At 64.7% G+C, this 57,671-nt stretch carries 47 protein-coding genes; 13 read left to right on the forward strand and 34 right to left on the reverse strand.

Annotated features, from left to right (window positions below; translation table 11 throughout):
- The first annotated feature begins 234 nt into the window (after positions 1-234).
- A complete protein-coding gene (locus Q2T94_RS00005) occupies positions 235-672 on the forward strand; it encodes an OsmC family peroxiredoxin (protein WP_264270627.1) in 438 nt (145 codons plus the stop codon).
- Positions 673-733: 61 nt separating this feature from the next.
- Here Q2T94_RS00005 and Q2T94_RS00010 read toward each other — a convergent pair whose 3' ends face one another.
- Entirely contained in the window at positions 734-2,362 is a 1,629-nt protein-coding gene (locus Q2T94_RS00010; RefSeq protein WP_302262428.1) for a serine/threonine protein kinase, read from the reverse strand.
- Between the two features lie 103 nt (positions 2,363-2,465).
- On the opposite strand from Q2T94_RS00010, the gene lipB reads away from it, so the two are divergent.
- From lipB to Q2T94_RS00025, 3 genes are read left to right on the forward strand one after another with little or no spacing between them, the layout of a single operon-like run.
- Entirely contained in the window at positions 2,466-3,146 is a 681-nt protein-coding gene (lipB, locus tag Q2T94_RS00015) for a lipoyl(octanoyl) transferase LipB (RefSeq protein ID WP_264270625.1), read from the forward strand.
- On the forward strand, positions 3,143-4,144 hold the full coding sequence (gene lipA, locus Q2T94_RS00020) for a lipoyl synthase (RefSeq protein ID WP_264270624.1): 1,002 nt from the start codon (positions 3,143-3,145) through the stop codon (positions 4,142-4,144). Before lipB ends, lipA begins: the two co-directional genes overlap by 4 nt.
- 33 nt (positions 4,145-4,177) lie before the next feature.
- Positions 4,178-4,933, forward strand: coding sequence for a DUF4191 domain-containing protein (locus tag Q2T94_RS00025; protein WP_264270623.1), 756 nt, complete (start codon positions 4,178-4,180; stop codon positions 4,931-4,933).
- A 118-nt stretch (positions 4,934-5,051) separates the two neighbouring features.
- Here Q2T94_RS00025 and Q2T94_RS00030 read toward each other — a convergent pair whose 3' ends face one another.
- Positions 5,052-5,486, reverse strand: a complete 435-nt coding sequence (locus tag Q2T94_RS00030; protein WP_372342932.1) for an RDD family protein — start codon at positions 5,484-5,486, stop codon at positions 5,052-5,054.
- A gap of 281 nt (positions 5,487-5,767) precedes the next feature.
- Between Q2T94_RS00030 and glnA (Q2T94_RS00035) the strand changes: the two genes are divergently transcribed.
- Entirely contained in the window at positions 5,768-7,192 is a 1,425-nt protein-coding gene (gene glnA, locus Q2T94_RS00035) for a type I glutamate--ammonia ligase (protein WP_264270621.1), read from the forward strand.
- Between the two features lie 309 nt (positions 7,193-7,501).
- On the opposite strand, the gene Q2T94_RS00040 is transcribed toward glnA (Q2T94_RS00035), so the two are convergent.
- Positions 7,502-7,939 carry a hypothetical protein gene (locus Q2T94_RS00040; protein WP_302262430.1) on the reverse strand — a complete coding sequence of 146 codons (438 nt, stop codon included), beginning with the start codon at positions 7,937-7,939 and terminating at the stop codon, positions 7,502-7,504.
- A 570-nt stretch (positions 7,940-8,509) separates the two neighbouring features.
- Here Q2T94_RS00040 and Q2T94_RS00045 point away from each other — a divergent pair.
- The gene (locus tag Q2T94_RS00045) at positions 8,510-10,264 is read left to right on the forward strand and encodes an IS1634 family transposase (RefSeq protein WP_302262431.1); all 1,755 of its coding nucleotides are present in this window, start codon (positions 8,510-8,512) and stop codon (positions 10,262-10,264) included.
- A gap of 77 nt (positions 10,265-10,341) precedes the next feature.
- On the opposite strand, the gene Q2T94_RS00050 is transcribed toward Q2T94_RS00045, so the two are convergent.
- From Q2T94_RS00050 to glnA (Q2T94_RS00060), 3 genes are read right to left on the reverse strand one after another with little or no spacing between them, the layout of a single operon-like run.
- Positions 10,342-10,671: a cupin domain-containing protein gene (locus Q2T94_RS00050; RefSeq protein WP_302262432.1), complete on the reverse strand. Its 330-nt coding sequence runs from the start codon at positions 10,669-10,671 to the stop codon at positions 10,342-10,344.
- Between the two features lie 54 nt (positions 10,672-10,725).
- Positions 10,726-13,761: a bifunctional [glutamine synthetase] adenylyltransferase/[glutamine synthetase]-adenylyl-L-tyrosine phosphorylase gene (locus Q2T94_RS00055; RefSeq protein ID WP_302262433.1), complete on the reverse strand. Its 3,036-nt coding sequence runs from the start codon at positions 13,759-13,761 to the stop codon at positions 10,726-10,728.
- A gap of 4 nt (positions 13,762-13,765) precedes the next feature.
- On the reverse strand, positions 13,766-15,106 hold the full coding sequence (gene glnA, locus Q2T94_RS00060) for a type I glutamate--ammonia ligase (protein WP_264270617.1): 1,341 nt from the start codon (positions 15,104-15,106) through the stop codon (positions 13,766-13,768).
- Positions 15,107-15,226: 120 nt separating this feature from the next.
- Here glnA (Q2T94_RS00060) and panB point away from each other — a divergent pair, with 120 nt between their 5' ends.
- Positions 15,227-16,084, forward strand: a complete 858-nt coding sequence (gene panB, locus Q2T94_RS00065; RefSeq protein WP_302262434.1) for a 3-methyl-2-oxobutanoate hydroxymethyltransferase — start codon at positions 15,227-15,229, stop codon at positions 16,082-16,084.
- A gap of 5 nt (positions 16,085-16,089) precedes the next feature.
- Here the strand turns inward: panB and Q2T94_RS00070 are convergent, their stop codons facing one another.
- Entirely contained in the window at positions 16,090-16,284 is a 195-nt protein-coding gene (locus Q2T94_RS00070) for an SPOR domain-containing protein (protein ID WP_264270615.1), read from the reverse strand.
- 128 nt (positions 16,285-16,412) lie between these two features.
- Between Q2T94_RS00070 and map the strand changes: the two genes are divergently transcribed.
- Together map and ppgK are read left to right on the forward strand one after the other, a co-directional pair.
- Complete coding sequence (gene map / locus Q2T94_RS00075; RefSeq protein ID WP_264270614.1) at positions 16,413-17,288, forward strand: type I methionyl aminopeptidase; 876 nt, start codon at positions 16,413-16,415, stop codon at positions 17,286-17,288.
- 50 nt (positions 17,289-17,338) lie between these two features.
- On the forward strand, positions 17,339-18,124 hold the full coding sequence (gene ppgK, locus Q2T94_RS00080) for a polyphosphate--glucose phosphotransferase (protein WP_264270613.1): 786 nt from the start codon (positions 17,339-17,341) through the stop codon (positions 18,122-18,124).
- Positions 18,125-18,235: 111 nt separating this feature from the next.
- On the opposite strand, the gene nrdR is transcribed toward ppgK, so the two are convergent.
- A complete protein-coding gene (nrdR, locus tag Q2T94_RS00085; RefSeq protein WP_264270689.1) occupies positions 18,236-18,724 on the reverse strand; it encodes a transcriptional regulator NrdR in 489 nt (162 codons plus the stop codon).
- A gap of 150 nt (positions 18,725-18,874) precedes the next feature.
- Positions 18,875-20,233, reverse strand: a complete 1,359-nt coding sequence (gene hisD, locus Q2T94_RS00090) for a histidinol dehydrogenase (protein WP_302262435.1) — start codon at positions 20,231-20,233, stop codon at positions 18,875-18,877.
- A 162-nt stretch (positions 20,234-20,395) separates the two neighbouring features.
- Between hisD and Q2T94_RS00095 the strand changes: the two genes are divergently transcribed.
- Together Q2T94_RS00095 and Q2T94_RS00100 are read left to right on the forward strand one after the other, a co-directional pair.
- On the forward strand, positions 20,396-20,893 hold the full coding sequence (locus Q2T94_RS00095) for an SRPBCC domain-containing protein (RefSeq protein ID WP_302262436.1): 498 nt from the start codon (positions 20,396-20,398) through the stop codon (positions 20,891-20,893).
- Positions 20,894-20,971: 78 nt separating this feature from the next.
- A complete protein-coding gene (locus tag Q2T94_RS00100) occupies positions 20,972-21,469 on the forward strand; it encodes an SRPBCC domain-containing protein (protein WP_302262437.1) in 498 nt (165 codons plus the stop codon).
- Positions 21,470-21,526: 57 nt separating this feature from the next.
- On the opposite strand, the gene dnaE is transcribed toward Q2T94_RS00100, so the two are convergent.
- The 22 genes from dnaE to dinB all read right to left on the reverse strand — a co-directional run bounded on the left by dnaE (position 21,527) and on the right by dinB (position 47,982).
- Entirely contained in the window at positions 21,527-25,093 is a 3,567-nt protein-coding gene (gene dnaE, locus Q2T94_RS00105) for a DNA polymerase III subunit alpha (protein WP_302262438.1), read from the reverse strand.
- A gap of 97 nt (positions 25,094-25,190) precedes the next feature.
- On the reverse strand, positions 25,191-26,129 hold the full coding sequence (locus Q2T94_RS00110) for an RluA family pseudouridine synthase (protein WP_264270609.1): 939 nt from the start codon (positions 26,127-26,129) through the stop codon (positions 25,191-25,193).
- The gene (gene lspA, locus Q2T94_RS00115; protein ID WP_264270688.1) at positions 26,126-26,728 is read right to left on the reverse strand and encodes a signal peptidase II; all 603 of its coding nucleotides are present in this window, start codon (positions 26,726-26,728) and stop codon (positions 26,126-26,128) included. The genes Q2T94_RS00110 and lspA overlap by 4 nt, the downstream gene beginning before the upstream one ends.
- Before the next feature lie 87 nt (positions 26,729-26,815).
- Positions 26,816-27,508, reverse strand: coding sequence for a DivIVA domain-containing protein (locus Q2T94_RS00120; RefSeq protein WP_264270608.1), 693 nt, complete (start codon positions 27,506-27,508; stop codon positions 26,816-26,818).
- Positions 27,509-27,725: 217 nt separating this feature from the next.
- Positions 27,726-28,028 (reverse strand): YggT family protein, encoded by a 303-nt coding sequence (locus tag Q2T94_RS00125; RefSeq protein WP_264270607.1) that lies wholly within the window; start codon positions 28,026-28,028, stop codon positions 27,726-27,728.
- A 21-nt stretch (positions 28,029-28,049) separates the two neighbouring features.
- The gene (locus Q2T94_RS00130) at positions 28,050-28,583 is read right to left on the reverse strand and encodes a cell division protein SepF (RefSeq protein ID WP_264270606.1); all 534 of its coding nucleotides are present in this window, start codon (positions 28,581-28,583) and stop codon (positions 28,050-28,052) included.
- 189 nt (positions 28,584-28,772) lie between these two features.
- Positions 28,773-29,504, reverse strand: a complete 732-nt coding sequence (gene pgeF / locus Q2T94_RS00135) for a peptidoglycan editing factor PgeF (protein ID WP_302262439.1) — start codon at positions 29,502-29,504, stop codon at positions 28,773-28,775.
- A gap of 37 nt (positions 29,505-29,541) precedes the next feature.
- On the reverse strand, positions 29,542-30,726 hold the full coding sequence (gene ftsZ / locus Q2T94_RS00140) for a cell division protein FtsZ (protein WP_302262440.1): 1,185 nt from the start codon (positions 30,724-30,726) through the stop codon (positions 29,542-29,544).
- A gap of 199 nt (positions 30,727-30,925) precedes the next feature.
- Complete coding sequence (locus Q2T94_RS00145) at positions 30,926-31,681, reverse strand: cell division protein FtsQ/DivIB (protein WP_302262441.1); 756 nt, start codon at positions 31,679-31,681, stop codon at positions 30,926-30,928.
- Positions 31,681-33,081, reverse strand: coding sequence for a UDP-N-acetylmuramate--L-alanine ligase (gene murC, locus Q2T94_RS00150; protein WP_302262442.1), 1,401 nt, complete (start codon positions 33,079-33,081; stop codon positions 31,681-31,683). Before murC ends, Q2T94_RS00145 begins: the two co-directional genes overlap by 1 nt.
- Positions 33,082-33,086: 5 nt before the next feature.
- The gene (murG, locus tag Q2T94_RS00155; RefSeq protein WP_264270601.1) at positions 33,087-34,217 is read right to left on the reverse strand and encodes an undecaprenyldiphospho-muramoylpentapeptide beta-N-acetylglucosaminyltransferase; all 1,131 of its coding nucleotides are present in this window, start codon (positions 34,215-34,217) and stop codon (positions 33,087-33,089) included.
- A 44-nt stretch (positions 34,218-34,261) separates the two neighbouring features.
- Positions 34,262-35,554, reverse strand: coding sequence for a putative lipid II flippase FtsW (gene ftsW / locus Q2T94_RS00160; RefSeq protein WP_264270600.1), 1,293 nt, complete (start codon positions 35,552-35,554; stop codon positions 34,262-34,264).
- 9 nt (positions 35,555-35,563) lie between these two features.
- On the reverse strand, positions 35,564-37,108 hold the full coding sequence (gene murD / locus Q2T94_RS00165; protein ID WP_302262443.1) for a UDP-N-acetylmuramoyl-L-alanine--D-glutamate ligase: 1,545 nt from the start codon (positions 37,106-37,108) through the stop codon (positions 35,564-35,566).
- Positions 37,090-38,193 (reverse strand): phospho-N-acetylmuramoyl-pentapeptide-transferase, encoded by a 1,104-nt coding sequence (mraY, locus tag Q2T94_RS00170; protein WP_264270598.1) that lies wholly within the window; start codon positions 38,191-38,193, stop codon positions 37,090-37,092. Before mraY ends, murD begins: the two co-directional genes overlap by 19 nt.
- Positions 38,190-39,668 carry a UDP-N-acetylmuramoyl-tripeptide--D-alanyl-D-alanine ligase gene (locus Q2T94_RS00175; protein WP_302262445.1) on the reverse strand — a complete coding sequence of 493 codons (1,479 nt, stop codon included), beginning with the start codon at positions 39,666-39,668 and terminating at the stop codon, positions 38,190-38,192. The genes mraY and Q2T94_RS00175 overlap by 4 nt, the downstream gene beginning before the upstream one ends.
- Positions 39,669-39,681: 13 nt before the next feature.
- Positions 39,682-41,310 (reverse strand): UDP-N-acetylmuramoyl-L-alanyl-D-glutamate--2,6-diaminopimelate ligase, encoded by a 1,629-nt coding sequence (locus Q2T94_RS00180; RefSeq protein ID WP_302262446.1) that lies wholly within the window; start codon positions 41,308-41,310, stop codon positions 39,682-39,684.
- Positions 41,310-43,142, reverse strand: coding sequence for a peptidoglycan D,D-transpeptidase FtsI family protein (locus tag Q2T94_RS00185; protein WP_302262447.1), 1,833 nt, complete (start codon positions 43,140-43,142; stop codon positions 41,310-41,312). Before Q2T94_RS00185 ends, Q2T94_RS00180 begins: the two co-directional genes overlap by 1 nt.
- Before the next feature lie 75 nt (positions 43,143-43,217).
- Complete coding sequence (ftsL, locus tag Q2T94_RS00190) at positions 43,218-43,949, reverse strand: cell division protein FtsL (RefSeq protein ID WP_302262448.1); 732 nt, start codon at positions 43,947-43,949, stop codon at positions 43,218-43,220.
- 2 nt (positions 43,950-43,951) lie between these two features.
- Complete coding sequence (gene rsmH, locus Q2T94_RS00195) at positions 43,952-44,947, reverse strand: 16S rRNA (cytosine(1402)-N(4))-methyltransferase RsmH (protein WP_302262449.1); 996 nt, start codon at positions 44,945-44,947, stop codon at positions 43,952-43,954.
- Between the two features lie 171 nt (positions 44,948-45,118).
- Positions 45,119-45,547 carry a division/cell wall cluster transcriptional repressor MraZ gene (gene mraZ / locus Q2T94_RS00200; protein ID WP_264270687.1) on the reverse strand — a complete coding sequence of 143 codons (429 nt, stop codon included), beginning with the start codon at positions 45,545-45,547 and terminating at the stop codon, positions 45,119-45,121.
- A 581-nt stretch (positions 45,548-46,128) separates the two neighbouring features.
- Positions 46,129-46,503 carry an SCO2097 family morphological protein gene (locus Q2T94_RS00205; RefSeq protein WP_264270592.1) on the reverse strand — a complete coding sequence of 125 codons (375 nt, stop codon included), beginning with the start codon at positions 46,501-46,503 and terminating at the stop codon, positions 46,129-46,131.
- Between the two features lie 174 nt (positions 46,504-46,677).
- Entirely contained in the window at positions 46,678-47,982 is a 1,305-nt protein-coding gene (gene dinB / locus Q2T94_RS00210; RefSeq protein ID WP_367281511.1) for a DNA polymerase IV, read from the reverse strand.
- Between dinB and Q2T94_RS00215 the strand changes: the two genes are divergently transcribed.
- The gene (locus Q2T94_RS00215; RefSeq protein WP_302262450.1) at positions 47,981-49,087 is read left to right on the forward strand and encodes a polyprenyl synthetase family protein; all 1,107 of its coding nucleotides are present in this window, start codon (positions 47,981-47,983) and stop codon (positions 49,085-49,087) included. The genes dinB and Q2T94_RS00215 overlap by 2 nt on opposite strands.
- A gap of 111 nt (positions 49,088-49,198) precedes the next feature.
- Here Q2T94_RS00215 and Q2T94_RS00220 read toward each other — a convergent pair whose 3' ends face one another.
- Complete coding sequence (locus tag Q2T94_RS00220) at positions 49,199-49,555, reverse strand: Rv2175c family DNA-binding protein (protein WP_264270693.1); 357 nt, start codon at positions 49,553-49,555, stop codon at positions 49,199-49,201.
- A gap of 200 nt (positions 49,556-49,755) precedes the next feature.
- On the opposite strand from Q2T94_RS00220, the gene Q2T94_RS00225 reads away from it, so the two are divergent.
- A complete protein-coding gene (locus Q2T94_RS00225) occupies positions 49,756-51,294 on the forward strand; it encodes a LysM peptidoglycan-binding domain-containing protein (RefSeq protein WP_302262451.1) in 1,539 nt (512 codons plus the stop codon).
- A gap of 80 nt (positions 51,295-51,374) precedes the next feature.
- Here the strand turns inward: Q2T94_RS00225 and Q2T94_RS00230 are convergent, their stop codons facing one another.
- Both Q2T94_RS00230 and Q2T94_RS00235 read right to left on the reverse strand, forming a co-directional pair.
- Complete coding sequence (locus Q2T94_RS00230) at positions 51,375-52,847, reverse strand: sensor histidine kinase (protein ID WP_264270695.1); 1,473 nt, start codon at positions 52,845-52,847, stop codon at positions 51,375-51,377.
- Between the two features lie 3 nt (positions 52,848-52,850).
- Complete coding sequence (locus Q2T94_RS00235) at positions 52,851-57,665, reverse strand: NAD-glutamate dehydrogenase (RefSeq protein WP_302262452.1); 4,815 nt, start codon at positions 57,663-57,665, stop codon at positions 52,851-52,853.
- Positions 57,666-57,671 lie beyond the last annotated feature (6 nt).

A 57,671-nucleotide genomic window follows, 5' to 3' on the forward strand; every position in this document is an offset into this window, starting at 1 on the left:
GGGGGGGGGGGCGGGGGGGCCCCCCCCCCCCCCCCCCCCCACCACCCCCCCCCCCCCCCCCCCCCCCCCCCCCCCCCCCCCCCCCCCGGGCGGGGGGGGGGGGGGGCCCGCCCCCCCCCCCCCCCCCCCCCGCTCCGCCATTTAAGAGGTTCCTTGGGTTCGACTGTCCCGGGCCATAGGATTGCCGTGGAGGCGCTCGCCTTCGTCCAGTTGCAGATTCAAGGAGTTGTCACCATGGCAGTCACCACCAGAAGCGCAAGCACCGTTTGGACAGGAGACCTGGCGTCCGGGTCAGGGGCGACCACCCTCGAGACCTCGGGCCTCGGAACGTTCCCGGTGACGTGGAAGGCCCGCACCGAGGAAGCCGAGAGCAAGACCAGCCCCGAGGAATTGATCGCCGCGGCCCATGCATCCTGCTTCTCGATGGCACTGAGCAACATCCTCAAGCAGGCCGGCCACGTGGCCGAGAAGCTGGAAACCACCGCCGAGGTGGACTTCGACACCACCGACGGCGCCAAGATCAGCGGAATCCGCTTGACCCTCGAGGCCTCCATTCCGGGGATCGATGCCGCTGAATTCCAGAAGCACGCAAACGCCGCCAAGGAAGGATGCCCCGTCTCCGTCGCATTGGCTGCCGTCCCCTCCATCACCCTGGACGCCCACCTGAACTAGTCGCCGTGCCGTCGGTGTGCCGACGCCGTGCAGGCGGTCCCGGCACACCGACCCAGGCGGGTCACTTTGATCCGGTCACCTGCCACATCCGCCAGGATCCATCGACGAATCGCAGGACCATGCGCACCCTTTGGCTTTCGGACTTCTTGGCGCTGGCGATGACCGCGCCCTTTCGATCGACATAGCGGTAGCCACTTTGCACGCTCGTCGCCTCGATGGTCGCCTCCAACGCGTTCTTCCCCGGCAGTACGGAAACTTCATTCAGGCTCGTCTTCAGCGCTTCAAGCCGAAGTCCAAGGTCCTGCATGCGGGCCACAACCTTTGCGTCCACTGCCAGTGCCGGCGATCCCACCACATGGACCTTCCTTAGCTCCTCCAAGCTCCCGTCCATCAGGCCACGATCTCGGCGCGCCGACAATTCCGCAGCCACCAGCACCAGTTCGCGACGCGTTTCCGGCGCTTCTTCCACATCCGTTTCACCGACACCCGACGGGGCGGCATACACTTGCGCCTGCGGAGGCCCGGCAATGGCCGTCTCGTTGGTCTGTTTGAGCATGCTGGTTGTCACTGCCGCCATGCCCACCACCAACAGCCCGATTGCCGCGGCCGCGGCTAGATTCCGGTTTCCGCGCTTCAATCCGTGGATTCGGTGTTGTTGTGCCCAACGCTGCTCTCCCCCTGCGGATTCGGTCCGTTCCTCCAGACCTGCCTTGACCTCAAACACCGCCCGCAGCCGGCGCGGTACCGGCTTCTGCTGGGCCTTGATCTGGGCCTTGCGTTCCTTCAGCATCACCTTGTCCGCCGCGGTCGGGTTTCCGGTACGCCGGCCTCTGCCCAGCAGCCCTCTAGCGGCGGGCGTTTGGCGCGTGGTGAGCATATGTTTGAGCGCATCCGGTTTGATTGCGGCGCTCAGCTCCACTGCTTCCGGCGTACCCGCAACGAAAATGCGTTGCCCGAACTGGGCCGCGCTCGGACGAAGCTGCGGATCAGGATCCAGCCCCTGCTCCAGAAGCTTCGCGAATTCGTCGTTGACTTCCGGAACCATGGCTCCCAGCGGAACCCTGCGGGCAGTGGCATTGGGCGGCCTGCCGGTCAGCAAATACCACGCGCAGGCGGCCAGGGCGTAGACATCCCGGGCTGGTTGCAGTTCGCCAGCACCTGCACCCGAGCAGGTTTCCGGGGCACAAAAACCCTGCGTTCCATACTCCCCGGGGGTCTGTCCCACCACCCGATGCGTTCCGAAGTCCCCCAGTTTTGGCTTCCCGGCGGCCGTAAACAGGATGTTCCGTGGGCTCAAGTCACCGTGGGTGAGCCCCCGGGCGTGCAAAAACGCCAAGGCTTCGGCGATCGGTGCCATGACGGTGATGGTCTCCCCCACATTCAGCGGCCCCCGCACCGCAACAATCTGGGCGACCGAGCCGGCAGGACAGTATTCCATCAGGATTCCCGGGCCGAGGGAGGTTTCGAGCATGCCAAACGATTCGACCAGGAACTCATGATCGACTCGCAGGGATTCGGCCTCTACGGTACTTCCGGGAGAGTCGTTTGCGAGGATCTTGACGACCAGTTCCTCATGCGTCGTGCTGTCTTGAACGACCCATATGCTGCGGCCCGAACCCTCATCCAAGTGCCGAAGCGTGCGATAACCATCGATCCGAGGGAATGGCAATGGCTCTTTCTGGGATTCCATGGTTCTTTTCTACGCGCAATGGAATTCCTGTGCTTAAGTTATCCACAAGCAACAATGTGTAGCCGATTCGAGGGCGTCCAGGGAAGCGCGTACTGTTGTCGCCATGACCATCAAATTCGAGAGAATTGGCCATGCCCCCGAGCTGGTCGATTACCGCGTTGCATGGGACATGCAGCGCCAGGTACACAAAGAGGTGACCGAAGGGGATTCCGGTCCCGTCGTTTTCCTCCTGGAACACGCGGCCGTTTACACGGCCGGCCGCAGGACCGAACCTGAAGACCTGCCGGTTGACGGCACCCCGGTGATCGATGTAGATCGCGGGGGCAAACTCACCTGGCACGGCCCGGGCCAGTTGGTGGGGTACCCGATCGTTCGTCTGTCCGATATGAAGGGCATCCGCGAATACGTTTCGATTCTCGAAGAAGCCTTGATTAACGTCGCCCTCGGCTACGGCATTGCCGCCACCCGCATCAAGGGCCGCAGCGGAGTGTGGGTGGCCGGGACAGACGGTGGCCAGGACCGCAAGCTTGCCGCAATCGGCATCCGCGTCGACCATGGTGTGACCATGCACGGCTTTGCCTTGAACTGCTCCAACGACCTGGCTCCGTATGCGCAAATCATCCCCTGTGGAATCACCGATGCAGGTGTCACGAGCATCAGCCTGGAAACCGGAACCACCGTCACCCCTGCCGATGTCCTCGACAGCGTTGAACAAGAGCTGGATGCCTTGTTGAGCCCTATCGTGTCGCTGACTGCTACAACCCCCGAAGGAGCCCGTTCATGAGTGCCGCACCCGAAGGTCGCCGCCTGCTGCGCATCGAGCAGCGAAATTCCGAAACCCCTGTGGAGCGCAAGCCCGAGTGGATCAAGGCGAAGATCAACATCGGCCCCGAGTACGTGGGCCTGAAAAAGCTGGTCAAGTCCGAGGGCCTGAACACCGTCTGCGAAGAAGCAGGCTGCCCGAACATCTTCGAATGCTGGGAAGACAAGGAAGCTACCTTCCTCATCGGCGGCTCGGAATGCACCCGCCGCTGCGACTTCTGCCAGATCGACACCGGCAAGCCCCAGGCCATCGACCGCGCCGAACCGTTCAAGGTTGCCATGAGCGTAAAGAAGATGGGCCTGCGCTACGCCACCGTAACCGGCGTGGCCCGCGATGACCTCGCGGACGAGGGCACTTGGCTCTATGCCGAGACGGTGCGCCGTATCCACCAGCTGAACCCGGGCACCGGCGTGGAGCTGCTGATCCCCGACTTCTCCGGCAAGCCCGAGTATCTGGACGAGATCGCAGCGTCCGCCCCCGAGGTGTACGCACACAACCTTGAAACGGTCCCGCGACTCTTCAAGTCCATCCGCCCCGCGTTCCGCTACGAACGCTCGCTGGATGTCATCTCGCAGGGACGTGCCAACGGCATGATCACCAAGTCGAACCTGATCCTCGGCATGGGCGAAACCCGTGAGGAAATCACCGAGGCCATCAAGGACCTCGTGGATGCCGGCTGCGACCTGCTCACCATCACCCAGTACCTGCGGCCGACCGAGCGCCACCACCCGGTGGAGCGTTGGGTCAAGCCACAGGAATTCGTCGAGTTGCAGCAGGAGGCCGAGGAAATGGGCATTCTTGGTGTGATGAGTGGCCCGTTGGTGCGTTCCTCCTACCGCGCCGGACGCCTGTGGGCGTCCGCGATGCGCAAGAAGGGCAATCCGATCCCGGAGGCCCTGGCGCACATTGCCAGCTCCGGCGACACCCGTCAGGAAGCTTCCTCGCTGATCAGCTCCTAACAGGTGCCGACATCAATGTAGAATTGAATCACTATGGCCAAAAACACCGATAACGCCTCATCCGAGGCTGCAAGTCCTAAGCGCGGACTGTTCTCGCGCAAGCCGAAGGCCGAGAAGGCCAACAAGGAACCGGGCCGGCTGAAACAGCTGGGCCAGGTCTTCCAGATGACCCGCAAGAACGACCCCATGGTCGTCTGGCTGATGATTCTGGCTGCCCTTGGCGTCCTTGTTGTGGGCCTGATCGTTGGCCTCCTGATCAACAACTGGATCACGGCGGTGCTGATCGCGCTTCCGCTGGCCTTGCTCGCCGCAACCATGATCCTCTCCCGCCGCGCCGAGAAAGCTGCGTTCACGCAGCTTGAGGGACGTCCGGGTGCGGCCGGGGCGGCCATGAGCGTGTTGCGTCGCGGGTGGATCCTGAAGGACGAGCCGGTCGCCGTGAACCCGCGCACCAAGGACCTGGTGTTCTTGGGCATTGGGCGCGCAGGCGTCGTGCTTGTCACCGAAGGACCGAACACCCGGGTCCGCCCCCTCGTTGACGCCGAGCGCCGGCGCATGGGCCGCGTGCTTCCCAACGTTCCGATCCACGTGATCAACGCAGGTAACGAGGAAGGCCAAACCCCGCTTGCCGAGGTCGGCAAGAAGATGAAGAAGCTTCCCAAGTCGATCACCAAGCTGGAAATCAGCGCCGTCGACAAGCGCTTGAGCACACTTGGCAGCGCGAAGCTCCCGATCCCCAAGGGCATCGACCCCAACCGGGCGCGTCCCAACCGCAAGCAAATGCGCTAGCGCCTAGGAACGGGAACCGTTAAGCAAAGGCGGGTTTTGGAACCATTTGGTTCCAAAACCCGCCTTTGCTCTTTTCTCGGTCCTGGCGCTGCGCTAGGCCTTCAGCGAGCCGGACTGATCAGATGCGTACCAGGATCGTCTTGCCGACCCGGTCGTGGTAGCCGCGCTGGTCGGAATCACTGAACAGAACCGGAATCACCAGGCAGAGCAGTGCGGTGCGAATGATCCCCGTCAAGGGTTTCACCGCACTGCCATCCAGGCCCTGGACTTGCATCCCGAAGACGCGGTGACCGATGGAGTGTCCGGTGACCCCAACGAAGAGCATCTGAGTGGCGGCGAAGATGACCAAGTTTGCGGTGGGGTCCGAATTGAAGAAGATCAGCGAGATCAACATCGCGATCCCCCAGTCCAACAACAAGGCCGCGACTCGCCGGCCGATGCGGGCAACCGAACCGGGCCCTTTTTCCGGGCGCCCCAAGCGCTTGCCGGGCCATTCCTGATTGCTTAATTGCGGCGGGCCCTCGAGCCACGAGCCAAAGTCTTTTCTTTCCACGTTTCCAAGCCTACCGGGGCAAACCACACCCGTCCGTGGTCCCGCCCTCATTTCAGATTGGGCATCGATGGATCTGGACACAGTGGACGTAATACGTGTGATCTATCCGACACTCTATTCTTGATAATCGCCGGGTGTGTAACGTAACGGAAACAATCGAGACACAGGAGAGTAATCGCTAGGGTCTAGTGTTGATAACACAGGAAGAAAAACGTTGGCAAACGTTTACGTCGCGGCACGCAAGCCGCCACAGCAGAAACCCCACACAGGAGTCCCTGACCATGTTCAAGAGTCCAGAAGAAGTCATCGCATATATTGCCGAAGAAGACGTCAAGTTCGTTGACATCCGCTTCACCGACCTTCCCGGCGTCCAGCAGCACTTCAACGTCCCGGCACGCACCGTCGACGCCGATTTCTTCCTCAACGGCCAGCTTTTCGACGGCTCCTCGATCGCAGGCTTCGCCGGCATCGCCGATTCCGACATGCAGCTGATCCCCGACGTGACTTCCGGCTTCGTTGACCCGTTCCGTCTGGAAAAGACCCTCGCGTTCAACTTCTCGATCATCAACCCGCGCACCGGCGATCCGTACCACCGCGACCCGCGCGGCGTGGCCGAGCGCGCCGAGGCTTACCTGTCCTCGACCGGCATCGCCGACACCGCATTCTTTGCCCCCGAGGCCGAGTTCTTCATCTTCGACAACGTCCAGTACGAGTCGAAGCCTCAGGGTTCCTTCTACAAGGTGGACTCGATCGAGGCACCGTGGAACACCGGCAAGAAGGAAGAGGGCGGCAACCAGGGATACAAGACTCCCTTCAAGGGCGGTTACTTCCCGGTCTCCCCGACCGACAAGCAGGCCGACCTGCGCGACGCCATCTGCCTGGAACTGGAAGCAGCCGGCCTTGAGGTCGAGCGCAGCCACCACGAGGTCGGTGCAGCCGGCCAGGCCGAGATCAACTACAAGTTCAACACGCTGACCCACTCGGCCGATGACATCCTGAAGTTCAAGTACATCGTCAAGAACGTGGCCGATGCCTGGGGCAAGTCCGCAACCTTCATGCCGAAGCCAATCTTCGGTGACAACGGCTCGGGCATGCACTGCCACCAGTCGCTTTGGGCCAACGGCGTTCCGCTGTTCTACGACGAGAAGGGCTACGCCGGCCTGTCCGATACCGCCCGCTGGTACATCGGCGGTCTGCTGAAGCACGCCTCCGCAGTGCTGGCATTCACCAACCCGACGGTGAACTCCTACCGCCGCCTGGTCAAGGGCTACGAGGCTCCGGTCAACATGGTGTACTCGCAGGGCAACCGCTCCGCCGGTATCCGCATCCCGATCACCGGTTCGAACCCGAAGGCCAAGCGCATCGAGTTCCGCGCACCGGATGCCGCTTCCAACCCGTACCTGGCCTTCGCCGCACAGCTGATGGCAGGCCTCGACGGCATCAAGAACCGCATCGAGCCGGCGGACCCGATCGACAAGGACCTCTACGAGCTCCCGGCCGAGGAAGCCAAGGACATCCAGAAGGCCCCGGGTTCGCTCGACGAGGCACTCGATGCCCTGGAGAACGACTTCGACTTCCTGCTCGAGGGCGACGTGTTCACTGAGGACCTGATCCGCACCTGGATCGAATACAAGCGCGAATACGAAATCAAGCCGCTGTCGCTGCGCCCGAACCCGTACGAGTTCGAGCTGTACTACGGCTGCTAGGTAGAATTCAGGGCTAAACGGGGTTTAGTCCGCAGATGGGTCCGCACGAGCCGCCAGAACGTTATTCACGGCGGAACGTGCGGACTCATCTCTGTCTGGCCACAAGTGGCCTTAAACATCCAAGGTTGTCTTTGCCGACGCGTGAGGAGCCGCGCCTGGACAACTTTCACATCAAGCCCCATGGCCAAGCGCTATCCGAATGGACGGCGCGGGGCTTTTTGCCTTTTCGTGGCTATTTCGTCGCGAGCGCGAGCGCGAGCGCGGCTATGCGGAGCGGGCAGGGGCGAGTATGGGCATTTGGTAGTTCGGTTAGTGAAGCCCCGCTATGCTGGTGCGGCGAGTTTCCTCCCACGCCGAACCGTCGTGGGTGGTAACCCGCACCTTTTCCAACCTAGGGTCTTCCCAGCCAGCTTTGCCCATTATGTCGAAGGAGAGAGAGTGCAGGTATTTCCCCCGCCAGTTGTTGCTTGAGAGCACAACCACCAAAACTCCCTCTTCGGGAGACGACCAGGAGTCTATGTTCCGGTGCGGGGTGCCCTCCATGAAGCCTGCCAAGCTCGCAGCTCCGTAGCCGTTCAGGAAGTGGTTGATCTGGGTGTCCGCCCAGGCTTGCGAGAGGTCTTCAGCTGAGGCTTCTTGAGTCACCGTCTCTACAACGGGTGGGCTGTAGACCTGAGGCAAGGAACTCTCGGACACGCATCCGGTGAGCGCAAGGGCCAACAGGGCGAGGGTAGCTAGTCTCTTCATGATTCCTCCAAGTGGTTTAGGTTGAGTCTAGGCAGGTGGGGCAATGATTGACCAAGTGACCACGGTGCTTGGTGGATCTTCCCGGTTAGGTACTCACTAGGCTGCAGTCCGCAACAGGTCTACCGACGGCCACTTTTCGTCCTTCCTACCCAACAGCAGAACCCCGGAAATCACGCGGGAATCAGCGGCATTCAACCCATGCCAATTACCTTTTTCCAGTTCGAGCCCTACTACGGCTGCTAAGTAGGGCGCCGGGATTCTCCGGCGGCCATTGAAAAAGTCCGTGTGGCTGCGGTTGCTTCATCACGAAGCATCCGCAGCGGCACGGACTTTTTTGCATGTGACATTGTCGGGCAGTGGCCAGGGCTACGTCGCTTGCGCTGGTGCACCGTCTGGCGGCGCGCAGTGCGGCTTTTGGTCCCGCCCCGCCCTAACCTGAGGTTACGTTAAGGAATTGCCTCGGAACCGCATGGTTCCGGGGCAATTCCCCTCTTTTGGCCGAAAACTGTAGCCACTAAAGTTTTCACGAAAAGCCTTCCAATCTCCGCGAGCAAGGTGTAATTTGTTGCCATGGAACAAGGCACCAAGGCCATGCATGTAGCCATCAACACATCCCGCAGGGTCAACAAGGCCGGTGTGGAGGTCGAATACCGGTCCGCCCTGGTGCGCCGGACCTACCGCGAGGGCGGCAAGGTCAAGCACGAGACCCTGGGCAACATTTCCTACCTGCCCGAACGCGCCATCCTGGACCTGAAGGCGTCCCTGAACGGCAAGAGAATGGTGGACGCCGATGCCCGGATGCAGATCCTGCGCACCCTGCCCCACGGACACATCGACGCGATCTACGCCATGGCCCGCGGCCTGCGCTTCGAATCCCTGTTGGGCCCCGCCTGCCGGAACCGGGACCTCATCATGGCCCTGCTGGCGGCCCGGATCTGCAAGCCGACCTCCAAGCTCGCCACCCTGAACTGGTTCGCCGACACCACCCTGGGCACCGACCTCGGACCGGCCACCACCGACGAGCTCTACGCCGCCATGGACTGGCTCCTGGAACAACAACCCCGCATCGAAAAGCAGCTCGCCCGCACCCACCTCGGACCCGAACACAACCCCGAGGGCCTCGCGCTCTTTGACCTGTCCTCCTCCTGGGTCACCGGAACCCACAACCCGCTGGCAAAATTCGGGTATTCCAGGGACAAGAAACGCGGCTGCGAACAAATCGAATACGGCATGCTCGCCACCCGCGCCGGACTGCCCATCGCCGTGCGAGTGTTCCCCGGGAACACCGCCGACCCGACCGCATTCATCCAGATTGCCAAGGAGATCCACGCCCTCTCCGGCGTCCATGACCTGGCCATGGTCGGAGACCGCGGCATGATCACCAACGCACGGGTCGAAGACCTCAAAAAAGACACCGACTTCTCCTGGGTCACCGCGCTGCGCAACACCGACATCCAGCACCTCGCCGAGGACAACGGCCCCCTGCAGATGAGCCTGTTCGACCAACAAAACCTCGCCGAGATCACCCACCCGAAATACCCCGGCGAACGGCTCATCGCCTGCCGCAACCCCGCCCTGGCCGCCAAGCGCGCCCACAAACGCACCAACCTGCTCGAGGCCACCGAGGAAAAGCTGGAAACCATCAAGAAAGCGGTGGAGGCCGGCCGCCTCAAGGGCGCCGGAAAGATCGGGGTGAAGGTCGGCAAGGTCGCCGGCAAATACAACATGCAAAAGCACTTCAACCTCATCATCGAAGACACCGCCTTCACCTACACCCGCAACACCGGATCCATTGCCCGCGAGGCCGACCTGGACGGCATCTACGTCATCCGCACCAACCTCCCCGCCGACACCATGGACGCCCCCGAGGCGGTGCGCACCTACAAGTCCCTGGCCAACGTGGAAAAGATCTTCAAGACCCTCAAAACCCGCGACCTGGGCATCCGCCCCATCCGCCACTACACCGAAAACCGGACCCGAGCCCACGTCTTCCTCTGCATGCTCGCCGCCCACCTCACCTGGCACCTGCGCACCGCCCTCGCACCACTGACCTTCACCGACGAGAACCGACCCGTGCCCGAGGAACCCGTCGCCAAGGTCGAACGCTCCGCCGCCGCGGCATCCAAGGCCAGCACCCGGAAACTCGACGACGGGACCACCGCCACCAGCTACCAAGACCTCCTGACCCACCTGGGAACCCGGACCAGGAACACCACCAGCGTCCCGGGCACCGAGCGGACCTTCGAACTGCTTTCCCTGCCCACGCCCCGCCAACAAAGGGCCATGGACCTCATCGACCACCACATCAAAAACCACAGAAAGTAGCCAGAGAACCGGAACCAAAAACGCCAGGATCCCCGACAATCCGGGGATCCTGGCGTTCTGTCTGCCGTAACTTCAGCCTAACCGACCAGCGAAGTGAGCAGGAAAGCGCAGTCTTCGGTGGCAACAACGTTGTGAATGGCATCGGGCAGCACGAACAGGCCGCCGTGTGCTATCGCCCGTGAATCGCCCACCCAATTCACCACGATCGACCCGCGCAACACTTGAAGGGTCGCAGCCTCGGGCTTTTCATGGTCGTTCAGTGTTGACCCGGCCAGCAGGGTGATCAACGTGTGGCGCAAGCGCCCGTCATTGAGCACCGCAACGGCGCTGCGGCCGTTGTTGGAGGCGGTCGCCTTCTCAAATTCCCTGGCGACCAGTTGGTCAAGTTCCGCGCTGGTGACGTGCATGGCTATCCCCTGCCCTTTCAAAGACGAACGCATGGCCCCACTGTTTCCATCAGCCTAGGCGGTTCTCTCTTCAAAGCCATAGAAGTGGCGTTCAAGAACCTGCCGCGACCGGCGCGTGGTCTTGAGGTAGTCGTCCTCCATGACCGAGGCCTCTCCCGGTGCGTACCCACACCAGCGGGCCACCGCTTCCATGTCGCGCCAGGAATTCGGCAACACGTCTGAGACCCGTCCGGTGCAAATCAGGCCCCCGCTGCGGATCCTGGTGGCCAGGGACCACGCATCGTCCAGCAGCGCCACCTCTTCGGCGGGGATGAGCCCGGCCTCGGCAATGGCCTTCAGCGCCGGGCGCGTGGAGGTGGTGCGCAACGCCGGGTGGTCCTTGGCGTGCTGCAGTTGCATGAGCTGGACCAACCATTCGACGTCGCTGAGCGAGCCGCGGCCCAGTTTCAGGTGCCGTTCCGGCTCGGCACCGCGGGGCAACCGCTCTGCCTCCACGCGCGCCTTGATCCTGCGAATTTCGCGAATCTGTTCCTCGCCCATGACCTGCTCGTAACGCAGGGGGTCGACCATGGCCATGAAGTCATCGGCCAGATTCTCCGACCCGGCCATGGGGGTGGCGCGCAACAGAGCCTGTTGTTCCCAGATCTGGGACCAGCGCCGGTAGTACTCCTCGTAGGAGGCCAGCGAGCGCACCAGCGGCCCGCTCTTGCCCTCCGGTCGCAGCGCAGCGTCGATTTCCAGTCGCGGTTCTGCCTGGATCGCCGGCACCATGGGCCTGCCCAACAGCGACCCGAGCGCAGTGGCGATGCGCAGCGACTGCTCTTGTGCACGCTGCTGGTCGGCCTCGTCGAAGGCCCGCTGGACGAACATCACATCCGCGTCGGAGCAATAACCGATCTCGTGGCCGCCCTGGCGGCCCATCGCCACGACCAGGAATTCTCCCAGCTGCGGGGTCGAGGCGTATTCGGTGCTCTGGGCGACCTCCAGGGCACCGCGCACGGCTGCCCTGTCGTTGTCGGCCAGGGCCCGCCCCACGGTGTCTTGGTCGATGACCCCGGCGCCGTCGGCCAGGGAGATGCGCAGGATCTCGCGGCGCCTGATCACCCGGATCAACCGGATCGCCTGGTCGGAGCCCAGGTTCCGCTTCAGCTTCGAGGAGATCTCGCCCCACAGCGCCTCGTAGCCCAGGGGCTGCAGTGACTTGTTGGATCCGAGCCAGGCCGCCGATTCCGGGGAGACCTCCAGCAGATCGGTGATGAAGCGGGAGTTGGACAGGATCTTGCACAGGCGCTCGGCCGCTGCGGATGAATCCCGCAACATGCCCAGGTACCAGTGCGACTCCCCCAGCGATTCGCTCAGCCGCCTGAAGCCCAGCAAGCCGGCATCCGGGTCCACGCCCTCGGCGATCCACCCCAGGAGCACAGGCAGCAGCTGTCGCTGCAGGGCGGCGCGCCTGCGCATGCCGCCGGTCAAGGCCTCGATGTGGCGCATCGCCGCCTTCGGGTCCACGTAGCCCAGGGCGCGCAGGCGGGATTGCGCCGCTTCCGGGGACAGGCGCACCTCGTCGGCCGACAGGTTTGAGGCGCTGTTGAGCAGCGGCCGGTAGAAGATCCGTTCGTGGAGCAGGCGCACCAGGCGCCTGGTGTCGCCCCAGCGGTCAAGCAGGCCGGCAGCGGTGGACAGCTCGACACCCAGGGTGGAGCGCACAGCACGCGCCAGGACGCGCTGTCCCGACTCCTTGTGCGGCATCAGGTGCGTCCGACGCAGGTTCACCAGCTGGATGCGGTGCTCGAGCACGCGCAGGAAGCGGTAGGAGCGGTCAAACTTCTCGGCGTCGTCGCGTCCGATGTATCCGGCCAGGCTCAACGCGGCGATGGCCTTGGTGGTGGAGCGCGCGCGCACGGTCTCATCCACCCGTCCGTGGACCAGCTGGAGCAGCTGGACGGTGAATTCGACGTCCCGGAGCCCGCCGGGGCCCAGCTTGAGCTGGTACGCCAACTCGGCCGGCTTGATGTTCGCGGTGACCCGGCGGCGCATGCGCTGCACCGATTCCACGAAGCCCTCGCGTTCCGAGGAAGACCAGACCAATGGTTCCACCATGGCCTCGTAGGCAGCGCCCAACTGCGCGTCCCCGGCGATCGCCCTGGCCTTCAACAGCGCCTGGAACTCCCAGGACGCGGCCCAGCGCGCGTAGTAGGCGGCGTGGGACTCCAGGGTGCGGCTCAGCGCCCCGTCCTTGCCCTCGGGACGGAGGTTCGCGTCCACCTCCCACAGGCCGGGTTCGATCCCGGCGGAGTCGATGGCCCGGGAGATGCCGATCGCAAGCTCCCTGGCCAGGGAATGGGCCAGATCCTCGTCCAGCCGGTCGCTGGAGTGCACGTAGATGACATCGACGTCCGACACGTAGTTCAGTTCGTGGGCCCCGCACTTGCCCATGCCGATCACCGCCAGGCGCAGGTCGGCAATGTCCTCGGCTTCGAAGCGGTGCCGGGCCTCGGCCCGGCTGATGGCCAGGGCACCCTCGAGGGCGGCCGCTGCAAGGTCGGCCAGCTCCCGTCCGACTTCCGGCATGGCAGCCAGTGCATCGGCTGCCCCGAGGTCGCGGTGGGCCAGGCCGAGCAGGGCGCGGCGGTAGGCCACGCGCAACACTCGGTGTCCGTCCTCGCCGAAGACGGCGGCCACCGGGGGGATGCCCGATGCCGGGTCGGCTCCCACGGCGATCAGCAGCTCGGCACGCAATTCCTGGGCGCTGCGCCCGTGCATGCGTTCCGGTGCGGGCTCCTGCAGGATCTCCAGGCACGAGGGTTCGCGGATGAGGAAGTTCGCCAGGGCGTCCGAGGCACCGAGCAAGCGCAAGAAACCCGGCGCGGTGCGCGGGCCCAGCGCCAGTTCCAGGGCCGCCGGGGCGTGCGGGATGAGGCGGATCAGCGCGAGCAGCGCCTGGTCCGGGTCCGCGGCATGGGCCAGGTGGCCCACGAGCGCCCGGTGGTCAATATCCGCCAGTTCCTTGTCGGCCAGAAAGCGCTTGGCGCGCTCCAAGTCGTCGAACCCGGCCGAAATCAGCTGCCTCGTCGAGATCTGCAAGGGCATTCCCCTAGAGGATCCCCAGGTAGCGCCGGAGTTCGAACGGGCTCACGTTCTGGCGGTAGGCTTCCCATTCGTCGCGCTTGTTGCGCAGGAACGAGGTGTAGACCTGCTCGCCGAGGATGTCTGCGACCAGTTCGGATTCCTCCATGGCGCGGATGGCATCGTGCAGGGACCCGGGAAGCGGGTCGTGTCCGCTGGCGCGGCGCTCGGCGCTGCTCAGGCCCCACACGTCCTCTTCGGCCTGCGGTTCGAGCTCGTAGCCTTCCTGGATGCCCTTCAGTCCGGCGCCCAGCAGGCAGGCGTAGGCCAGATAGGGGTTGGTGGCCGAGTCGATGCCGCGGTACTCGACGCGCGCCGACTGGCCCTTGCCCGGCTTGTAGAGCGGAACACGCACCAGTGCTGAACGGTTGTTGTGGCCCCAAGAGCGGTGGCTCGGGGCCTCCCCGCCACCCCAGAGGCGCTTGTAGGAGTTCACGAACTGGTTGGTCACCGCGGTGAACTCCGGTGCGTGGCGCAGGATCCCGGCAATGAACTGGCGGGCGGTGTCGGAGAGCTGGAATTCACGGCCCGCCTCGAAGAAGGCGTTGGTGTCGCCCTCGAAGAGCGAGAAGTGGGTGTGCATGCCGGAGCCGGGTTCGTCGGAGAACGGCTTGGGCATGAACGTCGCGTAGATGCCCTGCTGGATCGCGACTTCCTTGATCACGGTGCGGAATGTCATGACGTTGTCGGCCGTCTGCAGCGCATCGGCGTAACGCAGGTCGATCTCGTTCTGGCCGGGGCCGTTTTCGTGGTGGCTGAACTCCACGGAGATGCCCACGGCTTCGAGCATTGTCACCGCGGTGCGGCGGAAGTCCTGGGCGACGCCGCCGGTGACGTGGTCGAAGTACCCGCCCCGATCAACCGGGACCGGGTATCCGTCGGTTCCCAGCTCGGAGGAACGTAACAAATAGAATTCAATCTCGGGGTGCGTGTAGCAGGTGAAGCCCATCTCGGAGGCGACGGCCAGCTGGCGCTTGAGCACCTGCCGGGAGTCGGCTGCGGCAGGCAGTCCGTCCGGGGTCAGGATGTCGCAGAACATCCGCGACGTAGGCTCGGTCTCGCCGCGCCACGGCAGGATCTGGAAGGTGGAGGGGTCCGGCTGCAACAGCATGTCCGACTCGTAAATCCGCGACATTCCCTCGATGGAGGAACCGTCGAAGCCCAGGCCTTCCTCGAAGGCACCCTCGACCTCGGCAGGGGCCAGGGCCACGGATTTCATGGAACCCACCACATCGGTAAACCACAGGCGCACGAAACGTACGTCCCTCTCCTCAATGGTTCTAAGGACGAATTCCTGCTGGCGATCCACGGCGGGTTCCTTCCACAAACGGTTTTGGCGGCGGTTCCCGCCCCACTGACTCACTTTATACGTTTTTACGGCCGGGACACGGGAGGACAGCTGCGCCGAATGTGCATTAGTCTCTTGCCCATGAGTGCTCATCCTTCCACACCAGCAAATTCCCCTGCCACAGGCGCCGTTTCCGGACCGCGAATCCGTCTGCACCACCTGCAAACGGCGAAAAACGAGGGCCGGAAATTTGCGATGCTCACCGCCTACGACACGATGATGGCGGGCATCTTTGACGCCGCCGGCATTGAAGTGCTGCTGGTGGGCGACTCGGCGGCCAACACCGTGATGGGCTATTCCTCTACCTTGCCGATCACCATGGACGAAATGATCGTCTTTTCCAAGGCGGTGGTCTCCGGCGCCCAGCACGCGCTGGTGGTGTGCGACTTGCCGTTCGGATCCTACGAGGTCTCCCCCGAACAGGCCGTTTCATCGGCGGTGCGTCTCATGAAGGAGGGCGGTGTGCACGCCGTGAAGCTGGAAGGCGGGCAGTATTTCGTTCCGCACGTGCGTGCCCTGGTGGCCGCCGGCGTTCCGGTGATGGCACATATCGGCTTCACCCCGCAGTCCGAACATGCGCTGGGAGGCTACCGCGTCCAGGGTCGCGGCGACGCCGCTGCGGTACTGGTCGCCGACGCCCAGGCGCTGGAGGCCGCGGGGGCCTTCGCCGTGCTGATGGAAATGATCCCCACCGGCACCGCGCGCCAAGTTGACGAAGCGTTGCGCGTTCCCACCGTCGGCATCGGCGCCGGTGCCGCCACCACGGGCCAGGTCCTGGTTTGGCAGGACATGCTGGGCCTGGGCAGCGGCAAGAGTGCGCGGTTCGTGAAGAAGTACGCGGACCTGCGCTCGGTGGTGTCGGGGGCAGCGACCGCCTACCGCGAGGACGTGCTGGCCGGAACCTTCCCGGCGGCGGAACACGAGTTCGGGGACCGGTAGCCCCCCTACTCCTCCTCTTCCTCGTCTTCCTCGTCCCACTGCTCGTTGCGTTCGCGCACCTTGCTCATGGCCAGTTCCGCCTCGGCGCGCGAGGCATACGGCCCAAGGAGCTGCGACCAATCGGCCTGCGGCCCGGTTTCGACCTGGCCGGTGGTGATGTTGAACCAGAATTCGCCCTCGCCGGGCAATGCTCCACTCATCGGGATTGACCCACCTTTCGTTGACGCCACATTGACTCGATATGCCACCACCCTACAGCCGACGGCCGCCCGGGCAACGGCCCGACTCCTTGGCACACGGCACCATCGACCCCGCTAGAATGGGAACCATGCCTTTAGCAACAACCGCACCCATCGGATCCCTCGTTCCCGGTACCCCCACTCCGCAGCGAACCGTCCCCAACTCGATCCCCCGTCCCGAATATGTCGGGAGGCCGGCACCGCGCAAATCCGACGCACCGGAAGTCCGCTCCGCGGACATCATCGCCCGGATGCGCGTGGCGTCAAAGATCGCCGCGCAGGCGTTGGCGGAGGTCGGCAAGGCCGTCGTCCCGGGAGTCACCACCGACGAGCTGGACAGGATCGGGCACGAATTCCTGCTAGACCACAAGGCCTACCCCTCGACACTGGGCTACCGCGGCTTCACGAAGTCGCTGTGCGCCTCCATCAACGAGGTCATCTGCCACGGCATCCCCGACACCACAGTGGTGCAGGACGGGGACATCGTGAACATCGACATCACCGCGTTCATCGGCGGGGTCCACGGCGACACCAACGCCACCTTCCTGGCCGGGAACGTCGACGAGGAATCGCGGCTGCTGGTCGAGCGCACCGAGGAATCCCTGCGACGGGCCATCAAGTCCGTCATGCCGGGCCGGGAAATCAACGTCATCGGCCGCACCATCTCCGCCTACGCAAAACGCTTCGGCTATGGCGTGGTGCGGGACTTCACCGGGCACGGCGTGGCAGAATCCTTCCATACCGGGTTGATCATCCCGCACTACGATGCGGCACCGGCCTACAGCCAGCTGATCGAACCGGGCATGACGTTCACCATCGAACCCATGCTCACCCTGGGCACCATCGAGTGGGACATGTGGGACGACGGCTGGACCGCCACCACCAAGGACCGCAAGCGCACGGCACAATTTGAACACACACTGCTCGTCAACGAGGACGGCGCCGAAATCCTGACCCTGGCCTAACCCCAGGGACCCCGTTCTAGCCCCCTCCTTAGAGAAAGAGCCCGACCCGCATGTCTGAACGCGCACTGAACCCATCGCCCACGGCCATTGGCATCGACATCGGCGGCACCGGCATCAAGGGCGGCATCGTCGACCTCGTAACCGGAAAGCTGATCGGCGAACGCGTCCGCATCGACACCCCGAAGCCTGCGACCCCGGCCGCGGTGGCCGAGGTGGTTGCGCAGATCGTCGCCCAGCTCGATGAGCGGGACGGGGCTCCCGGGGCGCAGACCCCCGTCGGCGTCACGTTCCCCGCCATCATCCACCACGGAGTGGCCCGCTCGGCCGCCAACGTGGACAAGTCATGGATCGGCACCGACGTTGATGCGCTGTTCACCGCGCAACTGGGGCGCCCGGTCCATGTCATGAACGACGCCGACGCCGCGGGCCTGGCCGAGGCGCGTTACGGTGCCGGGGCGGGCGTGGGAGGTTCGGTGCTGGTGATCACCCTGGGCACCGGCATCGGCTCGGCGCTGATCCACAACGGCGTGCTGGTTCCCAACGTGGAGCTGGGCCACCTGGAGATCGATTCGGCGGTCGCCGAGACCCGCGCCTCGGCCGCGGCGCGCGAGCGCGAGGACCTGGGCTGGGACGAATACGCGGTGCGATTGCAGCGCTTCTTCTCCCACGTGGAGTTCCTCTTCTCCCCCTCGCTGTTCATCATCGGCGGCGGCATTTCCAAGCGTGCGGACGACTACCTGCCCCAGCTTTCGCTTTCCACCCCGATCACCGTGGCGAAGTCGAAGAACAACGCCGGCATCGTCGGGGCCGCCCTGCAGCAGTCGGGCCTTTCCTAGCCGGTTCCCGAAAGGGGGACGCCAATGGCGGGCCGCCTGCATCCCGAATCGGGAAGCAGGCGGCCCGCCATTGGTCTCGATTGCCTTGGTTGCGCAGCGGCGGATCGGGTCCTAGCGCGCGCCCAGCGGACGCTGGTGGCCCGAGGGCCGGGTGTCGCGTTCGGCCCGCAACTTCGCGATGGCCCCTTCGAAGTCCTCCAGGGACTTGAAATCCTGGTAGACGCTGGCGAAGCGCAGGTAGGCGACCTCGTCGAGTCGCTGCAGCGGCGTGAGGATCGCCAGGCCGACTTCGCGGGCGTTGATTTCCGCGGCGCCGCTGGAACGAACCGCCTCTTCAACCTCCTGGGCCAACAATGCGAGGTCGTCGTCGGTGACGGGACGCCCCTGGCACGCCTTGCGCACCCCGTTGATGACCTTGGCACGGCTGAACGGCTCGGCCACCCCGGAACGCTTGAGCACGTTCAGGCTGGTGGTTTCCGCAGTGCTGAACCGGCGGCCGCATTCGGCGCATTGCCGGCGGCGGCGAATCGCGGTGCCGTCGTCGGTCAGTCGGCTATCCACGACGCGTGAATCGGTGTGCCTGCAGTAGGGACAGTACATGGCACCCCTTCCTCGGGTCTCGTTCATGCAAAGCACATGCGTGCTCGGGATTAGTTTAGGGCCACATATAGCGTAGTCACAACAATGTCATTACCATATGTTGTGGTCTTTGCCACACCCTGCCCATCACGTCGCCGCCGGGCGGAACCGCTAGGCGAAACGGATGGCCACCGCGTCGCCGTGTGCAGGCAGGTCCTCGGCGTTGGCCAGGGCCACCACGTGGGGGGCCACCACCGACAGCGCGGCACGGTCGTAGTCGATGACCTGGATGGCCTTGAGGAAGGTGTTGACGTTCAGCCCCGAGGCGAAGGCAGCGGTTCCGCTGGTCGGCAGGACGTGGTTGGAACCCGCGCAGTAGTCCCCCAAGCTCACCGGGGAATGCGCCCCGACAAACACGGCACCCGCCGCTGTGACCAACGCGGCGTCGGCGGCCGCATTGGCCGTGTGGATCTCCAGGTGCTCGGCCGCATACACGTTGCACACCGCGATGCCCGCGGCCATGTCGTCGACCAGGATCGTGGCCGACTGCTTACCGCCCAGCGCAATGTGCACCCGCTCGGAGTGCTTGGTGGTGGAGCACTGGCCCTCCAGCGCGCTCCGCACCGCTTCGGCAAGCTCGGGCGAATCGGTGATGAGCACCGCTGCGGCATTGGGGTCGTGCTCGGCCTGGGAAATCATGTCTGCGGCGATGAATTCCGGGTTCGCCGTGGCGTCGGCCAAGATCGCGATTTCGGTGGGGCCTGCCTCGGCGTCGATGCCGACCACGCCCTTGACCAGGCGCTTGGCGGTGGCGACAAAGAGGTTTCCGGGGCCGGTGACCACGTCGACAGGTTCGATGGCCAGTTGCGGGTCCATGTCCCCGGTGACGGGGACGCCGTAGGCGAAGGCGGCGATGGCCTGGGCCCCGCCCATGGAGTGGACCTCCTCCACGCCGAGCAGCTGGGCCGCTGCCAGGATCGTGGGGTGCGGCAAACCGCCGAATTCCTTTTGCGGTGGCGAGGCGATGGCCAGCGAGCCGACGCCGGCGGCCAGTGCGGGGACGGCGTTCATGATCACGGAGCTCGGGTAGACGGCCAGGCCGCCGGGAACGTACAGGCCCACACGGCGTACCGGAACCCAGCGCTGGGTGACGGTTGCACCGGTCCCGTAGTCAATGCGGGTGTCTTCCGGCACCTGGGCAGCGGCAAAGGCGCGTGCCCGGGCAATGGATTCCTCCAGTCCCGCACGGACCTGGGGGTCCAGGTCCGCCAGGGCGCGTTCCATGGCCTCGGCCGGGACACGGGTGTGGGTCTGGGTGACGCCGTCAAACCTTTCGGCCAGTTCGGACAGGGCGGCGAAGCCCTCGGCACGGACGCGGGCAATGATGCCCTCGACCGCCTCGGCGGCCGTGGCAAAGTTCAGCTCGGGCCGGGGAAGCACCGCCTTGAGGCTTGCATGGTCCAATGCGGCGCCCCGCAGGTCAAGGTCTTGGAGCGCGGAAAAGGTCTGGGGGCTGGCGTTGCTAGTCACCGCACCAGTTTATCGTGTCGGCGGACCGGCACCACGACATGCGCCTGGCATCGCCCTTAACAATCGAAACGGCACTTCCCTCCCTACCAGGTGCTTCCCCCGCTGCATGCCGGTGCCATAGTCTGCACCTAGTACGCACGAATCCATGGAAAGGGGATCCCCATGCCACTGCCACACGGAAGCATCGAACAGTCGCCGACAGGATTGCGCATCGTGATAGAGCGCGAGGTCGCGTTCGGCCTGGAGGAAATCTGGAACGCCTTCACCACCCCGGAGGGACTCGAACCCTGGGTGGGAGTCCTGCGCGGAAACCGCGAAGCCGGAAACCTGCGCTTCTCCATGGTCGAGGAAGGGAAGGAAGCGGAGCCCGCGGCACTGGAAATCATCCGTTGCAGGGCACCGCATGAACTGGCCTTCACCACGAACAGCGAGTACGGCGCCTGGCACCTCGGGCTCGAACTGTCCAGGCAGGACGGGGTGAGTTCGATTCGCTTCATCCAGGAACTCGGGCTGACCGACGATCCGAGCAGCATCGGACCTGGCTGGGAGTACTACGTCCAGAGGGCGATTGTTTCACTGGAGGGCGGCGACGTCGATTCGGTCAAATGGGACGACTACTACCCGGCCCTTGCGCCGGCATACGCGAAGGCGCCCGAATAGGCTTCGGATTCGGCCCTTGGGCCCCGGACCGTGCGGGGCCCGCGCAAGGCCAACACCCACCAGGAAGGGCGCTACCCCATGACACAGGCCCACGGCGCTGTGGAACTGTCGGCGACCGGTCGGCGAATCGTCATCGAACTCGATGCGCAGACCGGCGTCCGTGACATCTGGGATGCCTTCACCACGGCGGAGGGCCTCCGCTCCTGGGCCGGGATCCTGTGCGGGAACGCGGAAAGCGGAGATCTGCGGTTCGCGTTCCTTGAGGACGGGCTGGAATCGGCCGCCGGGAGCGTGCGGATCCACCGGTGCAGGCCGCCGTACAAGTTCCGCCTGACGGCCGACACCGAACAAGGGGCCTGGGATCTTGGCCTGGATCTTTCGTCTCGAACGGGGACCAGGAAGATCAGGTTCATCCATGAACTCGCCGCGTCCGATGACCCAGGCACCATCGGGCCGGGCTGGGAATATTACCTGCAGCGGATGCTCGTGCATCTGGAGGGCGGCGACGTTGATTCGGTCAAATGGGACGACTACTACCCGGCCCTGGCAGCAGCATACGCGAAGGCGCCCGAATAGATCCGCCCGCGGGCGGGCTTTTCATTCGGGCGCCGTGGCACCGGGTTTTGGTCCGTGTCAGCCGTCGAGGCAGGTCGAACCCAGCAGGACCTTCAGGTCCCCGAATAGCGCCGAGTTCGGGTTGACGCGGTATTCCATGCCCAAGCGCATGAGCGAGACGCCGCGGGTGCTGTGCAGCTTCACGCGGACCTCGGTGGTGCCCTGGTGCACGCGCAGCACTTCCCCGAGCGCGGAGATGACCTCCTCGGTGGCCTTGTGGTTGGCCATCGAGATGACCACCGGGCCGCCTTCGCCGTCCTCGCTGATTTCCGGGACCGTGAGCTCCTGGGCGTTGAGCGTGATGGAGCCGTCGTCGCGCTTCTGCACGCGGCCCTTGACCACCACGATCAGGTCCTCGGCCAGTACGTTGGCGATCGGCGCGTAGGCGTTGCCGAAGAACATGGTTTCCATGGACCCGGAAAGGTCCTCGATCTCGCATCTGGCGTACGGGTTGCCGCTCTTCTTGGCAATGCGGCGCTGCAGCGAGGTGATCATCCCGCAGATGGTCACGGTGTGCCCATCCTGCGGGCCGTCATCGGATAGCACCTGGGTGACGGACATGTCGGCGTTCTGCTCCAGCAGCCCACCCAGGCCCTTGAGCGGGTGGTCCGAGACATAGAGCCCGAGCATGTCGCGTTCGAAGGCCAACTTGTCCTTCTTCTCCCAGTCGGGCATGTCCGGGACCGCGACAGTCATCCCGGCAGCGGCGGTCGGGTCCTCAAACGCGCTAAAGAGGTCGAACTGGTTGGCCGCCTCGTTGCGCTTGACCGAGATGACCGAGTCCACGGCCTCCTCGTGGACCGCGACCAGGGCACGGCGGGCATGTCCCATGGAGTCGAAGGCGCCTGCCTTGATCAGGGATTCGATGGTCCGCTTGTTGCAGACCACCGCCGGGACCTTTTGCAGGAAGTCGGCAAAGTTCTCGAAATTCCCCTTTTCGGCCCGGGATTCAACCAAGGCGTTGACCACGTTCGCGCCGACGTTGCGGATCGCTCCCATGCCGAAGCGGATGTCGGTGCCCACCGGGGTGAAGTTCAGGGCCGACTCGTTCACATCCGGCGCCAACACGGTGATGCCCATGTGCCGGCATTCGTTCAGGTACATGGCCGTCTTGTCCTTGTCGTCCGCGACGGACGTCAGCAAGGCTGCCATGTACTCGGACGGGTAGTGGGCCTTGAGGTACGCGGTCCAGTAGGAGATCACGCCGTAGGCGGCCGAGTGCGCCTTGTTGAAGGCGTAGTCGGAGAAGGGCAGCAGGATGTCCCACAGGGCCTTGACGGCCTCCATGGTGTACCCATTGTCGACCATGCCCTGGGAGAAGCCGGCGAACTGCTTGTCCAGCTCGGACTTCTTCTTCTTGCCCATGGCGCGGCGCAGGATGTCTGCCTGGCCCAGCGAGAAGCCGGCCAGCTTCTGCGCGATGGACATGACCTGCTCCTGGTACACGATCAGGCCGTAGGTGGTGCCCAGGATCTCCCGCAGGGGTTCCTCGAGCGTGGGGTGGATCGGGGTTTCTTCCTGGAGCTTGTTCTTGCGCAGCGCATAGTTGTTGTGCGAGTTCGCGCCCATGGGTCCGGGCCGGTAGAGGGCGAGCACCGCGGAGATGTCTTCGAAGTTGTCCGGGCGCATGAGCTTGAGCAGCGAGCGCATGGGCCCGCCGTCGAGCTGGAACACGCCCAGGGTGTCGCCGCGGGCCATCAGTTCGTAGGCCCCGGCGTCGTCCAGGGCCAGGGTTTCCAGGTCCAGTTCCACGCCCTGGTTCGCCTTCATGTTTTCCAGGGCGTCGGAAATGATGGTGAGGTTGCGCAACCCCAGGAAGTCCATCTTGATCAGCCCCAGGCCTTCACAGGTCGGGTAGTCGAACTGGGTGATGACCTGGCCGTCCTGGATGCGGCGCATGATCGGGATGACGTCGATGATCGGATCCGAGCTCATGATGACCCCGGCGGCGTGCACGCCCCACTGGCGCTTGAGCCCCTCGATCCCCTTGGCGGTCTCGAAGACGCGTGCTGCCTCCGGGTCGGTGGCCACCAGCTGGCGGAAGTCCCCGGCCTCGGAGTAGCGCTTGGACTTCGGGTCCTCGATGTCGTTGAGCGGGATGTCCTTGGCCATCACCGCCGGGGGCAGCGCCTTGGTCAGCGATTCGCCCATGGAGAAGGGATAGCCCAGCACGCGCGAGGAGTCCTTCAGCGCCTGCTTGGTCTTGATCGATCCATAGGTCACGATCATGGATACGCGTTCGTCTCCGTATTTCTCGGTGACGTACCTGATCACCTCCGAGCGGCGCCTATCATCGAAGTCGACGTCGAAGTCGGGCATGGAGACGCGCTCGGGGTTCAGGAAGCGTTCGAAGATCAGCCCGTGGACCAACGGGTCCAGGTCGGTGATGCGCATGGCGTAGGCGACCATGGATCCGGCGCCCGAGCCACGTCCGGGTCCGACGCGGATGCCGTTGTCCTTGGACCAGTTGATGAAGTCTGCCACGACCAGGAAGTAGCCGGGGAAGCCCATCTTGATGATGACGTCGAGTTCGAAGTCGGCCTGCTTGCGCGAAGCCTCCGGGATGCCGCCCGGGTAGCGGTAGTGCAGACCCTTGTCGACTTCCTTGATCAGCCAGCTGGTCTCGTCCTCCCCCGGCGGGCACGGGAAGCGCGGCATGTAGTTGGCGCTGGTGTCGAAGGAGACCTCGGCGCGTTCGGCGATCAACAGGGTGTTGTCGCAGGCCTCGGGCAGCTCCTTGAAAAGGTGGCGCATTTCCGCCGGGCTCTTGAGGTAGTAGCCGGAACCGGAGAAGGCGAAGCGCGAGCCTCCCTGGTCGTAGGTCGGTTCGTCGAGCGTCGAGCCGGAGTTGATGGCCAGCAGCGCCTCGTGCGCCTTGGCATCGTGCTCGTGGGTGTAGTGCAGGTCGTTGGTGGCCACGAGCGGGATGTTCAGTTCCTTGGACAGGCGCAGCAGGTCCTGGGTGACCCGGCGCTCGATGTCCAGGCCGTGGTCCATCAGTTCGCAGAAGTAGTTTTCTTTGCCGAACAGGTCCTGGAACTCCGCTGCCGCGGCCTTGGCCTCGTTGTACTGGCCGAGGCGGAGCTTGGTCTGCACCTCGCCGGAGGGGCAGCCGGTGGTGGCGATGATGCCCTCGTGGTAGGTGTTCAGCAGGTCGCGGTCCAGCCGCGGGTACTTGCCGAAAACCGAATCGAGGGAGGCGATGGAAGAGGCCTTGAACAGGTTCTTCATGCCGGTGTTGTTGTAGCTGAGCAACGTCATGTGCGTGTACAGGCCACCGCCGGAGACATCGTCGCGCTTCTGGCTTTCCTCGGTGCGCCACTTCACACGGGTCTTGTCATCGCGTGCGGTGCCCGGGGTCACGTAGGCCTCGATGCCGATGATCGGCTTGACCCCGGCGGCGGTGGCCTTGGACCAAAAGTCGAAGGCACCGAAGAGGTAGCCGTGGTCGGTGGTGGCCAGGGCCGTCATGCCCAGCCGGTTGGTCTCCTCAAAGAGTTCCGTCAGGCGCGCGGCACCGTCAAGCATTGAGTATTCGGTGTGCGTGTGAAGGTGTACGAATCCATCGCGATTTGAGCTAGCCACCGATCCAGTCTAGGCGCTCGCACCGACACCCGACCACCTGCGCGCGCCAATGTGTGAAGATGCACCCGGTGTTGTTCCGGGTGCATCTTGGCACGGACTAGAAGTTGCCGTCTCGCAGCATTTCGAGGGCGTTGTTCAGGTCCAGCGGGTACTCGCTGGTGTACTCGACCCATTCCCCGTTCACCGGGTGGAAGAACCCCAGCAGTTGGGCATGGAGCCACTGCCGGGTCAGCCCGAGGGCCGCCGACAGCTTGGGGTCCGCCCCATAGGTCTGGTCGCCCGCGCACGGGTGCCGCAGCGCACTGAAATGCACGCGGATTTGGTGGGTGCGCCCGGTTTCCAGGGTGACTTCCACCAGCGATGCCCGGCCGAAGGCCTCGAGCACCTTATAGTGGGTCCTCGAATCGCGGCCATCCTCGACGACGGCGAATTTCCAGTCATGGCCGGGATGGCGGCCAAGCGGAGCATCGATGGTGCCTTCCAGCGGGTCCGGCAGACCCTGGACGACGGCATGGTAGATCTTCTTCGGGGTCCGCTCCTTGAAAGCGCGCTTGAGCGCCGTGTAGGCGCGTTCGGTCTTGGCGACGACCATCAGGCCGCTGGTGCCGACGTCCAGGCGGTGGACGATACCCTGGCGCTCGGCGGAGCCGGAAGTGGAAATGCGGTAACCGGCCGCGGCCAGCGCACCGACCACGGTGGGACCGACCCATCCCGGGGAAGGGTGCGCCGCAACTCCCACGGGCTTGTCGATGACGACGTAGTCGTCGTCGTCGGCAATGATCTTGAGGTCTTCCACGATTTCTACCCTGATTTCTAGTGGGTCCGGCCTAAGCGGGATAAAGACGTCGATGGTGTCGCCCACATTGGTCTTCTTCGACTTGCCCAGCACCTTGCTCCCGAGGGTTACGTTCCCCTCGGCGCAAAGCAATGCCGCCAGCGCGCGGGAGAGCTCAAGGCGTTTGACCAGAAAGGCGTCTATGCGCAGGCCAGCCTCCTCCGGGGCGACGACGAGCGATTCGGTCCGCTCCTGGGTCACTGCAGTTCCCTGGGCTCGGCCCCGGCGTCGTGTCCGGGTTCCTTTTTATCCGCCGGCTTGCTGCCATCGAGTTCGCGGCCGGTGAAGAGCAGCAGGCAGATCCCGATCATCGAGCAGACGATGAACATGTCGGCGATGTTGAAAATGGCAAAGTTGGGCAGCGCGATGAAGTCCACCACGTGGCCCTGCCCGAAGGATGGGGGACGAAAGAGACGGTCGGTGAGGTTTCCCGCGACCCCGCCCATCAATCCGCCCAGGGCCAGCGACCACGGCCAGACGCGGATCTTGCGGACCAGGAACACCGCCACGTAGATGAGCACCGCTGCCTGGATGATGCTAAAGATCCAGGTGTAGCCCTCCCCCATGGAAAACGCGGCGCCCGAGTTCTTGATGTAATACCAGCGCAGCAGCGGAGGGAAGACGTCGATGACTTGCCCCTCGCTCATGGAGGTTTCAACGATGCGCTTGGTGAATTGGTCCAGGACCAATGCAAGTACCGCCAGGATGCCCGCGGCGTAAATGAGGCGCCGTTTGGTTCCACTGCCTGGCGCGGGCGTGGCGGCGCCTTCCGACGCCGGTGGTGTGGAGCTGTTTTCCATCATGTCCTTTAACGCATTGTTGGCGGTCGGTAACCCGACCGCCAACAATCTTAAGCCATCAATATGTGAGGCAGGTGGTGAAGCAGATTAGCCGTTTTCCTTGGCTTCTGCCGTGTCCATGGAACCCTTGGCTTCGAGGTCGCGCAGCTGACCCTCGATGTAGGTCTTCAGGCGGGCGCGGTAGTCGCGCTCGAATCCACGCAACTGCTCGACCTTGCGCTCCAGAACAGTCTTCTGCTGCTCCAGGGCCGACAGGGTCTTGCGGCTCTTCTCCTCGGCCTCGGAAACGAGGCTGTTTGCCTCGAGCTGGGCTTCGGCGATGATCTTGTCACGCTGTTCAACACCTGCGGAGACGTACTCGTCGTGCAGACGTTGTGCCATGGCGAGGACGCCGGCGGCGGACTCGGCGGTGGAAGCCGGGGCTGCAGCTGCGGCGGCGGGGGCCACCGCTGCTGCCTTTGCCGGCTCTGCTGCCTTGGGTGCTTCCGGAGCCTTGGTCTCGTCCTTCTTGACCTCGGGCGCCTTGGCTTCCTTGGGCTTTTCCGCTTCGACGGGCTTGGCCGCGGGGGCTGCTGCCACAGGGGCTGGGACGGCCTGTTCGCCTTCGCTAATGCCGGCTTCCGACAGGCGGCGACGCAGTTCGTCGTTCTCCTGCGTCAGACGACGTAGCTCGACAACGATTTCGTCTAGGAAATCGTCAACTTCATCCTGATCGTAGCCTTCACGAAACTTCGTCGGCTGAAATCGCTTGTTGACTACATCTTCTGGCGTGAGAGCCATCTGGTCACCTCGATACTTGGTTCTCTCCTCGAACCGCTGAAGTGCGGCACGAGTACACTTACCGTTTATTGGTGCGCAACCCGGTGCAGTCGTTGCGCCTAATGTGACAACACTATAACGACTGGACCGGTAAAGGCTAAAGGAAACGAGTTTTCGTTCCGAAAATTCTTCGCCTTGACCCTTGTCGCACCGTAATTCTTACCTCCGCGGAGGCCTATCACTGAGCCGCGGCAACGCCCAAATTGTTGACAACAATCTTGAGCACTATTACCGCAAAGAACAAAATAATGAACGCCAAATCAAGGCGAATTCCGCCGAGATCCAGCGGTTTTATGCGCGATCGCAACCAGCGCATCGGAGGGTCCGTGGTCTTGGCAATCACCGAGACCGCAACCAGGGCCAGTCCACGCGGACGCCAGGAGCGCGCAAACGACTCCGTGACGTCAAGCACTATGCGCAACAGCAACATGACCTGCAGCACCGTCAGCACTACGTAAAGTAGCGCGAAAATAAGCTCCACTATGCCTTCGAACCCTTGAACTTAGCTCTGGTTGAAAAAGGTTGCCTGGTCTTCGGACTGTTTCTTGTCCTCACCCAGGACCTCTACCGTCGACGGCGAGAGCAGGAACACCTTGTTGGTGACCCGCTCGATGCTGCCGTGGAGGGCAAAAACCAGCCCCGCCGAGAAATCGACCAGGCGCTTGGCGTCAGCTTCGCCCATGTCCGTGACGTTCATGATGACTGGGATGCCATCACGGAAGTTCTCGCCAATGATTTTCGCGTCATTGTAAGAACGTGGATGAACGGTGGTGATTTGACGCAATGAAGAGTCCTCGTCCCGTGCTGAAGGCGCGCGCTTGATGGGTGTTACCGGAGCCCGGTATTCGTTTTCGGTGACAGGGCGGGGTGCCACTTGTGCTACCGGAGCTGGCTGTGCGGCAACCGGCTCTTCGCGGACCGGCTCGACAACGCGCACTTCTTCACGCGCTTCAATGTCGTGCTTGTCGGCCTCGAAGTTCTCGTCACCTTCGGCGAGTCCCAGGTAGATCATTGTCTTGCGCAATGCGCCAGCCATGGTCTTCTCCTTTTGATCGTGCGCGGTCGGCGGTCTACCGAACCGCAAATCTCTCCGCTAACTCGACGCTACAGCACCATTTGGCGGTGTCGGAGGACATCGGCGTGATTTGGGCGGTGTGTCGCCATGTGGCGTTCAGCGCGCGGGCCGCGGACCCGTTTCCGGACCACTGGACGGCGGGTTGAAGACTCAGGAAGGTGAGCCGGACACCATCTGGTCCGCTGCCTGCCACACCAATCCCGCCAGTCGTCCGGTGCGGTAGTCGCGGCGGTAGGAAAAGTAGGTCTCGTCTTCCAGGGTGCATGCCCCGGATTCGGTGACTGCTACGCCCAGATCGCGCAGTTCGGAAGCCGCTGCACGCGGGAGATCCAGGCCGGTGGTGCCACGGCTGGTGGTGGAACCGATCCCGGGGCGCAGGGCCACGGAATCGGCGGCCATGTCGGCGGGGACTTCATAGCAGCTGCCACATATCGACGGCCCGATCCAGGCCTCAAAGGCTTCCGCCCCGGTCGAGCGCATGCGCTTCACCGTTTCGGTCAGGATTCCGTCGAGCAATCCGCGTCGTCCGGCGTGCGCGACAGCCGTGACCGGCCCCTGTTCGGAGACGCCCACGAGGACCACGGGGACGCAATCGGCCACCATGACGGCCAGCGGTTGCGTTGCGTCGGCCGAGAACAGACCGTCACAGGTGGGAATGCCGGATTTCTCCGGCGGCCCGGTGACTTCAAGCACCGTGGCCGAATGGATCTGGTCCATGTAGCTGAACCGGTTCTCCCCCAGTCCCAGGTCCCGCTCCAGATCGCGACGCCGCAGCAGCACGGCGTCGCGATCATCAGGAACGTGGAAGGCAAGGTTCCCTTCGGCCGTGGATGTGAATGCAATGTGCACGCCGGGGGCGAGCAGTGACTGGTATCGCAACATGGTGGCTTGAAAGGTTCCCTTCTGCCGTCGGCCCGATTTACTTCAGGAAGTCGGGGACGTCCAGGTCGTCGTTGGCGGCCGAGAGGTCCGGCTCGACAATGGCGGGAAGTTCCTCGAAGCCCGGTTCAACGGTTGCCACGGCAGCGTGGACCTCTTCCCGGCGGGGTGCCGCCTGGGGCGAGGCCGGTGCAGCGGCGGGAGCGGCGGGTGCCGCTGCCGGTGCTGCGGGGGCGTTGCGTACGGCCGGCTGCAGGGTCTGCGGCGCACTGGTGGCATCGACCTGGTCGAAGCCAGCAGCGATGACCGTCACGCGGGCCTCGTCACCCAGGGCGTCGTCAATGACGGCGCCGAAGATGATGTTGGCTTCCGGGTGGGCCACTTCCTGCACGAGGCGTGCCGCCTCGTTGATCTCGAACAACCCGAGGTCCGAGCCGCCCTGGATGGACAGCAGGACGCCGTGGGCGCCGTCGATGGAGGCCTCGAGCAGCGGGGAGGCGATGGCGAGCTCCGCGGCCTTGACCGCGCGGTCCTCGCCTCGTGCCGAGCCGATGCCCATGAGCGCCGAACCGGCACCCTGCATCACGGACTTGACGTCCGCGAAGTCGAGGTTGATCAGGCCCGGGGTGGTGATCAGGTCGGTGATGCCCTGCACACCGGAGAGCAGCACCTGGTCGGCCTGGCGGAATGCGTCCAGGACCGAGACGTTGCGGTCTGAGATCGAGAGCAGTCGGTCGTTGGGGATGACGATGAGGGTGTCGACCTCGTCGCGCAGCGCCTCGATGCCGTTTTCGGCACTGGTCGCACGGCGGCGTCCCTCGAAGGTGAACGGACGGGTGACCACGCCAATGGTCAGCGCGCCGAGCCCGCGTGCGATGCGTGCGATGACCGGAGCGCCACCGGTGCCGGTGCCGCCGCCTTCGCCCGCGGTCACGAAGACCATGTCGGCCCCGCGCAGCACTTCCTCGATTTCCTCCGCGTGGTCCTCCGCCGCTTGGCGGCCCACGTCGGGGTTGGCGCCGGCGCCCAGGCCACGGGTGAGTTCGCGGCCCACATCGAGCTTGACGTCGGCATCGCTCATGAGCAATGCCTGCGCATCCGTGTTGATTGCAATAAATTCAACGCCTCGCAGGCCAACTTCGATCATGCGGTTGACGGCGTTGACGCCGCCACCGCCGATGCCGACGACCTTGATGACGGCGAGGTAGTTCTGTGGAGCTGCCACGTCCTGATTCCCTTGTTCGATGTGCTGCTGACCGAGGAAGCTCAACCGGACCAACGTTAACCCTCAACTCGAAGGTTATAGTTATGTCAAGCAACCGCTATGAAAACGCTATGTTTCGTAGTTCGTACATGCAACGACCAAGGCCGCGTGTCGCCCCTAAGTCGTTGTTTTTTCTTGTATTCGGGCCCTTGGCGGTCCGTTACCGGGCCACCGGGTGCTGCGGGCTGGAAATGTCGTACACCTTGATGGGTGCCTTCTTGTCTTTCGGGGCCGCCAAAAGGGCTTCCAAGACCTTGGTCTTGAGGGCCGAATCCTGGTCGTTGCCCCAAATCACCAGTTGTCCGTCGTTGAGCTTGAGCTCAACAAAGTCCTTGCTGGTGGCCGTCGCGTGGTCCACGTTTGCCAACAGCTTATCCGGTAGTTCCGAGAGAACCCTGGTGAGCATCGAAAACACCTTGGGGTCCTTGGTCACCTTCGAGGACCTGATCGTGGGGAGCTTGGGCTTGTCCTTGGCCTTCAGGGATGCCAGCAGCTGCCCCTCGGGCCCCACCAACGAGCGTTTCTTGCCCTCCAACAACACCGCCACCGGGACGAATTCGACGACCTGGACCTGCAACGTGTTCGGTGCCTCAGCCTGGACGATCGCGTCCTTCACCGCTGGCTGCCCGTCCAACAGTTCCATGACGCGGCCGGTACCGACCCGCGAAAGCGGGATACCGTGAAGCGGCTCGAGGGCCTTTTGCACGGTCTTGTCGCTGACCAGCGAATTGCCCGAGACGGTGATCGACTTGATCGCCAGGATCGGCGAATACGTCAGCACCAAAACAAGAAGCACCACCATGCCCGCGACCACCGAGGCGCCGATGATCCAACGCTTTTTGGCGCGAGCCCCGGGGTCCTGCGGCAGGTCCAGGACGTTGTTCGGGCCCTGCCCGGACCCGGCCTTGCCCGCCATCAGCTGCCCAGACGTTTTTCCAGCGCGGCCACGATGGCACCCGCCTGCTCGGTGACGTCACCGGCACCGATGGTCATGACCACGTCCCCGGGGGCCGCGACGGAGGCGAGCACCTCGGCGGCCTCAGCCATGGACACCAGTCGCCCGGCGGTATTCAGCTCGCGCGTCAGCAATTCGCTGGTCACCCCGGGAATCGGGGTTTCCCGTGCCGGGTAGATCTCCAGTACGTACGCGGAATCGGCCAGGGAGAGCGCCTCGGCGAACTCGCGGTGGAACTCCTTGGTGCGGGAAAAGAGGTGCGGCTGGAACAAGACGTGCACGGCTCCGTCGCCGGCGACCGCCCGCGCCGCGCGCAGTGCCGCCGTCACCTCGGTGGGGTGGTGGGCGTAATCGTCAAAGACCCGCACTCCCCCGGCCTCGCCGCGGAAGTCGAAGCGGCGAGCGGCACCGGTGAAGGCGCCAAGCCCGGCCACGGCGGCTTCGGGTTCCAGCCCGCAGTCAAGGCCCACGGCGAATGCTGCGGCGGCATTGAGCAGATTGTGGTTTCCGGGAACTGCCAGTTCCAGCGCGGCGGTTTCCCCGCTGCCCCACTCCAGGGTGCAGGCAAAGCGCAATCCGACGGGCTTCGCGTCGCTCAACCGGCGGTCCGCGACCTCGGCGAAGCCGTAGGTCTGCACGCGCAGCTCCGGACGCTCGCGGCGCATTCGTACGGCCAGGGCCAGGGAGCCGGGATCGTCGGCACAGCAGATCAGCAGTCCCGAGTCGGGAAGCAGGCAGGCGAAGTCGTAGAAGGCGCGGTGCACGGCTTCGACGCTTCCGTAGTGGTCAAGGTGGTCGGCCTCGATGTTGGTGACCACAGCGACATCGGGGGCGTAGTTCAGGAACGAAGCGTCCGATTCGTCGGCCTCGGCCACGAACACCCGGCCCTGCCCGTATTCGGCGTTCACGCCCAGCGAGGCGATGTTGGCGCCAATGGCGAAGGTCGGGGAGATGCCGGCCTCTCGCAGCATGAAGGCGACCAGCGAGGTCGTGGTCGTCTTGCCGTGGGTCCCTGCCACGGTGATGACCCGGTGTCCCTCCATGGTCGCGGCAAGGCCCTCGGAGCGGTGCAGGATGCGCAGTCCGCGGGCGACAGCCTCGTCGTACTCCGGGTTGCCGTCCTTGATGATTGAGGAAACGACCACGGTGTCGGCATCCCCGAGATTGGACGCGGCGTAGCCCACGTTGATCCGGGCACCTGCCTCGCGCAGGTCATCGAGCACCGGCAGGTCCTTGGCATCGGTTCCCGAGACCGTCAGGCCGCGGGCCAGCATGAGCCTGGCAACGGCCGAGACCCCCACCCCGCCGATGCCCAGCAGGTGGACGTTGCCCAGTGTCGCAAGTGTGTTTTGTTCCTGCATGTCCCTTAGCTTCCCGTGTTGGCGGTCTGTTGCGGCCCTGCGTGGCCGAGCGATTCGCGGATCATCGATGCCATGACCTGGGCCGCGTCGGCGCGCCCCTGTGCCTTGGCGGCTGCGCCCATGGCGGCAAGCGCCTGCGGGTCCCGCAGCAGCGGCAGCAGCGTCGTGGCCAGGTAGTCGGTGGTGAAGTCGGCGTTGTCAACGACCAGCGCGCCGCCGGCGGCGACGAGGTCGGAGGCGTTCAGGCGCTGCTCGCCGTTGCCGATGGGCAGCGGGACGAGCACCGAGGGGGTGCCGGCCACCGCCAGCTCGCACACCGTTCCGGCCCCCGAGCGGGCGACCATGAGGTCTGCGGCGGCGTACGCCTGGTCCATGGAATCCACGTACTCGACCTGCCGGTAGCCCGGTGCCGACAACGGGTTGCCGGCGGCGTCAAGCACCACCTTGCCGCGGCCGGTGATGTGCAGCACCTGCACTCCGGCATCGGCCAATTGGGGCAGGCCGGCGGCTATGGTCGCATTGATCGAGGCGGCCCCGGAGGAACCGCCGGTGACCACCAGCGCCGGGGCGTCCCCGGTAAGACCCAGGGCGCGGCGTGCAGGTTCCCGCTGGGCCGCCCTGTCCATGGTGGCAACGAATCCGCGCATCGGCATGCCGACCACCTTCGCACCGGGAAGCCCGGTGCCGTTGAAGGCCGTCCCGACGCCGGCGGCGAAGCGGGCGCCGACCTTGTTGGCCAGCCCGGCGCGGGCGTTGGCCTCGTGGATGAAGACCGGCAGCTTGCGCTTCCTCGCCGCCAGGTACACCGGGGTGCAGACGTAGCCGCCGACCCCAAGCACCGCCTGGGCGCCGGTGTCGTCAAGGATCGCGCCGGCGGCCTTGATTGCGGCGCGGAAGCGCAAGGGCAGCTTGAGCAGGTCAAGGGACGGACGGCGAGGCATCGGGACCTTGGCGATGGTGCGCAGCTCGTACCCGGCCTCGGGCACCAGCCTGGTCTCCAGGCCGCTGGCCGTGCCCACCGCGGTGATCTGCGTATTTGGGTCCGCGGCGCGCAGGGCGTCGGCAATGGCAATCATGGGGGTGATGTGTCCGGCCGTTCCGCCGCCGGCGATCACCACGCGTAATGGCTCAGTCATGGGGTTTGGTGTACTACTTTCCACAAGTCGGTGTTTCGGGCGGACTACTTGGCCGAGCGGGCCTTCGCGAACATGGCGGCCAGGCCGCGCGGGGTTCCGGCCGGTTGCAGTCTAACGCGTTGTTCCCGGGCAAAGGACAGTACCACCCCGATGCCCAGGAACGCGGCAAGCAGGGCCGAGCCGCCGGAGGAGATGAAGGGCAGCGGGACTCCGATGACCGGCAGCAGGCCGGTGACCATGCCGATGTTGACGAAGGCCTGGCCGATGAGCCATGCCATGATGCCGCTGATGGCAACGCGCCCGAAGATGGTCCCGGTGCGCACCGCGATGCGGTACATGGCCACGGCCAGCATCCCGTAGAGCACGATCACGAACATGGTGCCCAACAGGCCCATTTCCTCCCCGAGGACGGCGAAGATGAAGTCGTTCTGCGCCTCCGGGATGTGCGACCACTTCTGCCTTGACTGGCCCAGGCCGACGCCGAACCAGCCGCCGGAGGCCAGGGCGAAGAGCCCCTGTTCGGCCTGGTAGCAGTAGTCCTGGGGGCCGTCGCCGCAGGCAATGTGGAGCCAGGCCAGGATCCGGCCCATGCGGTTGGGGGCCAGGATCACCATTCCCGCGATTCCGACAAGTCCTATCAGGCCGGCGATGCCAAAGAGCTTGGCCTTGGCGCCTCCCACAAACATCACCACGGCCAGTACCAGCAGCAGGATCAGCGCGGTGCCCAGGTCCCTGCCCAGCAGGACCAGGCCGACGATGAGCAGCCCGAAGGGCATCAGCAGCGGGACGACAGCATGCTTCCACTGGTCCATGAGCTTGGCCTTGCGCTCCACCACCCAGGCGCCCCACAGGGCGAGGGCGGCCTTGGCGAATTCGGAGGGTTGGATCGAGAACGGCCCGATGAGGATCCAGTTCTTGTTGCCATAGATTTCCTGGCCGATGAGCAGCACCAGCACCAGCAGCAGCCCGGCCGCCCCGAGGGCCGGCCAGGCCAGCCGCTTCAGCGTCGGCAGGGAAATCAGCTGCATGCACGCCAGGGCGACGACGCCGACCAGCGCCCACAGCGATTGCTTGAAGAAGGCCTCGAAGGCCGACTGGTTCCGGGCGATGGCTTCCACCGAGGAGGACGAAAGCACCATGATCAGGCCCATGAAGGTCAGGGCCAGCGTGGTGCCCAGCACGACGTAGTAGTTGATCTGGGCACCACGCAACGAGGGATCCTCGATGCGGGTGAACCACTTTGCCAGTCCACGCGGTTCCCGGCCTCGGCCGCGCTGCGGGCCCGGCGTGCCGGCCTTGGCGCTATTGCCCCGTGGCGTGCGGGATGTGCCGCTCACGACTGCTCCTTACCTGGGGTCGTCCCCCATGAGCGCACGGACCGCGTCGATGAAGGCATTGCCGCGTTGTGCGTATGAGGAAAATTGGTCCATTGATGCCGCCGCCGGGGCCATGAGCACGGTGTCCCCGGCCTTGGCGATGCCGGCGGCCGCCTTGACGGCCTGGGACATCACGGCCCAGCCGGCGGCGGATCCGGCCGAGCCGGCACCGCCTTGCACACCAGTTTCCCGCACCTGCGCCATGATCACCGGCACCTGTGGTGCGTGTCGTTCAAGGGCCTGAAGCAGCGTGGCGGTGTCGGTGCCGATCACCACGACGGCTTTCAGCCGCTTGGCATGGGCCGATACCAATTCGTCGTACTCCACGCCCTTGGAAAGCCCTCCGGCGATCCACACCACCGAGGAGAAGGCGCCCAGCGAGGCACCTGCAGCATGCGGGTTGGTGGCCTTTGAGTCGTTGATCCACAGTACGTCGTCGCGGCGCGCCACGGCCTGGATGCGGTGGTCGCCGGGATCGAACCCGGCCAGGCCCGCTGCCACGGCGGCGGGTTCGACTCCGCAGGCCCGTGCCAGTGCGGCGGCCGCTGCGGCATTGGCGGCCGTGTGCCGGGGCACCACCTCGCCGATCTGGTCCAGGGCGATCAGTTCGGCGGCGGAGTTCCTGCGGTCCTCGATGAAGGCGCGGTCCACCAGCAGGTCCTCGACGACCCCGACCATGCTCAGCGACGGGACACCGGTGGTGAAGCCGATGGCGCGGCAGCCCTCGATGACGTCCGCGTTTTCGACCATGGCCTCCACGACCGGCTCGTCGGCGTTGTAGATCGCGGCGATCCTGGTGCGTTCGTAGATCTTGGCCTTGTCGGCCTTGTAGTTCCCGAAGCCGCCGTGCCAGTCCACGTGGTCCTCGGCGATGTTCAGCACCACCGAGGCCAGTGGGGAGATGCTGTGGGTGAAGTGCAGCTGGAAGGAGGAGAGCTCCACGGCGATCACGTCGAAACCCTCCGGGTCGCGGATCGCGTCCAGGATGGGGGTGCCGACGTTGCCGGCGGCGATGGCGCGCAGGCCCGCGGCCTTGAGGATCGACTCGGTCATTCCCACCGTGGTGGTCTTGCCGTTGGTGCCGGTGATGACGACCCACTCGGCGAGCTTGCGCCCTTCCTTCTCGCGCACCCGCCAGGCAAGCTCCACGTCGCCCCAGATCTCGATGCCGGCCTCGGCTGCTGCGGCAAGCATGGGTTGGCGCGGGTTCCAGCCCGGGGAGGCTATGAGCAATTGCGGGGCCTGGCCGTCGATCATCGGCAGCTCGTCGGTGTGCCCGGCGCCCAGGAACACGTCGGCGGCGCCGACGATCTTCAGGGTGTCGGCCCGCGAACGGTTGACCTCGGTGTCGGCGCCGTCGATGACGACGACCTTGGCACCGAGTTCGATCAGGGTGTCGGCTGCGGAGAAGCCGGACAGGCCCAGGCCCGCCACCACGACGCGCAGGTCGGCCCAGTCCGATTCCCAGCGGGTGAGGTGGTCCAGGTTGGCGTGTGTCACAGGGCCACGACCCATTCGGAGTAGAAGATGCCCAGGCCGGCGGCCACGAAGAGCCCGCCGAGGATCCAGAACCTGACCACGACGTTCTCCTCGGCCCAGCCGGCGAGTTCGAAGTGGTGCTGCAGCGGGGCCATCCTGAAGACGCGCTTGCCGCCGGAGAGCTTGAAGAACCCGACCTGGATGATCACCGAGAGCGAGATAATGACGAAGAGCCCTGCCAGCACCAGCAGCAGGATCTGCGTGCGGGAAAGGATCGCGAAGGCGGCAATGGCGCCGCCGATGGCCAGCGACCCGGTGTCTCCCATGAAGATCTTCGCGGGCTTGGCGTTCCACCACAGGAAGCCGATCAGGGCCCCGCAGAGGATTGCGCCCAGCAGCGCGAGGTCCATGGGGTCGCGGACGGTGTAGCAGACGTTGGATGCAGCATCGAGCCCGCAGGCCTGGTTCTGCTGCCAGATCCCGATGATGGTGTACGCGCCGAAGACCATGATGGCGGCGCCGGTGGCCAGCCCGTCCAGGCCGTCGGTGAGGTTCACGCCGTTGGTGGTTGCGGTGACGATCAGGTTTGACCACAGCACGAAGAGGATCAGCCCGAGCAGCGGTCCGGCGAAGGCCAGGTCGACGTTGGTGTCGCGCAGGAAGGAGATCGCCGTCGAGGCGGGGGTCAGCCCGTGTTCGTTGGGGAAGTTCAGCGACAGCACGGCGAAGCCGATGCCCACCGCCGCCTGCAGCACGATCTTCTGCCAGGCCCGCAGGCCCAGGGAGCGTTTCTTGGCGATCTTGATGAAGTCGTCCAGGAATCCGACCAGGCCCATGCCGGCGAAGAGCAGCAGGACCAGTAGTCCGCTGGCCGAGATCCCCGAGGAGGGCCTGCCCATCAGTGCCAGCAACCCGTGGGTCGCAAAGTAGCTGAGGATCACCGCCGCGATGATGATGACCCCGCCCATGGTGGGGGTGCCGGACTTGGTGGCGTGGCTGGTGGGTCCGTCGTCGCGGACCACCTGGCCATACTGTCTGACGGTGAGCATGCGGATGAACAATGGCATGGTGACCATTGTGAAGATCAAGGCAATGCCGGATCCCATGATTAGAGCAATCACTGCGCCGAGCCCTCCTTTGCGGCGGAAGAACCGCTGGTAGTTTCGGCAATTTGATCGCCCAGGTGCCGGAGCCCCGAGCCGTTGGAGGACTTGAAGAGCACGATGTCCCCGGGAAGCAGGTTCTCGTTCAGGATCCGTGCGGCGGCCTTGGTGTCCTCGACGTAGTACGCCTCGTCGCCCCAGCTGCCCTCGAGCACCGCGGAATTGTAGGCTAGCTTGGCCCCGCGCCCCACGACGAGCAGTTTCTTGATATTCATGCGCACCGCGATGCGCCCGAGCATGTCGTGTTCGTGGCGGGAGTCCTCGCCGAGTTCGAGCATTTCGCCCAGCACGGCCCAGGTGCGCCGGGCGTTGCCCTGTGCGTCGGGCAGGCCGAGTTCGGCCAGCGTGCGCAGTGCTACACGCATGGAGTCCGGGTTGGCGTTGTAGGCGTCATTGATGATGCTCACCCCGTCGGCCCGTTCGATGCGTTCCATGCGCCAGCGGCTGCTCGGGCCCAGGCCCTGGAGGGTCGCGGCGATTTTCGCCGGTTCCAGGCCCAGGTATTCGGCCACGGCGGCGGCGGCCAGGATATTGGCCACGTGGTGGCGCCCGATGAGCCCGGAGGTGACCTGGTGCGTCGAGGAATCGGCGGCGACCAGCGTGAACACCGGGTGGCCGTCGGCGTCGACGTCCAGGTCCCGGGCCCAGACACCGGCCCCGGTCTCACCGGCGGTGCGCTGCACGCCAAAGGGGCGGACCGGGGCCACGGTGCGGGTGTGCATCGGGGCCACGAGGTTGTCGTCGTGGTTCAGCACGGCGAGCCCGGTGGCGGGCAGTGCCTCGACCATCTCGCCCTTGGCCTTGGCAATGTTCTCGATGCCGCCGAATTCCCCGGCGTGGGCCGAGCCGACGCCCAGGACCACCCCGACCTCGGGGTGGACCATGTCGGTGAGGTAGCGGATGTGGCCGATGCCGGTGGCACCCATTTCCATGATCAGGTACTTGGTCTCGGCGGTGGCGCGGAAGACCGTCAGCGGGACGCCGACCTCGCCGTTGTACGAGCCCACCGGCGCGATCGTCGGGCCCAGGTTGGCCAGCAACGCGGCGAGCAGGTCCTTGGTGGTGGTCTTGCCGGCCGAACCGGTGATGCCCACCACGCGCAGCCCGTTGGCCGCCTTGAGCCGCTCGACGATGGCGGCGGCGATCTGCCCCATCGCAATGATGGCGTCGGGGACGATGATCGCCGGGTGCACGGCACCGTCGGCGGACTGGGTTTCACGCTCGGCCAGGGCCAGCACGGCACCCTGGCCGATGGCAGCGTCGATGAAGTGGTGCCCGTCGGAGGACTCCCCCGGCTTGGCTACGAAGAGCCAGCCGGTTTCGCAATTGCGCGAGTCGGTGTCGACTCCGAGGATGGGAGTGTCGGCGCTAGCCGTTGAGGTGAGTCGCCCGCCGGTGATTTCGGCGATTTCGGCGGAAAGTAGTTCAATCATGGCAAGTAGGACTTTACCCTTCATCCGTGGGATCGAAGGAATCGGAAGCCGGCGCCAGGGGGCTGAAGCCGTGGGCCAGCAGTGCCCGGCGCAGTTCCTCGCGGTCGTCAAGTTCGAGGTTCACGCCCATGACCTCCTGGAAGACCTCGTGCCCTCGTCCGGCCACCAGGATCGTGTCCCGCTCCCCCGCCATGGCAACGGCCGCAGCAATTGCCGCCGCGCGCGGATGGATCTCGCGAACTTCGCTCAGCAGGCCGTGGGCCTGGATTTCGGCGCGGGCACCGGCGGCCACCGCGGCCCTGATGGGTGCCGGGTCCTCGGAGTGCGGGTCGTCATCAGTGACAATGACCACGTCTGCGTGTTGGGCGGCGACGGCGCCCATGATCGGGCGCTTGGTCGCGTCGCGTTCACCGGTGGCCCCGAAGACCACGATCACGCGGGATCCGGGCTCGGCCGAGCGCACCGAGGACAGGGCGCGGGCCAGGGCATCGGGGTTGTGGGCGAAGTCAACGATGGAGGCCGGGGCCTCGGCGATGACCTGCATGCGCCCCGGCACCTCGACGGTGAGTGGGTTGGCCCGGTCCAGGGCCTCCTGCAGCCGGGCAGGGTCGACCCCGGAGGCCAGGACCATCAGGACGGCCAGGGCGGCGTTGGAGACGTTGAAGTCCCCCGGCAGGCCCGTGGCCGTCTCGATGACTGTCCCATCGGGTCCACGCAGCTGGAACCGGTGGCCCAGGCCGGCCGGAACGACGTTGTCGATGACCCAGTCGGCACCGGGCGTCGCGGGGTCGCTGGCCAGGGTCCAGACCTCGGCCGTGGCCTGCCGGGCCATCTCCAAGCCCCAGCTGTCATCGACCATGATCACGGCGCGGTCGCTGCGTTCCAGGTCGAAGAGCAGCGCCTTGGTCTCGAAATACTCCTGCATCGAGCCGTGCAGGTCCAGGTGGTCCTGGGTGAGGTTGGTGAATCCGGAGACCGCGAACCGCAGCCCGTCGACCCGCCGGTAGGACAGGGAATGGGACGAGACCTCCATGGTGGCTGCCTCGACACCGAGTTCCCGCATGCGGGCCATCAGTCCGTGCAGCTGGGGGGCCTCAGGGGTGGTGAGGATGCTGGGAATCGGCGTATCGCCGGCGGCGATCTCGATGGTGCCCACTAGGCCGGTCTCTCGACCCAGGGCACGCAGCACCGAGCGAATCATGTAGCTGGTGGTCGTCTTGCCGTTGGTCCCGGTCAGTCCGAAGAGTTCGGGACAGGCTTCGTCGGTTCCGTAGACCAGTGCGGAGAGTTCGCCAATGACTTCGCGGACCTGTTCCACCAGCAGCACCGGCACCCCGGCTGTCGACGCGGCGTCTTCGCCTTCGATGTCGGTCAGGATCGCGGCTGCACCGGTCTCCACGGCGGCCTGGGCGAATTGTGCGCCGTGGAAGCGGGCGCCGGGGGCGGCAACATAGATGTCCCCGGGCTGGACGGCGCGCGAATCCAGGCAGATCCCGGTGACCGTGGCCCCGCCGTCTCCGATGATGTTCGCACCCCGCCCGGTTTCGTGCAGGTATTCGAGCATTGCTGTCAACGTCGTGGTGCTTTTGTCCAGCGGACGCAGCAGGGCTTCCGCCGAGCGGGGGGTGAGGGCTTGAGGCATTACCAGGATTTCTTTTGTTCGGAACCGATGAACACGTCGTACCCGTTGGGCTTCGAATTGCTCGGTGCAACATTGTAGGCGTTCAGGGTCTTGCCCATTACTTCACTAAAGGTATCGCCGACCGTCCATGACTTCCAGTTGCCCTTGGGCCGGTACATGGTGACCACGACGGCGATCTCGGGGTCCTCCAGCGGAGCGACCCCGGCAAACGAGTTGGTGTACCCGTCGTATCCGCCGTTGGGGCCGGCAGCCTGGCCGGTGCCCGATTTTCCGCCAACGCGGTAACCGGACACAGCCATCTTAGTGCCGGTGCCCTCCATGACCACTGTCTCCATCATCCGGAGCATTTCCTTCGACGTCTTTTCCGAGAACACCCGCTTGCTCTTGGGTGCGGCGGGCTTCTCGATGGTGCCGTCCGGATTGATATAGGAATCGATCAGCGTCGGGTAGATGCGCACGCCGCCGTTGGCAACCGTCTGGGTGATCTGCGCGGTGTGCAGTGCCGTCTGCGTGTAGGCCTGGCCGAACATGGTCGCGTACTGCTGGCGCCGCTCCCAGTCCTGCGGCTCGGCGAGGATGCCCTTGCTGGCCCCGGTAAGGCCAATGTCGATGGCCTCGCCCAGGCCGAGTTTTTTCATGTAGGCGTGACGCGTCTCATTGCTCATCTTGTTGCCGATCATGACCGTGCCGGTGTTGTAGGAGCGGGCGAAGATCCCCGCGGCGGTCATGTCGTAGGTGGAGTGCTTCAACGAGTCGTTGATGGTTTCCTTGTTGATGGTGTACGCGTTGGGGACCTTGAAGGCGTCGGTGGGCTTGACCACGCCCTCCTCGAGGGCCGCCGCAAACGTCGGGACCTTGCCGGTGGAACCAGGCTCAAAGGCCTGGGTGATCGATGCCGAGGTGCGGAAGCGCCCCTCGGTGGCGCTGGGGTCGTTGGGGTCCATTTGGTTTGAGTCCCCAATGGCAATGATCCGTCCCGTTTTCACTTCGGTGACGATGACCGAGACCCAGTCGGCGTTGAACTGCTCTTGCTTCTTCAGGGCCTCTTCCTGGGCGATGAAGTTGATGTCACTGTCGATGGTGAGCTTGATGTCCTGGCCGTCGACGGCGGGCACCTCGGTCATTTCCGCCACCGGAATCCGTACGCCGTCCGCACCGATCTCGTAGGTGCGGGTTCCCGCTGTCCCCTTCAGGCGGTCATTTTGGCTCAGTTCCAGGCCTTCGGCGCCGTTGTGGGATTGCTGGTCCTCGGAATTCCTCACGAAACCCAGCAGTGGCCCGGCCACAACGCCGTTGGGGTACTGCCGTTCGCTGCGGAGCTGGCCCGTCAGCGTGGGGATGCGAAGTTCCATGACCGCATTGCGCACCTCGGGGGTTACGCCCTTGGCCACGACGGAATAGGCGTTCTTTTTGGCCCCGGGATCCCCGACAATCGCGGTGCGCACGGTATCGATGTCCTGGTCAAGGATTACGGCCAGTTCGCCCACGGCCTGTTCAATCGTGACCTTTTCGCGCGTGGCACCGCCGGAGGGCTTGTTGCGCACGATCGGCTTGTTCGCATCCACCTTGCGTTGGTCGATGACCAGGTCATAGCGATCGACACTGGTGGCCAGGATCGTCCCCGTGGTGTCGAGGATCTGTCCGCGCTTGGGCTGGGTTTCCTGGACCCGGGTGCGGTTCTTGACCGCGTCGGCTGCCACGGCCTTGGCGTTGAGTGACTGGACGAAGAACAGCCGGCCGCCAATGAGCAGAAGCAGGACCAGGGCGAAGACCACGACCATGCGCAGGCGCGGATGGGTCGTTCCGGTGTTGGACGGGGATTTCTTGGGCATTCGGTCCTCAGCTCATACCGGGTGGGCGGGGTGGTGCTTGTCATGTTCCGGGGATGGCCGGAAATCGATGTACCCCTATTGTCCCGGGGTCTTAAGGCTCGGTGCCGGGATGGTTCCGCCGTTGAGCTCGGTCTTGGAGAAGTCCGGGCGGGAACCGTCGGTCGTCGCAGGAGCTTCCGAGGCCGTGGTCTTCGGTGCGTTCCAGTTGTCGGCTGCGGTATCCGGAGCCACGGCCGGGGCAGTCGGCTGGGCAGCCTTGACCGGGGCCTTCTTCTCCACGGGGGCCGCCGGCTTCGCCGGTGCCTTGAGCACGCCTGCTTTCGGCGAGGCGTCCTTGCCTGGCTTCTCGGCGGGCGTTGCGGTTCCGCTGACCTTTCCGGTTTCCAGATTGATGGCCGCGGGCGTCCCGGGCTTGACCATGCCCAGGTCTGCCGCCTTCTTGGCGACTACCTGAGGTGCTCCGAGATACAGGGCTTCCTGGCGCAATGCCTCGTTTTCCTGTGAGAGGGACCGCTCCTGGGAGCGCAATTCAACTGCGGTGTATTGGCCGTTGGCGATGTACACGTTGATCAGGAGCACGGCCACCACCGAGGCGATGACCAGCACGAAGATCGAGACGATGAACGGGACCCGACGCTTTGAACCAAGTGCCGGAACCACCGAAAGCGTTGTGCGGCGCTTGGCGGCAGGTTCCTGGGGTCGCGTGGCCGGTATCGGTTGGGGGGCGTGGCTGAGCGCATTGGCACCCTGAGTGGCTGGAAGCTCGACGACGCGAGAACGTACGCGGCTGGGTGTCCGGTTGCTCATTTTCAGCTCCTCTTCAGGATGCGTTCCACGGCCCGCAGCTTAGCTGAGGCTGCGCGTGAGTTTTCTGCGATTTCTTGGTCAGTGGGCTTCTCGGTTCCTCGTGTCAGGACCTTGAATTGCGCCTTGTGTTCTTCCAGCTCGACGGGGAAGCCCGCCGGTGCCGAGGACTTGGATCTCGAGGCGAAGTGCCGCTTCGTGATCTTGTCCTCCAGGGAGTGGTAACTCATCACCACGACCCTGCCTCCTATGTGAAGGGAATCCATCGCTGCCGGAATGGCCCGATCCAACACGTCAAGCTCTTCGTTGACTTCGATTCGAAGGGCCTGGAAGGTTCGTTTGGCAGGATGCCCCCCGGTGCGGGCGGCGGCGGCCGGCACGACGGAGCGAATGGCTGCCACCAGCTCCTCAGTGGTGCTGAAGGGTTTCACCTTGCGGGCCTCTGCGATCGCCGAGGCGATACGTCCGGCGAATTTTTCCTCGCCCCAGGCCCTGATGATCCGCACCAATTCCGCTTCGCTGTATTCGTTCACGATGTCGGCGGCCGTGGGGCCGCGCGAGGTGTCCATGCGCATGTCCAGCGGCGCATCGTAGGAGTACGCGAAGCCGCGCTCCCTTTCGTCAAGTTGCAGGGAGGAGACACCGAGGTCAAAGAGCACGCCGTCGACCCCGTCGAACCCGAGATCGGCAACGACATCGGCGATCTCGTCGTAGATGGCATGTACGAGGTCCGTGCGATTTGCGTAGGGTTCCAGTCGCGCGCCAGCCAGGGCCAAAGCCTGCTCGTCACGATCAAGCCCGATCAGGTGGACGTCGGGGAACCGTTGCAGCAGTGCCTCCGAGTGGCCCCCCATGCCCAAGGTGCAGTCCACGACCACGGCCAGGCCGCGCGCGGCAATGCCGGCTTCAATCCCCGGCTCCAAGAGCCCTACGCATCGATCGAGCAGTACTGGAACATGGCGTTCCGAGGCGGGTCGCTCTGCGGCTCCGTCTAAATTCACCGCTCCCCCTTTCGCGTGGGCGTTGTGCTTAGGTGTTGGCTGGGATCAGATCCCCCTCCGACCCGCGGCCGCCCAGCCTGACTCCGGGGAAGTGGAGTCAGGATGCACGTTTTGCGGGCGGCTGGAGATCTCATCCAAGCCACTTTCGGGCCTTCAGCCACCGTGAGGTGGCTAGGATCCCGGAAGTACTTCGTCATCCGTTTCGGAGAACACGTCCTCCTGTTGTTCGAGGTAGGAATTCCATGAGGAGGAATCCCAAATCTCGACCCGGTTGCCCGCGCCGATCACTGTGACCTCGCGGTCCAGCCCCGCATATGAACGAAGCATGGACGGAATGGTGACCCGTCCCTGCTTGTCTGGTAATTCATCCGAAGCACCAGAGAGAAAAACACGCGCATAGTCCCTTGCCTGGCGTGACGAGATCGGAGCCTGGCTCATTTGCTCATGCTGCTTCTCAAACTCACGTTGACTAAAGACGTATATGCAGCGTTCCTGGCCACGAGTCAGAACCAAACCATTGGCTAATTCATCGCGATACTTGGCCGGGAGGATTAATCGCCCTTTCTCATCGAGGCGCGGTGTATACGTTCCAAGGAACATACAGACCGCCTCCCGGTTGAAAGAAGCATCTTGCTCCATTCCCCTCTATTTCGCTCCACTTTACTCCACAACCCTCCACTGTCAACGACCGTTTCGGCATTTTGGCCTGTAAACCGAACGAAAACTGTTGATTTTTCGGGCTTTTCTAGTGGCGAGTCGAGTGGAGGGGTTTTTATTCAGATCAAACTCCCAGAAAACTTCGCGTGATGGCCGACACAGTCGCGTTTTCGAAAATATGAGGATTTACAAGGTGTTTCGAGGGTTCGGGGAGCGATGTGGAGGGAAGTGGCAGGTGGACGTGGGGGAAAGTGGAGGAAAACGGGACAGCCCTCGCGGAGGGCAAAAGCGTGCCCGGAAAAAGAATTTACGTCGATTGGCCATACTCGGCGCGTCGTCGGTCCTCCAAGCCTCACGGCTATTCCCTTAAGTCCCGGGCAGTGTCGGGCCACCAGTGGACTCGCGCCCCTGCCCAGGCCTTCGACTGCCATCACGGGGCATTAAAAAGACCAAGGCCCCGCGCTTTGGTGCGGAGCCTTGGTCGAACGATTGTGGCGGAGCGTCAGGGCTCCGATGGGCGAGGTCTAGGAACCGTGCTCGTCACGCTTTCGCTGTTCCCACTTGTTTTCCAGGTCACTCATGAATCCCGGTTTCTGCGGAAGCTTTGAGGCGCCGGTCGCGCCGCTCTTCTTGGTGCCGCCCTTGCGCGAAAGGGCCAGGTACACTCCGCCAAACATGACGATGAACCCCAAGACGCCAACGATGATCAGCTGGCTTGAAACGCCATAGATCAGCACACCAAGCCCAACGATGCCGATCAACGCACCCAAAGCCAGGTTGCGCGTTGAATAGTTCCCCGCCGTCGACGCGGATTTCATCGTCGACGCGAAGCGATGGTCTTCATGTAGCTGCTTTTCCAGCTGCTCCAGAAGACGTTGCTCATGCTCGGAAAGTGGCATCGTCTCTTCCCCTTCACTCCACGGTCCCGGCTCTCGCCTTTACCTACTTGAACGTTGTAAGCCCCGGCAATGTTCCCGCCAATTCGGCTGGCCAACTTCTACTTCCAGAATAGTCCTGAAACTCGCTAATTAGGTAGTCAGGATTCGTCTCTGGGCAGACTCGCGGCGAATAAGTCACGATGGCCGCTCAGGTTTTTGCTCTTTTTGCCCGTGATCCAGCAGGGATGCCGGCCGAAGGGCACCTGCCGGGAACCGGGAGCGGACCAAGTCCATGGTTGCCTCGGCCTGTCTCCAGTTGTCATCGCGCGGATCAATACTCAATTGCATTCCGCCACCGGCGTTGCCCAGCTTCTCCGCCCGGATGCCCACGAGTCTTACTGCTTGAGGCCGTGTGCCGAGTTTCTCCAGAAGGCCTTCGGCAGCCGCCACGAGGTCACCGGCGGCGTTGCTTGGCACCGGAAGCGTGCGGCTGCGTGACAGCGTGGAAAAGTCGCTGTAGCGCAGCTTCAACGCCACCACCCCTGCCACTTTCTCGGCCTGGCGGAGTCGCGCTGCGACGCGATGCCCGAGATGCAGTATTTCGCGGTGCAATACCGCCTCATCCCACAGGTCCACCGCGAAGGTCTCTTCGGCGCCGATGCTTTTTTCCTCGCGTTCGCTCTCCACCGGACGATCGTCCAGCCCCCAGGCCAAGTCGTGAAGGTGGACACCCGTGGCCCCAAGCCGCCTGCTGAGCGTATCTTGGGGAGTCTGGGCCAGCTGGGCTACTGTGCTGATGCCCATTTCCCGCAGCACGACGGCGGTCTTGGCGCCCACTCCCCACAACACCCCCACCGGCAGGGAATGCAGGTAGGACAGCGTTTGATCGGGGCGGATCACCAGCATGCCATCGGGCTTGGCGCCGGTGGAGGCGACCTTGGCCACGAATTTCGAGGCGGCAAGGCCCACGCTCGCCGGCAATCCGAGCTCGGTGCGCAGCCGCACACGAATCATCTGGCCGATGGCCTCTGGAGGCCCAAGGCGCCTGATGCTGCCTGTCACGTCCAGAAAGGCCTCATCGACGCTCACTTGCTCCACCAGGGGTGTGACCTGGTGGAAAATCTCCATGATCCGGGCGGAGTACTCCGAATACAACGAATGGGTTGGTTTGATGACGACAGCACGCGGCGCCATCCGCATGGCCACGGCCATCGGCATTGCCGATTTCACCCCCAGGGCCCGGCATTCATAGGAGGCCGAGAGAACGACGGAGCGTTCCCCCGGAAAACCCACGATCACCTGCTGTCCCACCAGCTCGGGTCGGCTTAACAGCTCAACCGACACGAAAAAAGCATCCATGTCGACGTGAAGTATCGCGCGTGCCTTGCCCTGAGCCATGGAGTGAAGTCTAGCCAACTTGGCCGACAATCCGATGGGAGCCGGTGGCCCGGCTAGAGTTAAGGGAATAACGACGCTGTGCGATCTATGGATGGGAAACATGACACTTTTTGCTGCGGACACTTCCGACCCCGAACAGGCACGGTTACTTTCCGCAGACTTCTCGGATCGGCTCGAGACATTGCTCTCGACCTTCCTGGCAGAACAACATGAAGTCATCTCGGACATTGCCCCGGCGGCCGCCGAAATCGTCATCGCCATCGACGATCTGACACGCGGCGGCAAGCGCCTCCGGCCGCTTTTTGCCTTCTGGGGATACCTGGGCGCGGGCGGCGACGCCGAAGCCGATGACATCGTGCAGGCCGGAGCGGCCATTGAGCTCTTCCAGGCCGCCGCGTTGATCCACGACGACCTCATTGACCGCTCCGACACGCGGCGGGGCCAACCCAGCATCCACCGCCGCTTCGAATCCCTGCACCGCGCCTCTGGATGGCAGCGCGATGCCTCGCGATTCGGCGAGGCCGCCTCGATCCTGGCCGGGGACCTGTGCCTGTCGCTCAGTGAACAGCTTTTCGCCACGATCAGCCCCTCGGTTCCCGAGGCGCGGACGATCTTCGACCGCATGCGTGCCCAAGTCATGGCCGGACAGTACCTGGATGTCCTGGAGGAATCCGCCGGCCCCTCCTACGGACCCGCGGATGCCGTCAAGAGGGCACGGACCATTGTGCGGTACAAGTCGGCGAAGTACTCCGTGGAGAACCCGACGCTGCTCGGAGGCGCGCTGGCCGGGGCGCCCGCGGAACTCTTGGAGCAGTACTCCCGGTTTGCGCTGCCTTTGGGCGAGGCATTCCAGCTGCGCGACGATGTCCTGGGCGTGTTCGGGGACCCCGCAATCACGGGCAAGCCCGCGGGCGATGACCTGCGCGAGGGCAAGCGCACCGAGATCATCGCCCACGCGCTGACCCTGGCCTCCGAGTCGGACCAGGCATTCATCCAGTCGCGGCTTGGGGCAGACGACCTGCAGGACGGCGAGGTCTCGCGCATGAGTGCTTTGCTGGAGTCCTGCGGTGCGTTGGCGGCTACAGAATCGTCGATTGCCGACCTTTCCGAGCAGGGCTTTTCCGCCCTGGAGGAACTCACTGTCGGGACCTTGGCCCGCCACGGGCTTCGGACCCTCGGCCTGGCGGCGATTCGCCGCACCTCTTAGAAGGGCCCAGGTAAACCAAAGGCGAAGGTCCCTCCCCGGTTTCTCCGGAAGGGACCTTCGCCTTTGGTGCAGTGTCTGTGCGTTGGGCAAACACCTGACGTCTTGCTCTGGCTACCAGCTCAGAGCCTGGGCGCGACGACGGATTTCGGTCTTGCGTCCTGCCCGCAGTGCATCCATGGGAGTCCCGTTCAACGACTCGTCCGGGGTGAAAAGCCACACCAGGAGCTCGTGGTCTTCGTAGCCCGAGTCCTTGAGCACCGAGATCGTGCCCTTGAGGCTGTCGACAATGGCCCCGTCAAGGAGGAAGGCAGCGGGGACACTGCGGATGTTGCGCTCCCCCACTCGAACGGCAATGATTGCGCGCTCATCGATCAGGCTATGGACTCGTTTGATGGAAACGTCCAGTGCTTCGGCCAGGTCGGGCAGGGGCAGCCATTCGGCCACAAGATTCTCAAGATTGCTCACCATTCCAGCGTGCCACATGTGCGCGTCATTCTGGAGCCATATGAATGATTTCGTCGTGGGATCTTTCACAATTGCCATGTCGTGGTGTAAATTCACAATAGTCACAACCGCACCATGAGTCACATAACGCACATAGGCCACAGTCGTGTGCGTTCAATTGCGACCGAACGATTCGTCCTTGCCCCAACCCAAAGGATCGCTCCATGTCCCTTGCACATAACAATCGCGTCAGAGCCCTTGGCAGCGCCGTCGCCACGGCGGCAATCCCGGCGGTGGTCCTTGGTTCCCTAGCAATCCCGGCCCAGGCGGCACCCTTGCCCACCCGTGACGCCCTCCAGCCGAAGCTCGCCACCCCGGCGATGGTGAAGGCTGCAGAGGCACGGATCAGCGCTCACTTGGTCGCGGCCCACGTTCCCGGATCGGTTATCCCCCTCGCAAAAAAGGGTGGAACCGCAACTGTCAAGAAAAACGACACCCTTTCCCATCTTGCCGCTCGCACCGGCGTCTCGGTGAGTGACCTGAAGAAATTCAACAAGCTCTCTTCCGACCTGATCAAGCCCGGCCAAGTCCTGCGTCTGAGCGGTGGCTCCTCAAAGGCGTCGTCACCCAAGGCTTCGTCCAACAGCAATGGGTCGTCCGCCAAGGCGCAGACCTACAAGGTTGCCCAGGGCGATGTCATGGGATCGATCGCCAGGAAGCTCGGCGTGTCCCTCTCCGCGGTGCGCACCGCTGCCGGCAACCCTGCCAACGACACCATCTACGTCAACCAGACGCTTCGCTTTGGATCAACCGGTTCCACAGGCTCTGCCAAGGCTGCTCCGAGCGCCAACTCCGGCGGCTCGCAGGGCACCTACACCGTCAAGTCGGGCGACAGCCCCTCCATGATCGCGATCCGGCACAACATGTCGGTCTCCGCCTTCATGAAGCTGAACAACTTGTCGAACGGCGACATCATCCGTCCCGGTGACAAGTTGAAGATCAGCGGCTCATCCTCTTCCGCTTCGTCTTCGCCGTCCAGGGCGGCTGCGCCCTCCGCGCCCAAGTCCCAGTCCGGCGGCTCCAGCTACAAGGTGGTTTCCGGCGACACCCTCGGGCACATTGCCTTGAAGTCCGGGACGCCGCTGAACACCATCCTGCGGTTGAACCCGGGTCTCACCTACTCGACCGTGCTGAAGATCGGCCGGACCCTGAAGGTCAACAGCGGCGGCTCCGCCGCCCCGCAGTCCTCCGGCGTCAACCCCACCAGCTCCAAGCCGTTGGTAGGCAACTCCTTCCTGGGCCGCACCTACAAGTCGGACGTGGTGGGTTCGGCGAACGACAACAAGCGCGAGCTGCTTTCCCGGGACCTTCCATCCCCTGCAGCCATGCAGTCGATGATCGCCAGCACCGCCCGGCAGATGGGTGTCGATCCGGCGCTGGCCATGGCACACGCCTTCCAGGAATCCGGATTCAACATGAATGCGGTCTCCCCGGCAAACGCCGTGGGCGTCATGCAGGTCATCCCGTCGGCCGGCGAATGGGCAGAGGGACTGGTTGGACGCCAGCTCGACCTTCTCAACCCGCAAGACAACGTCACCGCCGGTGTGGCGATCATTCGCTCGCACCAGCGCAACGCGCCGTCCATGGAAATGGGCATCGCCTACTACTACCAGGGTGCCACCGGCGTAAAACGCAATGGCATGTACGCCGACACCAAGAACTACGTGGCCAGCGTCATGGCCCATCGGAACAAGTTCAACTAGCCTTCGGGTCAGTAAGACGGGTGTGGCCCGGTTCCCTCGGAACCGGGCCACACCCGTCTTTTGCCGTGCCCGTGCCGCGCTTAGCGCCTGGCTGCGACCGGTAGTTCGAGGACGACACGGGTGCCGGACCCTGTGCGGTCCTCCCAGTGGATGTTGCCGCTGAGCTCGCTGGTGACCAGCGTCCGCACAATCTGCAGCCCGAGGCCCTCCGTGCGGGGTTCGGGAGGCAGACCCACCCCGTCGTCGCTGATGGCTACCCTCAGGATGTCCGCGCCCACGGCGTTGCGCCGGCGTCCGGCGTCCAACACCACGGTGCCGTCGCGCTCGGCCAGTCCGTGCTCCACGGCATTGGTGACCAGTTCGTTGATGACCAGCGAGAGCGGGGTCGCCAACTCCGCGGGCAGCTGCCCGAAGGCCCCGGTCCGCTCGGTCTTGACCTTCTGGCCCGGCGACGCGATTTCCACGATCAGCCGGAACTGCCTGTCAATCAACTCGTCAAAGTCCACGTTCTCGCTCAACCCCTGCGAGAGGGTCTCGTGCACCGCGGCGATCGTGGCAACCCGGCGCATGGCCTGGTCCAGGCCCTGGCGGCCCTCCTCCGACTTCATCCGGCGCGACTGCATGCGCAGCAGCGCGGCGACGGTCTGCAGGTTGTTTTTCACCCGGTGGTGGATCTCGCGGATCGTGGCGTCCTTGGACACCAGTTCCTTCTCGCGGCGGCGCAGCTCGCTCACGTCGCGGCACAGCACCAGCGCGCCGTAGCGCCCCTTGGCGTTGCGCAGCGGGATCGACCGCAGCGACAGTGTCACTCCCATCGACTCGATCTCGGTGCGCCAGGGCATCTTGCCCGAAACCACCAGCGGGAGCGACTCGTCGATCAGCCGGCGGTCACTGACCAGGGACATCGTCGCCTCCGATAGCGACTTGCCCTCGAGCGTTGCGGCCGCCCCCAAACGGCGGTAGGCCGAGACGGCGTTCGGGCTGGCGTACTGGACCACGGCGTCGGCATCCAGGCGGATGAATCCGTCGCCCACGCGCGGGGCTCCGCGCCGGGACCCGGTGGGCGTGGCGAAGTCGGGCCACAGCCCGCGGGTGCACATCCGCAGCAAGTCTTCGGCGCATTGCTTGTAGGTCAGCTCGAGCCGCGAGGGCATGCGCGATCCGGCGAGGTCGAAGTGCACGGAAAGCACCGCAAGGGTGCGCCCGTTGCGGACCAGGGGAACAGTCTCGATGAGCATCGAGTGCTCCCCCGCCGAGGGCGCGCCGGCATCGGAGCGCACGATGTCCTGGGTCCGCCAGGCCTGCTCGACCAGCGGCTTGAGGTCCTTGCGGATCCGTTCGCCCACGAAGTCGGTGTGGAAGACGGTGTGCGAGGTGGAGGGACGCACATGGGCCAGGGCCTTGTACGTGCCCTCCACCGGAAACCACAGCACCAGGTCTGCGAACGCCAGGTCCGCGATGAGTTGCCAGTCCCCCACCAGGAGGTGGATCCAATCCTCATCCCCAGGACCAAAATCGGCCGACTCTCGAATTTGGTCCGTGAAGATGGCCAAGGATTACCTCCGTACGATGGAACGCAACAGCCGCAAAGCCACCGACAAGGACGCCATGTCATCGCGTTCCAGCCGGTTCACTTCCGCGAACATGTTCTGTGCACGATCAAGATTAGCCGCGTTCGCTTCCAACCACTGACTCACGCGCGCCGCGGGGTCGGTTTCGGTTCCGTCCGTGGCCGCCACGACGTCGCGGGTGAAGTCGATGATCGTCGAGTACAGGTCGTCTCGCAGGGCCGCGCGGGCCAGCGCCTTCCACCTGTCGTCGCGCGGCAACGCGGTGATTCGCTCGAGCAGCGAGTCAACGCCGAAGCGGTCGTAGAGCACGTAGTACACCTTGGCCAGCTCGACCGCGTCTGTACCGCTGCGCTTGGCCTGGGCGGCAATGTCCAGCAACACGAAGGTCTCGAACTGACCGGCCCAGCGGGTCGCCAGGGCGTCGTCGAGCCCCCAGCCCTTTCCCTCGGCCTTCCACCTGGCCACGCGCTCGGCATCTGCCCCGCGCAGCAGCGAACCGACCACCGGGCGCAGCGACCGCACGGTGGGGGCCAGCGACGCAATGGCGCCGTCGACCGGCTCGTCGCGGTCCACATGGTGGATGAACCAACGAGTGGCCCTATCCAGCAGCCGGCGCATATCCAAGTGCAGCCGGCACCAGTGCTGGGCGTCGAAGGATGCCGGCAGCGCGTTGATCGCCCCGATCTCATCATCGAAGGAGTAGATCTCGCGCAAGGCCACGAAGGCCTTGGCAACCTGCGCCTCGCTGGCACCGGTCTCCTCCATGACCCGGAACGCGTAGGTGGTGCCGCCGATGTTGACCATGTCGTTTGCCACCACGGTGGCGATGATTTCCCGGCGCAGCGGGTGGTTCGCCAGCTCCGCGCCGAAGCGCTCGGCCAGCTGTGCCGGGAAGTAGTTGCGCAGGGTGGCGGCGAAGTACGGGTCATCGGGCAGGTCACTGGCGGCCAGCGCGCCTGCCAGCTGGATCTTCGCGTACGCCACCAGCACCGACAGCTCAGGGGTGGTCAGCGAGCCGCCGGCGGCCAGACGTTCCTCGAGCACCGCCGCAGAGGGCAGGAACTCCAGGTCCCGGTCCAGCTCCGCGTGTTCTTCCAGCCAATCCATCAGCCGTTCGTAGGCCGGGGACATGGCTGCCAGCTCCTGCTTGTCGTTGAGCAGCATGACGTTCTGGTCGAAGTTGGTCTTCAGCACCAGGCGGGCGACCTCGTCGGTCATCGACTGCAGGAAGTCGGCGCGCTCCGAGGCCGCCAGCTTCCCGGCGACGACCATGCGGTCAACGAAGATCTTGATGTTGACCTCGTGGTCAGAGCAGTCCACGCCGGCGGAGTTGTCGATGGCGTCGGTGTTCAGGATGACCCCGTGAAGCGCCGCCTCGATGCGGCCGCGCTGGGTCATGCCCAGGTTGCCGCCCTCGCCGATGACGCGGGCCCGGACCTGCGCCCCGTCCACCCGGATCGCGTCGTTGGCGCGGTCCCCGACCTCCGCGTGCGATTCGCCGGAAGCCTTGACGTAGGTCCCGATGCCGCCGTTGTAGAGCAGGTCGACGGGAGCGCCGAGGATGGCCTTGAGCAACTCGTTCGGTGCCATGGAGCTGACCGTGGTGCCCAGGCCCAGGGCCTCGCGCACCTCGGGGGAAATCGGGATGGACTTCAGGGCCCGGGAGTACACCCCGCCGCCGGCGGATATCAATTCCTTGTTGTAGTCGGCCCAGGAGGAACGGGGCAGTTCGAAGAGCCGCGCCCGTTCGTCGAAGGAGGCACCCGGCTCCGGGTGCGGGTCCAGGAAGATGTCGCGGTGGTCGAAGGCCGCCAGCAGCTTGACCGTGCGGGTGCGCAACAGTCCGTTGCCGAACACGTCCCCTGACATGTCGCCCACGCCGACGGCGGTGAATTCCTGTGTCTGGGTGTCGACGCCGAACTCGGTGAAGTGGCGCTTGACCGATTCCCAGGCACCGCGGGCGGTGATGCCCATGGCCTTGTGGTCGTAGCCCACCGAGCCGCCGGAGGCGAAGGCGTCGCCCAGCCAGTGGCCGCGCTCGGCGGAGATCGCGTTGGCGATGTCGGAGAAGGCTGCGGTGCCCTTGTCGGCGGCGACCACCAGGTAGGTGTCGTCCCCGTCAAGACGCACCACGTTGGCCGGCGGTACGACCCGTTCGCCGTTTTCGTCCACCACGAGGTTGTCGGTGATTTCCAGCAGCGAACGGATGAAGGTGCGGTAGGCGGCCTTTCCCTCTTCCAGCCAGGCGTTGCGGTCCTCGGCGGGGTTGGGCAGTTGCTTCGCATAGAAACCGCCCTTGGCGCCGGTGGGCACGATCACGGCGTTCTTCACCATCTGGGCCTTGACCAGGCCCAGCACCTCGGTGCGGAAGTCCTCGCGTCGGTCGCTCCAACGCAGCCCGCCGCGGGCAACCTCGCCGAAGCGCAGGTGCACGCCTTCGAGGCGCGGGGAGCAGACCCAGATCTCGTACTTGGGCCGCGGGAACGGTGCGTCGGTGATCTTCCCGGGCATGAGCTTGAAGGCCAGCGCGGCCGGGTCGGTGTAGTAGTTGGTGCGCAGCGTGGCCTCGATGAGGTTCACGAAGCGGCGCAGCAGCTTGTCGGCATCCAGCGTCGGCACCTTTTCCAGGGCCTCGGCAAGCACCGCGTGGGCAGCCTCGATCTCCCGGGCGGATTCCTCGGCGCCAAGGGCAGGATTGAAGGTGCCTTCAAAGAGCGCGATGATTCCGTGGGTGACCTCCGGGTTGCCGACCAGTGCGTCGGACATGAAGGTGTACGAGTTGGAGACGCCCAGCTGGTGCAGGTACCTCGAGTAAGCGCGCAGCAGCGCGACCTGCCTCCAGGACACGCCCTCGAGCAGCACCAGGCGGTTCATGTGGTCGGACTCGGCCTCGCCGGTGACGACGGCGCCGTAGGCCTGGGCGAGCAGCGGCTCGGCGGCCAGCGGGTCGATTCCGGCCGGGAACTTCAGGCCCAGATCGTAGAGGTAGCGGTCCTCGGCGCGGGAAGGGGTAACGGCGAAGGGGCGTTCGTCGATGACCTCAAGGCCCAGGTTCTGCAGCACCGGCAGGATCTTCGAGAGCGAGAGCGGCGCGGTGAGGTAGAGCTTCATCCGCGCGTTGATCTCCGAGTCCTCGTCCTCCTCGGGGACGAAGAACTTCACCACCGGCCCGGTGTGGCCGGGCTTTTCGTATAGCCCGAAGCGCTCGATGTCCACCAGGGCGTCCTCGACCTCGTACTCGACGCGGTACGCGGCGGGGAAGGCCTCGGCCCAGTGGGCGGCCAGCTCGGTGCCTTGCTCGGGTCCGTAGCGCTCGTTGGCTGCCACGGCGATTCCCTCGGACCACGAGCGAACGGCGGCAACGAGGCGGGTTTCCAGCGCCGCGCGGTCCACCACCGGGGTCAGCCCGTGGCGCTGCAGGCGGATCCGGTAGAACAGCCGGACCAGCGAGGATTCGCTCATGCGGACCTCGAAGTCCATTGACTCGGCGTTGAACGCCGCTGTCAGCTCCTTCTCGATGCGCAGGCGGACGCCGGTGGTGTACCTGTCACGAGGCAGGTACACCAGTGCCGACATGAAGCGCCCGTAGACGTCGGGGCGCAGGAAGAGCGAAGTGCGGCGGCGTTCCTGTAGGCGCAGGATGCCCAGCACGGTGTGCGTGAGGTCCTCCACTGAGATCTGGAAGAGCTCGTCGCGCGGGTAGGTCTCCAGGATCGTGACGATGTCCTTGCCGGAATGCGAGTCGGGGGCGAAGCCGGCGCGCTTGAGCACTGCCTCGACCTTCTCGCGGACCACCGGGACGCTGCGTACCGAGGAGGTGTAGACGCTGGAGGCGAAGAGGCCGATGAAACGGCGTTCGCCGTTGACGTTGCCCTCGGCGTCAAAGCGCTTGACGCCCACGTAGTCCAAGTAGATCCCGCGGTGCACGGTGGAACGGGAGTTGGCCTTGGTGATCACCAAGGCGCGCTTGTCGCGGGCCATGGCACGGCCGCGCTTGGTCAGGTGCTGGAGGCCGCTTGCAGGTACCGCGTTGCGCATCAGCCCCAGGCCGGACTCGACCTGCAGGCGCAACACGTCTTCGTTGTTCTCGGTGATCAGGTCGTATTCGCGGTAACCCAGGAAGGTGAAGTTGCCGTCGTCGAGCCAGTGCAGCAGGTCCACGGCCGCGTTCAGGTCCGCGATGTCCTCGGCGCCGGTGACGTTGGCCAGCGAATCGGCGATCTCGTGCACCTTGTTGCGCATCGGAACCCAGTCCTCAACGGCCGCACGCACGTCCTTCAGGATCCGTTCGAGCCCGGCGACCAGGTCGGAGACGGCCTCGTCGCTCGGGTCCCCGCCCAGTTCAACGGAAATCCACGATTCGATGGCGGTGTCGCTGTTTTCGGCGACCAGCGCGGAGATCGACGGCATTGCCGCAGTGTCGCCACTGGCCAGGTGGCTGTTGGCGGAAACGGTATGGAGGGTGGTGATGTGTCCGTCGGATGCATCGCGCGTCACCAGGAAGGTGGGGTGAACGACCACGTTGATGGCGATCTTTTGCCGCACGATCTCGGCGGTGACCGAGTCGACCAGGAACGGCATGTCGTCGGTGACCACGTAGACCATGGTGGTCGCGCCGTGCCGGGTGACAGCAACACCGGCGGTCTTGGCCGCCCGCTGCCACCCCACGTCAAGGTGGGCAGCCACCCGGGCTTCGAGCTGCTGCGGCGAATAGCCCGCTTCGTCCTCTTGTGCCAACTGCCCGTAGTAAGTGTTTACCAAATCGGGCGTAAGTGTCTCAGCGATGAAAGTTTCGGACATGCTGGA

The sequence above is a fragment of the Paeniglutamicibacter sulfureus genome, assembly GCF_030512175.1.
GTDB classification, from domain to species: domain Bacteria; phylum Actinomycetota; class Actinomycetes; order Actinomycetales; family Micrococcaceae; genus Paeniglutamicibacter; species Paeniglutamicibacter sulfureus.

What these genes read in the sequence shown, in the direction of transcription:
- Q2T94_RS00005 (WP_264270627.1), top strand. Translation starts at nt 235, where the DNA reads ATGGCAGTCACCACCAGAAGCGCAAGCACCGTTTGGACAGGAGACCTG.
- Q2T94_RS00010 (WP_302262428.1), bottom strand. Translation starts at nt 2,362, where the DNA reads ATGGAATCCCAGAAAGAGCCATTGCCATTCCCTCGGATCGATGGTTAT.
- lipB (WP_264270625.1), top strand. Translation starts at nt 2,466, where the DNA reads ATGACCATCAAATTCGAGAGAATTGGCCATGCCCCCGAGCTGGTCGAT.
- lipA (WP_264270624.1), top strand. Translation starts at nt 3,143, where the DNA reads ATGAGTGCCGCACCCGAAGGTCGCCGCCTGCTGCGCATCGAGCAGCGA.
- Q2T94_RS00025 (WP_264270623.1), top strand. Translation starts at nt 4,178, where the DNA reads ATGGCCAAAAACACCGATAACGCCTCATCCGAGGCTGCAAGTCCTAAG.
- glnA (WP_264270621.1), top strand. Translation starts at nt 5,768, where the DNA reads ATGTTCAAGAGTCCAGAAGAAGTCATCGCATATATTGCCGAAGAAGAC.
- Q2T94_RS00040 (WP_302262430.1), bottom strand. Translation starts at nt 7,939, where the DNA reads ATGAAGAGACTAGCTACCCTCGCCCTGTTGGCCCTTGCGCTCACCGGA.
- Q2T94_RS00045 (WP_302262431.1), top strand. Translation starts at nt 8,510, where the DNA reads ATGGAACAAGGCACCAAGGCCATGCATGTAGCCATCAACACATCCCGC.
- Q2T94_RS00050 (WP_302262432.1), bottom strand. Translation starts at nt 10,671, where the DNA reads ATGCACGTCACCAGCGCGGAACTTGACCAACTGGTCGCCAGGGAATTT.
- Q2T94_RS00055 (WP_302262433.1), bottom strand. Translation starts at nt 13,761, where the DNA reads ATGCCCTTGCAGATCTCGACGAGGCAGCTGATTTCGGCCGGGTTCGAC.
- panB (WP_302262434.1), top strand. Translation starts at nt 15,227, where the DNA reads ATGAGTGCTCATCCTTCCACACCAGCAAATTCCCCTGCCACAGGCGCC.
- Q2T94_RS00070 (WP_264270615.1), bottom strand. Translation starts at nt 16,284, where the DNA reads ATGAGTGGAGCATTGCCCGGCGAGGGCGAATTCTGGTTCAACATCACC.
- map (WP_264270614.1), top strand. Translation starts at nt 16,413, where the DNA reads ATGCCTTTAGCAACAACCGCACCCATCGGATCCCTCGTTCCCGGTACC.
- ppgK (WP_264270613.1), top strand. Translation starts at nt 17,339, where the DNA reads ATGTCTGAACGCGCACTGAACCCATCGCCCACGGCCATTGGCATCGAC.
- nrdR (WP_264270689.1), bottom strand. Translation starts at nt 18,724, where the DNA reads ATGTACTGTCCCTACTGCAGGCACACCGATTCACGCGTCGTGGATAGC.
- Q2T94_RS00095 (WP_302262436.1), top strand. Translation starts at nt 20,396, where the DNA reads ATGCCACTGCCACACGGAAGCATCGAACAGTCGCCGACAGGATTGCGC.
- Q2T94_RS00100 (WP_302262437.1), top strand. Translation starts at nt 20,972, where the DNA reads ATGACACAGGCCCACGGCGCTGTGGAACTGTCGGCGACCGGTCGGCGA.
- lspA (WP_264270688.1), bottom strand. Translation starts at nt 26,728, where the DNA reads ATGGAAAACAGCTCCACACCACCGGCGTCGGAAGGCGCCGCCACGCCC.
- Q2T94_RS00120 (WP_264270608.1), bottom strand. Translation starts at nt 27,508, where the DNA reads ATGGCTCTCACGCCAGAAGATGTAGTCAACAAGCGATTTCAGCCGACG.
- Q2T94_RS00130 (WP_264270606.1), bottom strand. Translation starts at nt 28,583, where the DNA reads ATGGCTGGCGCATTGCGCAAGACAATGATCTACCTGGGACTCGCCGAA.
- pgeF (WP_302262439.1), bottom strand. Translation starts at nt 29,504, where the DNA reads ATGTTGCGATACCAGTCACTGCTCGCCCCCGGCGTGCACATTGCATTC.
- Q2T94_RS00145 (WP_302262441.1), bottom strand. Translation starts at nt 31,681, where the DNA reads ATGGCGGGCAAGGCCGGGTCCGGGCAGGGCCCGAACAACGTCCTGGAC.
- murC (WP_302262442.1), bottom strand. Translation starts at nt 33,081, where the DNA reads ATGCAGGAACAAAACACACTTGCGACACTGGGCAACGTCCACCTGCTG.
- murG (WP_264270601.1), bottom strand. Translation starts at nt 34,217, where the DNA reads ATGACTGAGCCATTACGCGTGGTGATCGCCGGCGGCGGAACGGCCGGA.
- murD (WP_302262443.1), bottom strand. Translation starts at nt 37,108, where the DNA reads ATGGGTCGTGGCCCTGTGACACACGCCAACCTGGACCACCTCACCCGC.
- Q2T94_RS00175 (WP_302262445.1), bottom strand. Translation starts at nt 39,668, where the DNA reads ATGATTGAACTACTTTCCGCCGAAATCGCCGAAATCACCGGCGGGCGA.
- Q2T94_RS00180 (WP_302262446.1), bottom strand. Translation starts at nt 41,310, where the DNA reads ATGCCTCAAGCCCTCACCCCCCGCTCGGCGGAAGCCCTGCTGCGTCCG.
- Q2T94_RS00185 (WP_302262447.1), bottom strand. Translation starts at nt 43,142, where the DNA reads ATGCCCAAGAAATCCCCGTCCAACACCGGAACGACCCATCCGCGCCTG.
- ftsL (WP_302262448.1), bottom strand. Translation starts at nt 43,949, where the DNA reads ATGAGCAACCGGACACCCAGCCGCGTACGTTCTCGCGTCGTCGAGCTT.
- mraZ (WP_264270687.1), bottom strand. Translation starts at nt 45,547, where the DNA reads ATGTTCCTTGGAACGTATACACCGCGCCTCGATGAGAAAGGGCGATTA.
- Q2T94_RS00205 (WP_264270592.1), bottom strand. Translation starts at nt 46,503, where the DNA reads ATGCCACTTTCCGAGCATGAGCAACGTCTTCTGGAGCAGCTGGAAAAG.
- Q2T94_RS00215 (WP_302262450.1), top strand. Translation starts at nt 47,981, where the DNA reads ATGACACTTTTTGCTGCGGACACTTCCGACCCCGAACAGGCACGGTTA.
- dinB (WP_367281511.1), bottom strand. Translation starts at nt 47,982, where the DNA reads ATGTTTCCCATCCATAGATCGCACAGCGTCGTTATTCCCTTAACTCTA.
- Q2T94_RS00220 (WP_264270693.1), bottom strand. Translation starts at nt 49,555, where the DNA reads ATGGTGAGCAATCTTGAGAATCTTGTGGCCGAATGGCTGCCCCTGCCC.
- Q2T94_RS00225 (WP_302262451.1), top strand. Translation starts at nt 49,756, where the DNA reads ATGTCCCTTGCACATAACAATCGCGTCAGAGCCCTTGGCAGCGCCGTC.
- Q2T94_RS00235 (WP_302262452.1), bottom strand. Translation starts at nt 57,665, where the DNA reads ATGTCCGAAACTTTCATCGCTGAGACACTTACGCCCGATTTGGTAAAC.